Here is a 57671-nt window from a genome sequence, read left to right on the forward strand (position 1 = left end):
GGCTCTGGCGCGTACCCGGGCCGGCAAGACGCCGGGATTTCCCTTGTATGCCTCCTGCGTAGCGCAATTGGAGTATCTCCTTTCCAACTTGGATGGGAGCGTTCCAGTTGATCGCCCCAAGCTTCGTACATTCACCATCGGACACTATGCAGTCAGGGAATTTGAAGAGTCCGATGAAGAGTTGGCCCGTGCACTGAAGGACGCATACCTGATCGCGTCAAAGTTGGCCGATGGTGTGAAAGTCACCTAGTGAATGCATGCTTTGCATGTCCGCTTCTGGCCGGAAGCGGCCATTCGGGCTGGCCGGAACGCGTGGTCGCGTGCTAACGTCCGGTTTCGACCCGAAGCGGACATCTCTCGGAGCTCAAACCGTGCAGACTCCCAGGTCCGGTCATGCGCTTATCGAGTCGTGTGCTGAGGACAAATCGTACAACCGGATACTAGTTATCCGGCTCTCAGGTAGTTCGCGCTCAATGTCTAGAAAGCCACCGCTTCCGTTAGCCTTCATTTCTGTAGGCTACCTCGCCTACCTGATCTGGCAGCTAGCCACAGGTGCGGCACCTGCCGTATGGGTCAGATTCGTCTTGGCGGCCTTGATCATTTTCTTCCTACTAAGGGGCAGCAGGGTTGCGGGAGGCATCTGGCTTCTCTGCAACTTGTTCGCCGCCCTAATCACCGCCGTCGCGACCTTCCGCTTCGCTCAGTCGGACACTTCATCGGCCCTCACGTTTGCCGTCATCACGGCTGGCCTTGTTGCCCATTGCGGATATCTCTTTTTTAGCCCTACTGTCAGGCGGTTCCAGTCTTCGGCGCCGCCGACGGATGGGCACTAACAATCTATTCAAGCGGAAGCCGCTTCGCGCGGGCGTTCGATGTCTGCTCCCGGGCGATAGGGGCCGTCGGGATAGTCGGACCGCGTGATCGGGTGCTAAGTCCGGCTTCGACCCAAAGCGGACTTCAGAGATACGGTACCGTTGGCGGAAGATGGGCGGGTTTGGATGACCTCTGGAGTCCACACCCGAGAGGTTCAAACCAAGCGGCACACCTTCTGCCAAGCCACCTGCTGGTCCGGTTTTTCGTCGGCTTGTTAGCCGGACCCAGCAGCCCTAAGATTGAGCGGTATCAAGGGGATAGCCCTCCGTACGGTGCGCTGTCGATAAGTCGTATAACCGGACCCAGGGATCCGGCTATCAGGTAGTCAGGCCTCGCAGTGAGCTATGTGAGCATTGAAGAACTGGAGCTTCTGAGCTTCTTTGAGGTTGAGCCTTCACGGGCTGATCTGGACGTCCCGTGGCCGTACAACGAGCTTACGTATCAAATTAGTCTCGGCCAGCATATGGTCTCTTTCATCATTTCTCCCTCGTACCGGGATCTATCGCTTTCCGTTACTCACGACGGTACGTTGATCTATAGCTTCAGAGGAAGCTCAATCAAAGATGTCCGGTATCACAAGGATGCTGATGTGGAAACTCTGGAGATCGTTGTCTCCGACCGAGACACAATTTGGTTATCCCTTCGTCCCAGTGTTGTCATCACTCAAGACGCGGGCAAGGCCTAACAATTCATTCGAGTCGACACCGCTTCGCGGGTCGGCTTGACTCCGAAGTTGTGAGCGTCCACTTCTGGCCGGAAGCGGGCCTCGGTCTGGCCGGACCGCCATGGGGGCAGCAAGCCGATGGGGCCTTGCGGGTTGGCCTAGGCCGCAGGCTCTGGCTTAATCTTCCACGCCGACCCGCGCTGGCAGATCGAATGGAGCTTCGATGCCAAATCCCAAAGCAACTCTATTGGCAGCAACGTTGACCTGCGCCGCCGCGATGACTGCGTGTGCGGCGACGCCCGATAGCTCGTTAGCCGATGAGTTGCCCGGCTGCTACCGAGCCAGCGACGCAACTCGCTACCAGGCAATGCAAGTTGAACTGAAGGCCGATCACACGTACTACGCCGAGCATCAAGGTCATATGGGCTTGTGGGAATCCGGCATAGGCGTATGGCGCCAGGATGGCAACAAGATCGACTTTTCGCGGGACCAGGTGGACGACAAATCATCTTTGCCCAGTCGCCTGAAGATCAAGCACGGCCCGGAGGGCGTGACGCTGCACATTCCAAATGGCGGCATTCTTTGGGAAGAGCCGCTAACCATCCGGTCGTGTGATGGAGTGGGCTGGCAGGGCACTGCCCTCAATCGTAAAGGTGCACCACCCGCGATCCCCGCCGGCGAGTACACGTTCCAGCATCGATTCGCTGAGCATCCATCGATGCCCAGCGTCGACATGCGGGTGCGCTTTGCCGACGGCCATATCACCGTTACCAATACAAGGCCGGGGACGCCCTTCCCACTGGGTGTCGTGGCAGAAGGACAACTTCGTTGGAACGGAAATGTGGGCAGATGGATCGTCGCCCGCACGCCGGCCGATGTAGAGGCGACCGAAGTGGGCGCGTGCACCGAAGGACCTGAAGTCGTCGACTTGGAACAGCGGATCTACTGGACGTGCTAGATGAATCGCCCAAAGTGGGGAAGGCACGATGTCCCGTCTTGCCCGCGGCTGGACCGCTACACTAGCCGGGCTCGTTCGACAGGTGAGCGGCAGCTTCCGACCCAAAGCGGACGTATGCCTAGCCGGCGTCGCACCGAGTGCAGGTCCGTTTCTTTCAGCTGCTTGTTGACCGGCCAGATGCTCCCTACGGTGCGGTCCTAAGGCGGCGGCTGTCGAAGAGTTGAATATCCTTGCCACAGGGTCCGCCAGTTAGGAAGCTTGAACTCATGAAGAAGCGCTCCTTCTTCATGTGCCCTGGCTTCCAATCCGGTCGCCAACCCAAGCTTGAGCGGCGTTCTGACGTTCAAGTTTGGTCCGTTGGTGACCAACACGAACGCAAACTACCAATCCAAGCCGAATCCGCTTCGCGGCACAGCTAAATTCAGGAGTTCAATATTCGCTCCTGGCCGATTGTGGACATGACGTTCCGACGACCGCGGCCTGTCCGTCTCGTCGATCTCGTTCTTTCCTTTCGACCACCCTAAAGGAGTAACGCATGGTACGCCCGGATTTCGACAAGACGGCCAACAATTGGCTGATAGCAGCACTGATTGTCGCCCTGGCATGCGTGGCTCCTGTGGTCGGAGCGCAAGACGGCGCGGCCGGTTCCTCATTCTGGGTCGACCGCGAAGCCACGGTCATCGCGCATCCAGGACAGCCGGCTGTTCGAATCGCGATTTGGGACAGCGGTGTCGATCTCTCGCTGTTTCCGAAGCAGCTCGCGCGCGATGCGGAAGGTAACCCATTGGTACGGGGCTACGACGCCTTCAAGCAGAGGCAGGACACCAGCATGGCCGTGTTGCCTGACGGCCTCTTGCGGAGGCAGGACGAGCTCAACGGAATCCTCGCCGCGCTGGACGATCGCGACAGCGGGGTCGACAGCCCGGCGGCGCGTGCCATCGTCAAGAAAATGAAGGCACAAACCCCGGAGCAGGCTGCCGCCTTCGACGACGCGCTCGGACGTTGGAGCGGATACGTGCATGGCACTGCACTCGCAGACATAGCACTCGCCGGCCTGCCAAACGCGGAGCTCGTGGTTGCACGCATGGAATGGTGGCATGGCTCGCCACCGGTGCCCTGCTGGTCGCGCGAACTCGCCGACCGCGAAGCCGCATCAATCGCCGACCTGCTGTCCTTCGTCGTCGCCAGCGGCGCCCGCGTGGTCAACATGTCGTGGGGGCGTGCCGAACGTGCCTACGTTGCTAACCTCGCGCAATGCGCACCCGATATGCCCGAGCCGGAACGCCAGGCGCTCGCACGCTACACCGTCGAAGCCATTCGCGCCGTTCTGCAAGACGGTATGCGTGCCGCGCCCGACGTACTATTCGTTGGTGCCGCTGGAAATACGGGCAGTACGGTGCAGGATGCCAATCCCGCCACGCGCCTTGTCCTGCCGAACTTCATCATGGTAGGCGCTGTGGATCGTCGAGGCGCGACGACTGACTGGACCAATACCGGCCCGGAAGTGGCCCTGTACGCCAACGGAGACCGCGTCGCGTCGCGCTTGCCAGGCGGCGGGCTGTCGTATCCGTCGGGGACGTCGATGGCAGCGCCGATTGTCGCTAACGCCGCTGCCAAGCTGTTGACCGTCAACCCGAGGTTGACGGGTGCGCAATTGCGCCAACTACTCGAAGGTACAGCGACGTTCAATGCAACAGGGCAGCGCCTCCTGCACGTCAACAAGGCAGTCGAGGCCGCACGCACCACCGTCAATGACACCTGAGCAAACGAAGCTTTTGCGCATGTCCGCTTCTGACCGCTAGCCGACCTTCGGCCAGACCCTGTCTGGGCCCTCTGTTCACATCACTGGTGTACTGTCGGCTTTGAATGGCCTCATCGATCCACTCGACAGTCGAGCAAGCATCGCGTGTCGAGCCGTGGAAGACGGGGCGCGCGAAGGAGGTGAACGTGAACGACAAAGAGATCGCAGCGAAAGTAGAGATGCTGATAAGAAGGCCCGTCGCGGAGGTATTCGAGGCGTTCGTTGATCCGCAGATCACGTCAAGATTCTGGTTCAGTCGTGGCAGCGGAAGGCTGGAGGCCGGGAAGTCCGTGCGCTGGGACTGGGAGATGTACGGGTTCTCAATGGATGCACACGTCAAGGCGATTGAACCGAACAAGAGGTTGCTTGTTGAATGGTCTGCCGATGGCGCACCCACTGATATCGAGTGGGTCTTCACTTCGCGTCCGGATGGTACGACCTTTGTCAGCATCACCAATTCGGGATTCCATGGCGACGCGCGGGAGAAGGCCGACGCGGCGATCGCGTCCACGGAGGGGTTCGCGTTCGTGCTCGCCGGTGCCAAGGCGCTGCTTGAACACGGCATTCAGTTGAACCTGGTACCCGATCGTTTTCCCGATGGCCTGCCGAAAACGTGAGCCGACGGAGAACCAGATGAATCAGCCATCAATCCAGATACGTAGCGCCACACCTGACGAGGTGCCACAAGCCATCGCAGTGATCGTGGCTGCGTTTATCCAGGACCCACCTGCGCGCTTCGCTTGGCCTTCTCCGCACGACTATCTTTCAACCATGCCTTTGGCTACCCGCGAGTTTGCGGGCAGCAGTTTCACGCATGGCACGGCTTACGTGTCGGCGGACGTACGTGGCGCGGCGCTCTGGTTGCCACCCGGAGTGGAACCGGACGGCGAGTCACTCGACAAGATGTTCCGTGAGACTGCCAAGCGCGAACATCTTGATGACTTGCTCGCGACATTCGAACAGATGGAAAAGTCGCATCCCCGGGAAGCACATTGGTACTTGCCCCAGATTGGTGTGGACCCGAACGCGCAAGGCCACGGCATCGGAGCGGCGTTGATGGATCACGCGCTTGCCCGCTGCGATCAGGAGCAAGCTCTGGCTTACCTTGAGGCATCGAAACCCCAGAACATCCCGTTCTACGAACGCTATGGCTTTGAGGTGATATCCGAAATCCAGATTGGCTCAGCGCCGCCCGTCATGCCCATGCTGCGCAGGCCACGCAGGTAGCTGAGATGCCGGCATCCACACGCTGGCCACCCGACTCGGTATCAAGCCAAGCGCGCCGCCTGCTGATCCTATTGATTCACCCGCTTCAGCGCGGGCGGCACCCAACGTCCGGTCATCACCTCGGCGCGCGGAGAGTACAGGCGCAGGGTCGGCTGGATGACGCCGGAGGCTGGCGACGGTAGCCAGTTGGATTCCTTGCCCGCACCCGGTGATTGCGGCTGCAGGTACAGATCCAGTGAACCATCGCCGTTGAACTGAAGCGCATCGCGATCGCCGATGGCGAACCGGTTGATGGGGTTGGGCACCTGGAATCCCTGCGCGTCGTACATGGTCAGGGACCAGAAAGCGTCTGCAGGTGGCAGCTGGTCCTTGGCAAAATGCAGGACGTAGCGGGTGCTTCCCTGCAGGGGTTTGCCCTCACTGTCGGCGAACACCAGAGGGTAGACCGCATCCTCGGGCAGGTTGGCGCCCAGGCCACCCAGCGCGACCATGGCGCGCCGCAGGTACGACGTGCCGTACGTGCCCATGTTGTCTGTCGCGTAGTTCCATCCGTTGACGTGCGTGGCGCCACTGCCACGACTGATTTCGGCGGTGATTTCGGCCTGCGCTGCCTTGGCTGCCTCATTGATCAAGGCCGTGGTCTTGTCATCCAGGGCACCGGCATTCCAGTCCTGGCCTGGCGCAATCCCCAGCGCGCGCAGGCGGAAAAGCATGGGGTAGTCGGTGCCGTGTGGCGGATATTTCTTCAGCAGCGCCGCAAAGCGCGTGAAGAAGTCCACGCCACTCATCGATTGCACGGTCACCAATGGCGGCGTCTTGTTGTCAACGCTTTCATCGGTCGGCACGCTGGCCGGCGGCGCATAGTCCTTGCCCCACTGCGACAGCGGTGTCAGCTTGAGCTGGTCCTGGACCTTGTGCACGTTGTCGTAATCCGACGGACCATTGGTCTGCGTGCGCTCCATCAGCCAGATCATCGAAGTAGGCGCATCGATGCGTTCCACACCGGCGGGGAGCGAGCCTGACCACCCGGGAGGCACATAGGCGAAGTGGCCGGCCTTCGTGCCTGTCGTGCGCGAGCCCAGCGACGAGAACACGTCCGTCCACATGTCCAGCGTGGGCACGAGATAGAAACGTCCGCCCGTATCGGGCACGCTCAGCACCACCGGACCTTGGCCGAGATCGAGCCAGGCGAACGAATAGAGCGTGTCGAAGTTGAAGCGCACCACGTCGCGCGCGGAGGCATCCGGGTAGGTGCGGAAGTGTGCGAACTGATTCAGCGGCGCTCGCATCGGCACGCTGGTGGCGTTGGGCACATTGGTGGCCTGCCGTTGCGTCACGTCCATCAGGATCAACGGATATGCATAGACATAGGCGTCCCGCAGCAACGCGGAGGCCTTGGCTGGATCCATGCTGGCGAGTGTGGACACCACCGGTGTTGCCGGTGTGACCGGTGAACTCTTGGCCGTCGGTGCTTGCACGGCCGCGTCAGGCGCTGCTGCCTGTTCGCGTTGGCAGCCGCTGGCAACCAGGCCCATCACGGCAATGAGAGTCGCACTGCGCAGTATCGACATCAGGGGCGTCCTCCAGCGGGCCAGTTCCAGGCCATCATGGGAGGACCATAGCGCGGAGGCGCGCTGCGGTAATTCAGTATTTCTACCTAGCTCGTCGTCCGCTTGCCGCGCCGGCACGACATTGACTCACGCGTTTGCAAGCGAAACCTGCTCGAAGCCGGTCACCCGCTCATGCCCGCTGGCATCGGTGCCCAAGCGCGGCTGCGGATAATCCTGCAAGCGATCCACCAACCGCGTCTGCATGCCGGCTTCGCGCGCGGCATCCAGCTCGGCCACGACGTCGGACAGGAACACGATGTCCGAGGCCGGCAGGCCGATGTGGTCGGCAATGCGGCGATAGCTGTCTGCCTCTCGCTTGCCACCGACCTCGGTATCGAACCAACCCGAAATCAACGGCGTCAGATCCCCGGCATCGCTGTGCCCAAAGAACAACTTTTGCGCCGGCACCGAGCCTGACGAGTACACATACAAAGGCAGGCCTTCCGCATGCCACTGCCGCAGCGCCGGCGCCGCATCCGGATAGATATGGGCGGTGAAATCGGCATCCCGATAGCCCGCGTCCCAGATCATTCCCTGCAAGGCCTTCAACGCGGTGTGCTTGCGATCTTCGTCAATCCAGCCCTGCAGGGTTTCGACGATGACCTCGTCGTTGCAGATGCTGCCGTGCTCAATCGCCACGGCATCCAACCAGCGCCGGACCTCCGGCTCGTGGCCGTGCTCGCGGACGAAGCCGGGCAGGGCACGGCGCGCATACGGAAACAGCACATCCTTCACGAACGAGATGCTGCTGGTGGTGCCTTCGATGTCGGTGAGGATGGCGCGCGTCACGTGCTTCATTCCGGCTGGGTCAGGCCGTTGTAACGAGGAAATTCTTTCGCAATGGTGGTGCCGGTGAAATGACCCACCCAGCCATCCGGTTCGGTGAAGAAGCGGATGGCCACGAAGTGCGGTTCCGGCCCCATGTCGAACCAGTGGGTGGCGCCATCCGGCACGGCAATCAAATCGTCCTTGACGCATTCGATCTCGTAGACCTTGTCACCCACGTGCAGGGTGAACAGTCCGGAGCCGGCGACGAAGAAACGCACTTCGTCTTCCTTGTGGTAATGCTCGTCGAGGAACTTGGCGCGCATTTCTTCGCGCTTGGGGTTGTCCGGGGCGATGCTGACCACATCGACCGACTTGAAGCCGCGCTCGGCGACCAGGCGATCAATGTCGGCGCGGTAGGCGTCCATCACCGCTTCCGGGCTCGCGCCGGGTTCAATCGGCTTGTTGGCTTTCCAGCGCTCGAACAGCACACCGATCTTCTGCAGCTCGGTGGCGATGAAATCGGGGTCATAGCTGGCGTACTCCGGCGTGGCCGGGTCGCTGTCGGAAAACAGGCGCAGACGGGTCATGGCGAGGGCTCGACGCGTGGGGAAAACCAAGGGTAGCAGGGCGTGACCGCAGATCCAGTCACATTGTCGGAACTCAGCAGTGCGCGTGCAGCCTAGTGGCGGCAGCCGAGCTTGCGCAGCTCCAGTTCGCAATGGAACAGGAACTCGAAGGCCTCCAGATGCCGGCGCGCTTCGGCCATGTCGCGGCCCCAGGCGTACAGGCCGTGGCCGTCGATCAGATAGCCCCACAGGCATTGCTGATCCAGCAGGGCATCGACCTGGGCGGCCAGGAAGTTCATGTCCTGGGTGTTGCTGAAGACGGGGACGTCCACGGCGGTCTCATGGGTGCTGTTGCCGTGGAAGGCCTTGAGCAGTTCGTAGCCTTCCAGGCGGATGTGGCCGGAGCCGGCGTAGAGGCGCGAGGCGATGGTCTGCACCGGCGAGTGCGTGTGCAGGACGCAGCCGATTTCCGGGAAGCGCTTGTACAACTGGGTGTGCAGCAGGGTCTCCGCGGAAGGGCGGTGATCGCTGCCGACGGCCTTGCCTTCCCAATCCACCACCATGATGTCGGCTTCCACCAGGCGGCCTTTGTCGCGGCCGGAGACGGTGATCGCGGCGTGGCGGTCGTCGAGGCGGTGCGAGAAGTTGCTGCTGGTGGCGGGGGTCCAGCCGGCTTGCGAGAGTTCGCGGATGTTGCTGATCAGCAGCTGGGCGAGTTCGCTGAGGCGGGCGGTGTCGTAGGGGGCGGCGGTGGTGTTCATGGCGCTTAGTTTAGCGCCAGCCGTGTTCAGGTGAGGTGGCGAGTGGGGCAGGACGCAGGCCGAGCAGGCTGGGCGCGAGACTGCGTGAGGGAAGTGGGGACAGGCCCTGGCAACAGGGCCTGGAAACGTTCCTCGACCTGATCGAGCCCCACTTCTGAGCGATCCAGTCCCTGTTGCCAGGGCCTGTCCCCACTTCTGGAGACAGGTTGGCTCGTCATTATCTTGCGGAGTAGCTGAAGCGGCTTTGTGCGCTCTTAGGCTTGGCGCCGCATCTTGCTGTGCTTGTGGCCGTAGAGGAAATACACCGCAAAGCCGACGGCGGTCCACACCACCATCAGGAACCAGTTGTGCGCGGTCATCGTCGAGAGCAGGGCGAGGCAGCAGAAGATGCCGGCCAGGCAGATGCCCCAGGCGAAGGGAATGCGGAAGGGGCGCGGCAGGTCGGGCTGGGTGCGGCGCAGGATGAGCACGCCGGCGCAGACGGCGGCGAAGGCGATCAGGGTGCCCATCGAGGTCAGTTCGCCCAACACGTCCAGTGGGAACAGGGCGGCCAGGATGGCGATGCCGATGCCGGTGATGACGGTGTTGATGTGCGGGGTGCGGTATTCGGGATGGATTTTGGTGAACACCGGCGGCAGCAGGCCGTCGCGGGCCATGATCATGAAGATGCGCGGTTGGCCGATGATCATCACCAGCACCACCGACGACAAACCAATCAGTGCGCCGACTTCCACCACCACGCGCAGCCAGGCCAGTTGTGGGTGTGCGGCCACGGCGGTGACCACCGGCTCGTCGGTGCCCAGCAGGTTGAACGGCACCAGGCCGGTCATCACGGCCGCCATGGCGATGTAGAGCACGGTGCAGATGGCCAGCGACAGCAGCATGCCGATCGGCAGGTCGCGCTGCGGCTTGTGCGATTCCTGCGCCGCCACCGACACGGCTTCAAAGCCGATGTAGGCGAAGAACACCAACGCCGCGCCACGCAGCACGCCTTCGAAGCCGTACTTGCCGGGGCCTTCGTTGGCCGGGATGAAGGGCTGCCAGTTGGCCGGGTCCACGTACTTCCAGCCAGCGAAGATCACCAGGATGATCAGGCCGGTCTTGAGCACCACCATCGCCATGTTCATGGCCGATGACTTGCGGATGCCGACGTAGCACAGCCAGGTCAGCAGTAGCACGATGCCGGCGGCGGGCAGGTTGGCGATCGCGCCGGTGGGCTTGAGCTGTGCATCCAGCGGCGCGCTGACCAGCGACGAGGGCAGGTGGATGCCGAAATGATCCAGCAGGCTGAGGAAGTAGCCGGTCCAGCTCACCGCCACCGCGGAAGCGGAGACGCCGTATTCGAGTACCAGCATCCAGCCGATGAACCAGGCCGCCAGTTCGCCCAGGGTGGCGTAGGTGTAGGTGTAGGCGCTGCCGGAGACCGGCACCATCGCCGCGAACTCGGCGTAGGCCAATGCGCAGAAAGTGCAGCAGATGGCGGCCAGCACGAACGACAGCATGATTGCCGGGCCGGCATGGTTGGCCGCGGCCTGGCCGGTGATCACGAAGATGCCGCCGCCGATCACCGCGCCGATGCCGAGGGCGGTAAGGCCCCAGGGGCCGAGGGTGCGGTGCAGGCTCAGGCCGTCGGCATCGGCGTGGCTGGCGTGAGGGTGTTTGGTGGCCCAGAGTTGTCCGAACATCAGTCGATTTCCTGCATCGGCGCGACGCGCAAGGGCGTCGGCACGGGGATCAAGTGAAGGTATATGCCAGCTGCGAAAAACCGACGGGCCGGCGTTTTGGCGCCGGCCCGGGGTTGACTCATGCTCGCTTGGCGAGGCGGCTGTTGCGATAGCCGTAGACGAAGTAGATCACCAGGCCGATCGCGGTCCAGCCGGTCATCAGATGCCAATGCTCGGAGAACGGCTGCCAGAACAGGTACAGGCAGGTGATCGCGCCGAGCGGGCAGACCAGCCAGACAAAGCGAACGCGGAACGGACGCGGCAGGTCGGGGCGCTTGTAGCGCAGCACCAGCACGCCGACGCAGACGGTGGCGAAGGCCAGCAGCGTGCCCATCGACACCAGGTCGCCAAGCAGGCCAATCGGCAGGAAGCCGGCCAGCAGCGCGGCGAACACGCCGACCACGACCGTGCCCACATACGGGGTCTGGAACTTCGGATGGACCTTGGCGAAGAACTTCGGCAGCAGGCCGTCTTTTGCCATCGAGTAGAAGATGCGCGGCTGGCCCATCAGCATGACCAGGATCACCGAGCTCAGGCCGGCGATGGCGCCAATCTCGACGATGTGCTTGAGCCAGCCCAGGGCGGGATAGGCTTCCAGCGCGGTCGCCACCGGCTTGGGCGTGCTCAGTTGCGGATACGGCAGCAGGCCGGTCAGCACCAGGGCGACGATGATGTAGATGATGGTGCAGATCACCAGCGAACCGAGGATGCCCATCGGCATGTCGCGTTGCGGATTCTTGGCCTCGCCGGCGGCGGTGGAGACCGCATCGAAGCCGATGTAGGCGAAGAACACCGTGGCCGCGCCGCGGACCACGCCTTCCCAGCCGTAGTGGCCCAGGCCGTTGGCATCGACCACGCGTTCCGGGATGAACGGCACCCAGTTCTGCGCGTTGACGTACTTGGCGGCGAAGGCCACGAACAACACGATGACGGTGACCTTGATGGCCACGATGATCGAGTTGACGAAGGCCGACTGGGTGATGCCGACGTAGCACAGGCCGCTGATGGCCGCGATGATGGCCACCGCCGGCAGGTTGATCAGTCCGCCGGTGTAGACCACCGCGCCATTGACCACGTTCAGCGGCGCCGCCGCCAGCGATTCGGGCAGGCCCATGCCGAAGGTGGCGAGGAAACTGTTGAGATAGCCCGACCAGCCCACTGCGACAGTGGACGAGGCGAACAGATATTCGAGCACCAGGTTCCAGCCAATGAACCAGGCGACGAACTCGCCGAGGGTGGCATAGGAATAGGAGTAGGCGCTGCCCGAGACCGGCAGCATCGCCGAGAACTCGGCGTAGCACAGGCCCGCCAGGGCGCAGGCGAAGCCGGCGATGATGAAGCTCAGGACCACGGCCGGGCCGGCGTGTTCGGCGGCAGCGTGGCCGGAGAGAACGAAAATACCCGCGCCGATGACGGCGCCGATGCCCAGCAGGATCAATTGCCTGCCGGTCAACGTCCGTTTCAGGGTGGCTTCGCCTTCCAGGCTGCCTTCGACCGGTTCACCAGCATCCACGTGGCCGGCCGGCTCCACCGGCTTGACCCTGAAAAGAGATTTGAGCATTCGCGATGTCCCCAGGTTGTGTGTCCGGTCTTGGCCGGCGCATTTCGTCATGAAGCGGTCACGGACCCGTGGGCGGTCCGTGCATTGCAGCGCCGTACCTTGCCAAACAGAGCCCATCAGCACAAGCGCAAACGCAGCATCGGCCCGATAATGTGAGCAACAAAGGCAGGATGGACAACTGAACAGGCATGAGCCCGCGCGAATCCCCATTGTTGGAACAATTGCAGGCCTATCGGCAGCGCTGGCCGGAGGAGGCGGCGACGGTCGATGAGTTCGAAACCCTGCTGGGGGATCCGCACGACCCGTTCGTCCGCGATCGGCTGGCTGGCCATTTCACCGGCGGAGTCTGGCTGGTGAGCGCCGACGGCGCACGCATCCTGATGACCCACCACCGCAAACTGCAGCGCTGGCTGCAACTGGGCGGGCATGCCGATGGCGATACCGACATGGCGCAGGTGGCGTTGAAGGAAGCCGAAGAGGAATCCGGCCTGACCGATTTACGGGTGGAGGCGGACGCGATATTCGACCTGGACCGCCACTGGATTCCCGAACGCAAGGACGTTCCCGGCCACTGGCATTACGACGTGCGCTATGTGGTGCGGGCCCAAGGCAGCGAAGCGTTCGTGGTCAGCGAGGAATCGCTGGACCTGGCCTGGCGCGAGATCGCGCCGATGGCGCAGGATCCGGATGAGTCGATGAGCCGGATGGCCAGGAAGTGGTTGGCGCGCAGAGAGAGAGTCGGCACTGAAGTGCCTCCCCCTCACGGCGGAACGCGCTGACTCAACTACGCGCCACGACCTCGTCGATATGGCGCAGCAGGTCGGCGGGATCCTCATAGACCCGGAATGCACCGCTGCGCTCCAGTTCTTCCTGCCCGTAACCACCGGACAGCAGGCCCACCCCCAAGGCACGCGCGCGCTGGGCGGCGAGCATGTCCCAGATGCTGTCGCCGAGCACCAGCGACTGGTGGATATCCACGCCCAGCGCGTCGGCCGCCGCCAGGAACAGATCCGGATCCGGCTTGGCATGGCGCACGAGGTCGCGGGTGATCACCGGCACCTTGGCCGGATCGACGCCAAGCACTTCCAGATTGTGCGCAGCGGTCTCCATGCGGCCGCTGGTGGCGATCGCCCAGGGGATGCCGCTGTCGGTCAGGAAATCGAGCAGTTCGCGCGCGCCGGGCAGCGGCTTGATCGGCTGCAGCGCCGAATTGCGTTTGTACGCCTCGGCATGCCACTGGCGCAGTCGCGCCAGCCGTTCCTCGGTGATGTCGATGCCGGTTTCGCGCAGCAGGATGTGGGTGAACAAGCCCCCGCTCATGCCGATCTTGCGGTGGATGCGCCAGACCGACAAGTCCACGCCTTCGCGATCCAGCGCTTCCTTCCAGGCCAACACATGCTGGTAGACGCTGTCGACCAGGGTGCCATCGAGATCAAACAGGAACGCCGTCTGGGCGCGGGGCATGGCAGGCTCCTAATCGGAAAACGCCGCCGGCCCCGGGCGCGGCGGCGTCGAAATCAAAACAGGATGCGGGTGCGCAGCGTGCCCGGGATGTTGGACAAGGCTTCGCGCAGCTCGGCGCCCTGTTCTTCCGAAGCGGTCACGTCAATCACCACATAGCCGACCTTGGCATCCGTGCGCAGGAACTGGCCGTCGATGTTCAATCCCAGGCGGCTGAAGATTTCATTGATCTGCGACAGCACGCCCGGCACATTGCGATGGATGTGCAGGATGCGGCGGCTGCCGTCGTGGCCGGGCAGGGTGACCTCGGGGAAGTTGACCGCCGACAGGGTCGAGCCATTGTCGCTGTAGCGCACCAGCTTGGCCGCCACTTCCACGCCGATGTTGTCCTGCGCTTCCAGCGTGCTGCCGCCCACGTGCGGGGTGAGGATCACGTTGTCGATGCCGCGCAGCGGCGACTCGAAGGGATCGGCGTTGCCCTTGGGCTCGACCGGGAACACGTCGACCGCCGCGCCGCCGACCTGGCCCGAGCGCAGCGCACCGGCCAGCGCGTCGATATCGACCACGGTGCCGCGCGAGGCGTTGATCAGGTGGCCGCCGCGCTTCATGGCGTGGATCTGCTCGCTGCCGAACATGCCCTGGGTGGAGGCGGTTTCCGGCACGTGCAGGGTCACCACGTCGCTGCGTTCCAGCAGGTCCTGCAGGCTGGTGGCCGAACGCGCATTGCCCAGCGAGAGCTTGGTTTCGATGTCGTGGAAGATCACCTGCATGCCGATCGCTTCGGCCAATACGCCCACCTGGGTGCCGATATGGCCGTAACCGATGATGCCCAGGGTCTTGCCGCGCGCCTCATGGCTGCCGGCGGCCGACTTGGACCAGCCGCCGCGATGGCATTCGGCATTCTTCTGCGGAATGCCGCGCATCAGCATGATCGCCTGGGCGATGACCAGTTCGGCCACGCTGCGGGTGTTGGAATAGGGGGCGTTGAAGACCGGGATGCCGGCCAGTTCGGCCGCGTCCAGATCCACCTGGTTGGTGCCGATGCAGAAGCAACCCACCGCAATCAGGCGGCGCGCCTGCGCCAGCACGTCGGCGCTGAGGTGGCTGCGCGAACGGATGCCGATGATGTGGGCTTCGGCGATGCGCCTTTTCAGCTCTTCTTCCGGCAGCGACTTCTCATGGAATTCGATCTGCGAGTAACCCGCCGCGCGGAAGGTGTCCACAGCCGTCTGGCTGACCCCTTCGAGCAACAGTACGCGGATGTCCTGCTTGGGGTACGAGGTCTTCTTGGTCGACATGGAGGAAGAGCAAGGCAAGCGGCAATGGGGCTTTGCACTATGCCAGAAGCAGGCCGCCGATGCTGCATTGCCGCACACCCGGCCGCCCGGTCCGCAAATGGTTGCAGACGCAACGTCAGCAGCGGCGCCTCAGTGCTGGACGGCCTCCGGCATCGCTGGCACGCTGGCGCTCCCCTCTTGATGCCCTGACTGATCGTGTCGAGCAACGACCCGCGCCTGCTGGCGCTGCAGCAAGCCCTGCCCGAACTGCGCCTGACCACCGAAGCCAGCGAACTGGAACACTACGGCCGCGACTGGACGCGCCGCTGGACGCCGGCGCCGCTGGCCATCGCCTTGCCCACCCGCATCGAGGAAGTGCAGGCGATCGTGCGCTGGGCCAACGAGCAGGGCGTGGCCGTGGTGCCTTCCGGTGGCCGCACCGGTTTGTCCGGTGGCGCCGTCGCCGCCCACGGCGAACTGGTGCTGAGCCTGGAACGGATGAACAAGGTGCTGGCGTTCGACGCCGTGGATCGCATCCTCACCGTGCAGCCGGGCATCGCCCTGGAGGCCGTGCACAACGCCGCGCGCGAACACGGCCTGGTGTATCCGGTCGACTTCGCCGCCCGCGGTTCGTGTTCGATTGGCGGCAACATCGCCACCAATGCCGGCGGCATCCGGGTGATCCGCTATGGCAACACGCGCGAATGGATCGCCGGCCTGAAGGTCGTTACCGGCAGCGGCGAGCTGCTCGACCTCAATCGCGGCCTGATCAAGAACTCCAGCGGCTACGACCTGCGGCAACTGCTGATTGCCTCGGAAGGCACCCTCGGCATCGTGGTCGAGGCCAGCCTGCGCCTGGCCGATCCGCCGCCGCCGACCAACGTGATGCTGCTGGCGCTGCCTTCCTTCGAAGTGCTGATGCAGGTGTTTGCCGAATTCCGCAGCCGTCTGCAGCTGGAGGCGTTCGAATTCTTCACCGACCGCGCCTTGCAGCATGTGCTGGCGCATGGCGCGCAGAAGCCGTTCGAGGAGCTGCATCCGTACTACGTGGTCACCGAGTTCGCCATCGGCAACGAGGCGCAGGAAGCGGCGGCCATGGCCGCCTTCGAAGCCTGCATGGAGCAGGGCTGGGTCAGCGACGGGGTGATCAGCCAGAGCGATGCACAGGCTGCGCAGCTATGGCGCCTGCGCGAAGGCATCACCGAGGCGCTGGCGCCGTACAAGCCCTACAAGAACGACGTGTCGGTGCGGATCTCGGCGATGCCGGCGTTCCTGGCCGAAACCCAGACCCTGCTGGGCCAGGCCTATCCGGAGTTCGAAGTGGTGTGGTTTGGCCACATCGGCGACGGCAACCTGCACATCAACGTGCTCAAGCCCGACGGCCTGGACAACGACGAATTCGTGCGCCAGTGCGAGCAGGTCACCAAGCTGCTGGCGCAATCGCTGCGCCAGCACGCCGGCAGCATCTCGGCCGAACACGGCATCGGCCTGGTCAAGAAGGGCTACCTGGACAGCACGCGCAGCGCGGCGGAAATCGCGGTGATGCGCGGCATCAAGCAGGTACTGGACCCCAACGGACTCATGAATCCGGGCAAGCTGTTCGACCCGTGAGCCGCGCCGGCAGCGCTTGATTCAGGCGTTTGCCGGCGAATGCAGGTAGGCTTGCCGCCTGTCTCAATGTCATCCAACTCCTAATGTCCCGTTCGCTGCTCCTGGCCGCCCTGTTGGCCGTGTCGATTCCCGCCTTTGCCGGCAGCTTTGCCGGTTCTTCCGCCGGTGCGTCCTCGGCCGGTTCGTCCGCCTCCTCGGGCAGCAGCTCGGACGACGACAAGGTCGTACTTCAGGCGCGCGACGACGCCGCCAGCTTCATCGCCAGCGAAGGCCGCATCCGCGGCGCGCAGCTGGAAGCCGCGCTGCGCTACCTGCGCGAGCACGATGCCGAAGCCCGCCAGGCCAGTGATCTGGCGCTGGCGCAGGCCATCCTGGCGCGCTGATCCCGATGCCGCGCCGCCTGCGCCGATGGCGCGGTGGCGCCACTGCCCGGGATCATTCGGTCCCGCGCTGCGGTCGGTGGCTGCTGTTGTTGTTGCTGCTTGGCAGCCTGCCGGCCACGGCGCAAACACGGCTGCAGATCAGCGTCGAAGGCGTGGACGCGCACACGCGCCAGTCCAGCCAGGCGCTTATCGACACCGTCGAACCCCTGTTGCCCGAGCGCCTGCTCGCCGCGCTGCCTGCGCGCACCGAACTGGGATGGCGCGCCTTGCCGGCCGATGTGCATGGGCGCAGCACGGGCCGACGCATCTGGCTGGACGAATCGCTGTTGCCGGGCTGGTTGCAGATCAGCGGAAGCCGGTCTGACTTCGACGGGCCCCTCGACGCCGACACCGGCAGCGAGTCCGACACCGACTCCGCGACCCGCATCGCCATCGGTGACGACGCCCGTTTCCAAGACCCAGCGCCGGTCGAGCAACTGCGCGCTTCGCCCGCCGTGCGCGCGCTAATCCACGAACTGGCCCACCGCTTCGACCGTTCCGCCGCCGGCGGCGTTTCTCGCGAACCGCGTTTTCTGGACCTGGCAGGCTGGCCGCGCAAACCCCTGCCCTGGGGTGGGCGAGGGCATCGCAATGGCATGACCGATCGCAGCCCGGATGCCTACGAACTGCAGCGGCCGAGTGAGTACTTTGCGGTCAACCTGGAGTGGTACCTGCTCGATCCCGGTTATGCCTGCCGCCGTCCGGCGATGGCGCGCTACCTGGCCGAGCACCTGGGTGCGCCGCGGATGGCGACGGATGCTTGCCCGGCCGCGCAGGCTTTCGCCATGCCAGCCAGCGGGCAGGGCGGCAGTGAATGGCTGAGCGTGGATCCGGCGCGCGTGTACGCGGTGGATTACCTGCTGGCCGAAGGCAACGAGCAGGCGATGAGTCGCTGGGGCCACAGCATGCTGCGGCTGGTGATCTGCGCGCCGGGTCGGGCGCCGGGACCGGACTGCCGGCTGGATCTGGCCCACCACCGGGTGCTGTCGTTCCGCGCGTTTGTCGGCGACGTGCAGATTTCCAGCTGGCGCGGCCTCACCGGTTCGTATCCCTCGCGACTGTTCGTGTTGCCGCTGGATCAGGTGATCGACGAATACACCCGCACCGAACTGCGCGGCCTGCAATCGATACCGCTCGACCTGTCGGCCGGGGAGATCAGCCAGCTGGTCGAACGCGCCGCGCAACTGCACTGGAGCTACGACGGCCGCTACTACTTCGTCAGCAACAACTGCGCGGTTGAAACCTGGCGCCTGCTGCAGGATGGCGTGCCACGTCTGTCGGCGCTGCACTTGCGTGGCATCACGCCCAACGGTCTGGCCAAGCGCTTGGCACGTGCGGGCGTGGCGGATCCGTCCGTACTCGATGATCGCCCACGTGCGCTGCGCCAGGGCTACTACTTCGAACCGATGAGCGCGCGTTTCGAAACCCTGTTCGCCGTCGCCAAGGCGCAGCTGGCGTTGCCGCAGAAGGACGCGCAGGCCTGGCTGGACGAGGCTCCCCTGCGCCGGACTCCCTGGTTGGAACAGGGCGACCTGCGCACCAGCGCCGCGCTGCTGGTGCTGGAAGAAGCCGCGCTGCGGCGGCAACAACTGCGCCTGCGCGATCTCTTGAAGCGGCAACTGCTTGGCGGCTCGAAGAGCGACGCCACCCAGGCCCGCAACGAGATACGCCAATGGCTGCGTGACAGCGAATTCCTCAGCCGGCCGGCGGCGTTGTCATCGAGCGGATACGGCCTGCCGCAGTGGGAGGAGCGGGAGCAGTTGCAGTTGCGCCTGGCCGAATCGGGCGCGCGCATGCAGGACGGCGACGAGGCCATGCGTCAGCTCGCCCGCAGCTGGCTGCCGGACAATGAGGCGAAGCAACTCGACACTACCCAGGCCAACCTCGCGGCCATCGGTGAACGCGTACGCACGCTCGCCGGTAGCGCGACGCTCCCCTGAGCAAAACAGGGGTCAGAGTACGTTTACCGGCGGATGGACCGCGGGGCCTGCGGACGGATTCCCGGGGGAATCCGAGACCAGGGAAAAGGGACTCTGACCCCGTTTTTTCAGTCGGCGCGACCGCCGAATTCGCCGGTGGTGGTGTTGACCAGGATGCGCTCACCGTTGGTGATGTACTCCGGCACCATGATTTCGATGCCGGTGTTCAACTTGGCCGGCTTCGGGCGCTTGGTCGCGGTGCCGCCCTTCAATTCCGGCGGCGTCTCCACCACTTCCAGCGTCACGTGCTGCGGCAACTGCAAGGCCACCGGCAACTCGTCGATCACCTGCACATAACTGCCGGTTAGGCCCTCGGTGATGTAACCGGCGTCATCGCCCACCACGTTGGCATCGAGCGTATACGGCGTGTAGTCCTCGTCATCCAGGAATACGAACGCGTCCCCGTCCATGTACGAAAACGTGGCCTGCCGACGCAGCAGCTCCACTTCCGGCAGGCTGTCGTCGGAATCAAAGCTGGCGTCCAGCTTGTTGCCGCCGGGCACGCTGTACATGATGAAACGGAAGCGCACGTTGCCACCGCGACCCTGCGGCGAACTGCGCTCGATATCGCGCACCTGGTACACGCCGCCGTTGTGTTCGACGACGTTGCCTTTCTTCACTTCGAAAGCTTTCATGGGAATGGATTGCTCGTTGGATGTCTTGAGTAAGAGAGTAGGGCGCGCGGCTTACTTCGGCGCCAACCGCACCGCGCCATCCAGGCGGATGGTCTCGCCGTTGAGATAGCGGTTGCGCAGGATGAAGGCCACGGTATCGGCGAATTCTTCCGGCTTGCCCAAGCGCGAGGGGAAGGGGATGGACGCATTGAGCGATTGCTGCACCGCTTCGGGCATGCCATCGACCATCGGCGTCCAGAAGATGCCCGGCGCCACCGTCATCACCCGGATGCCGAAACGCGACAGTTCGCGCGCCATCGGCAGGGTCATGCCGACCACGCCGCCCTTCGACGCCGCGTAGGCGGCCTGGCCAATCTGGCCTTCGTAAGCGGCCACGCTGGCGGTGTTGATGATCACGCCGCGTTCGCCGTCATCGCCGGCCTCGTTGTGCTGCATCACGTCGGCCGCGGCCTTGGCCACGTTGAAGCTGCCCACCAGGTTGACCAGCACCGTGGTCTGGAAGGTCGACAGCGCCATCGGTGCCTCCTTGCCCAGCACGCGACCGGCGCCGAGGATGCCGGCGCAGTTGATGGCGGCATTCAGGCCGCCCAGGAACTCGCGTGCGGCGGCGACATTGGCGGCCACGCCGGCTTCGTCGGTCACGTCGGTGCGGAAGTAGCGGGCATTGGCCTCGCCAAGCGCGGCGACCGCAGTGGCGCCCTTGTCGTCATTGACGTCGAACAGGGCGACCTTGCCGCCCTCGGCGATCAGGCGTTGCGCCACGGCCAGGCCCAGGCCTGAAACACCGCCGGTGATGACGGCGCGGATAGCGGGAAGCTGCATGCGGATTCTTCTTGCCGGGAAAGGCGGCATTTTAACCGCAGGCGAGGACGCGACGCGGCGGCGGGCAAGCCCTAGGCCGAAGCCCGCTCCAGCGGCAGTTCCAGGCGGCGGGCGAACTCGTCCGGTGACAGGCCGGGGGCGAACAGGAAGCCCTGGCCCACCGGCACGCCCAGCTGCAGCAGGAACTGGCGTTGTGCTTCGGACTCCACGCCTTCGGCCACCAGGCCCAGGCCCAGGCTGCGCGCAATCGCCGACACCGCCTGGCACACCGCCACATCGGAGCGGTTCGACGGCACGCCCTCGGTGAACAGCTGGCTGAGCTTGAGGCCGTGGATCGGCAAGCGGCGCAGATAGTTGAGCGCACTGTAGCCTTCGCCGAAATCGTCGATGGTCAGCACCACGCCCAGCGCCTTGAGCTCGTTGAACGTGCGCAAGGTCGCCGGCGCATCTTCGATCAACACCCGTTCGGTGAATTCCAGTTCCAGCGCCGAGCCGGGCAGGTCGAACTCGTGTAGCAGCACGCGGACTTTTTCCGCCAGGTCTTCGCCGACGAACTGGCGATACGACACGTTGACCGCCACCCGCACGATGCCCAGGCCCTGATCGCGCCACTCGGCCACCTGCCGGCAGGCTTCGCGCAGGACCCAACTGCCGATGCGGACGATGTCGCCGGTGGTCTCGGCATGGCTGATGAACAGATCCGGGCGCAGTTCGCCCAGTTGGTGGTTCTGCCAGCGGATCAGCGCTTCGGCGGCGACCACCCGGCCATGCCGCAGATCCACCTGCGGCTGGTAGACCAGGCGGAACTCTTCATTGTCCACCGCACGTCGCAGCTGGGTTTCGATCTGCAGGCGATCCTGCTGGCGCTGCGCCAGTTCCGGCGAGAACAGCTGCCAGCCGTTGCGCGAGCGGTGCTTGCTGTCGTACATCGCGATGTCGGCGTTCTGGATCAGCTGCTGCGGACGCTGGCCGTCATCGGGCGCGGTGGCGATGCCGATGCTGGCGGTGATCGAGAACTCGTCCTTGTCGAAGCGGAAGGCTTCGGAAAAGGCGTGCAGCACCGCATCGGCCAGACGGCCGGGACGGCGGTGATCGCCGCTGGCGTCGCAGACCACCAGGAATTCGTCGCCGCCGAAGCGCGCGATCATGCCGTCGTCGCCGACCGCATCGCGGATGCGACGCGCGGCCTGTACCAGCAGTTCGTCACCGGCGTTGTGGCCGAGCACATCGTTGACCATCTTGAAGCGGTCCAGATCGATGTACAGCACGGCCACCTGCGCACGTTCGGGATCGGCCAGGCGCTCGGCGATCTCGGTCAGCACGGCGTCGCGATTCATCAGCGCCGTGAGCGGATCGGTGCGCGCCTGGATGCGCAGGGTTTCTTCGGCCTGCTTGTCCTGCGAGATGTCCTGCAGGGTGCCGGTGACGCGCGAGGCGGTAGGCTCGCCGGGTTCGGATTCACCGATGACACGCACCCAGAACGGCGTGCCTTCATGGCGCCGGCCCTGCAGTTCCAGATCGAAACCGTGCCCACCCAGGGCCACGCGTTCCACCGCGCATCGCATGCGTTGGCGATCACTGTCGCGCAGGCAGGCCAGCAGGCCTTGCAGGTTCTCGGGCGGCAAGGTCGCGCCGAGGATGCGGATGGCTTCTTCGGTCAGGTACAGGCGATCGCGGGCGATGTCCCATTCCCAGCCGCCGATATGGGCCAGCGATTGCGCGCGATCAAACAGCGCGCTGTCGCGCTTGAGTTCGGTGACGTCGCTGAAGATCGAGGTGACCTGGGCCGGCGTGCTGCCACCGGGCAGGAATTGCGGCACCGAGGTGACCGTCAGCCAGATCATCTGCCGGCGCTGGCGGTGGTACATGCCCAGCAGCACGCTTTCGATCATGTGGCCGGTGTCCAGCGCACGCTGCGAGGGGTAATCCTCACGCGCCAGTTCGCGGCCATCGGCGCCGACCACGCGCCAGTGATCGGCCTGCAGTTCCTCGCTGGCGCGCTGATCCTCGCGGATGCCGAAGATCCGCATCGCCGCGCCGTTGCAGTACTGGAAGCCCATGTCGCGGTTCTGCACCACGATGCCTTTGTCGATGTTCTCCATCAGCTCGCGATAGCGCTGTTCGGCTTCGCGGCGGCTGCTGATGTCGCGGGCGACCGCGACGATGCATTTGCGGCCATCGAAATTGATGTTGGCCGAGTGCACTTCCACCGGAAAGCGGGTGCCGTCGCCACGCATGTTGGTGACTTCGATGACGTAGGTTTCGCCGCGGTTGAGCGTTTCCCAGACCGGCATCAGGTGATCGCGCGGCAGGTCCGGATTGAGCACGTTGATGTTCTGGTTGACGATTTCCTCGCGCGCGCGCCGGTACGCCTGCATGCCGGCGCGATTCAGATCCATCACCGTGCCGTCTTCGGCAATGATGCTGACCGGATCCGGCACCGCGTCGAACAGGTTGCGATAGCGCTGGCGTTCGGCGTCCGCGCGGGCGCTGGCGGCGACCAGGGCGTGGTGGGCGTCGGCCAGCAGGGTGCGGGTGGCCGCAGGTAGGCCGTGATCGTCGGCGGCGCGACGCAGCGCCTGCAGGGTGAGGGTGTCGGGCGCGACGGGCGCATCCGGATTGGCCGCGGTGGCGGCCAACGCCTGGATGCCGTCGGCGCCCGGGGCGCTCATGTCGCGGCCATCGCCTTGCCCGCCTTGCTGCCGGTTTCGCGGCCGAGCAGGGCGGCCAGCCAGCGGCCGGTTTCGCTCAACTTCTCCAGGTCCACGCCGGTGGCGATGCCCATGCCATGCAGCATGTAGACCACGTCTTCGCTGGCGACATTGCCGCTGGCGCCCTTGGCGTACGGGCAGCCGCCCGCGCCGGACACCGCCGAGTCGACCACGCGCACGCCTTCTTCCAGGCAGGACAGGATGTTGGCGAGCGCCTGGCCGTAGGTGTCATGGAAATGCACGGCCAGGGACGAGACCGGGACTTCACTGGCGACGGCCTGGAGCATCGCGCGGGCCTTGAGGGGGGTGCCGACGCCGATGGTATCGCCGAGCGAGATTTCGTAACAACCAAGATCGTGCAATTGGCGGGCGACCCGGACCACGTCGGCCACCGCCACGTCGCCCTGGTACGGGCAGCCCAGCACGGTGGACACGTAACCGCGCACCTTGACCCCGTCGGCGGCGGCCCGCGCCAGCACCGGGCGGAAGCGATCGATGGATTCGTCGATGCCGGCGTTGGTGTTCTTGCGGTTGAAGGCTTCGGAGGCAGCCGTGAACACCGCCACTTCCTGCACGCCCACCGCCAGGGCGCGGTCGTAGCCGGTCTCGTTGGGGACCAGCACCGGGTAGGCCACGCCCGCGGCGCGCTGGATGCCGGTGAACACTTCGGCGGCGTCGGCCAGTTGCGGCACCCATTTGGGGCTGACGAAACTGGTCGCCTCGATGGTGCGCAGGCCGGTCTGCGAAAGCCGATCGATCAGGGCGATCTTGTCGGCGGTGGCGATCGGCGCCTTCTCGTTCTGCAGGCCGTCGCGCGGCCCGACTTCGACCATGCGGACAAAGTCGGTCATGGGGTGGCTCCCACGCTGGCGCGACGCAGGCGGAAGTAGCGGCCGGACGAATTGCCCGGTGCGCCTTCCTGCACGGCGTCGTCGCTTTCAAACAAGTCCGGGTGATCGGCCAGCAGGCTGCGCATGGCAGCGCGATCGCCTTCGGCCAGATAGACCATGGTGTCGGCTTCGCGCACCTTGAGCTTGCCGGTCTTGGCTTGATCGACCACGTAGGTCATGTCGGCCAGGGCCAGCTCCAGCACATCGCCGACGATCCGGTACTTCACCAGCACCACCGACGTGGCGGGCAGCGTGGACGGCTTGGTCGGCGGCTTGGTGTCGTTGAACAACTCGCGCATCGCGGCCTGGTCCAGCGCCAGGTAACGCTTGCCGTCCAGGCGGAAACCCAGCGCAGTGAAGCCCGGTCGATCCTGCATGTTCTTGTCGTCGACCAGGGTGACGCGGCACTTCGCGTCCACCTGTGCGTAGTCATCGCGACCCAGCGGGTTCTGCGCAGTGTTGTTGGGCAGCGGCACCCAGCGTCCTGCCAGATCCGGATCGCAGCTCAAGTCCGCGGGCGCGCGTTCGAACATCAGGCAGCCGGTCAGCAGGGGCAGGGCCAGCAGGCAGGCAAGGCCGCGCAGCACACGCAGGGCAGGGCTCATTCCAGGGTCACCAGCACGCTGTCGGCATCGACGAAGTCGCCGCTGGCCGCACGCGTTTCCTTGACCACGCCCGCGCGCGGCGCTTTCAGCGCCAGCTCCATCTTCATGGCTTCCATCACCAGCAGTTCCTGCCCCGCGCTCACCGTGTCACCCACCTTCGCCTTGACCACCACCACGCGGCCGGGCATCGGCGCGCGTACTCGATCATCGCTCCCCGCATCGGCGCTGGCCGCTCGCCGGTAGGCCGCCACCGGCGCCAGCGACCAGCGTTGCTGGCCATCGTGCAGACAGAGGCGGTCCCCTTGCGGGCGCACTTGATAGCGTCGTGCTTGTTGATCGATACGCAAACTGAGGACGTCCCCGGTCAGCTTGGCCTGATGCACCTCATGCGTGTGACCGTCAAAGTCGATGCGGTAGTCGCCGGCATGTCCTTGCGCCTGCAGGCTCAAGGTGTGTTCGCGGAACAGGAACACCAGCGGGCGCCGGCCGGCATGCCCCAGGCGCCAGCCATCGGCCAGGGCCCAGGGGGAACCGGGATCGCTGTTGGCCTGCGCATCGGCACGCGCCTGTGCTTCCTGCATCAGCAGATGGGCGGCGGCGGCGGCCATCACCACGGCGGCATCGGGCTCGGTGACGCCGATGAATTCGTCCAGGTGCCGGTCCAGATAGCCGGTATCGATGCGTCCTTCCACCACCGCCGGATGGCGCGCCAGACGCTCCAGGAAGGCGATGTTCGACTTCGGTCCCACCACGTCGCACTGGCGCAGCGCATCGGCCAGTCGCGCCAGCGCGCGCGGACGGTCTTCGTCCCAGACGATGAGCTTGGCGATCATCGGGTCGTAGAAGATGCTGACGGTATCGCCCTGGACCACGCCGGCGTCGATGCGCACATGCGCGTCAGGCGCCGGCAAATCCAGTTGTTCCAGCTTGCCCGAGCCGGGCAGGAAGCCGGCTTCCGGGTCTTCCGCATACAGGCGCACTTCGATCGCATGGCCGCGCTGGGCAATCTGCGCCTGGCCCAGCGGCATCGGCTCGCCCGCGGCCACGCGCAATTGCCATTCCACCAGATCCAGGCCGGTGGTCATCTCGGTGACCGGATGCTCGACCTGCAGGCGGGTGTTGATTTCCATGAAGTAGAACGTGCCGTCGGGCGCGACGATGAATTCCACCGTGCCGGCATTGACGTAGTCGATCGCACGCGCGGCCTGCACCGCGGCATCGCCCATTTGCTGGCGCAGTTCCGGGGTGAGGAAAGGCGAGGGGGCCTCTTCCAGCACCTTCTGATAGCGGCGCTGCGCCGAACACTCGCGCTCGTTGAGGTGCAGGGTGTTGCCGTGGCGATCGGCGAAGACCTGGATTTCGATATGCCGTGGCGAGCCGATGTAGCGCTCCAACAGCACGCGATCCTTGCCGAAGGCGTTGGCCGCTTCGCGCTGGCAGCTTTCCAGCTGGGCGGCGAAATCGTCCAGGCGATGGACGATGCGCATGCCCTTGCCGCCGCCGCCGTGCGCGGCCTTGATCATCAGCGGGAAGCCAATCCGCGCGGCCTCGCGGCTGAGCGTGTTGAGCGACTGGTCCTGGCCGGTGTAGCCGGGCACCACCGGCACGCCGGCCGCATGCATCAGCTCCTTGGCGCCGGCCTTGCTGCCCATCTTGCGCATCGACGCCGCGCCGGGGCCGATGAAGGCCAGGCCGGCTGCTTCCACGGCGTCGGCAAAGTCGGCGTTCTCCGACAAAAAGCCGTAGCCGGGATGGATCGCCTGGGCGCCGCTGCGGATGGCCACCTCCAGGATGGCGTCACCGCGCAGATAGCTGTCGGCCGGACGCGGCCCACCGATGGGCCAGGCTTCGTCGGCCTGGCGCACATGCTGGGCGCCGGCATCGGCTTCGGAATACACCGCCACGGTGCGGATACCCAGGCGGCGGCAGCTGCGGATGATGCGGCAGGCGATTTCGCCACGGTTGGCGATCAGGATTTTTTCGAACATCGCCATTAGGAGGAACTCGCTGGGTTGGCCATCAGGTTGGGGAAATGCATGCAGGTGGAGGTGGGTCGTGTCGGTATCGGAATCACGGCTTGGGTATCCAGCTCGGCGCGCGCTTGTCGAGGAAGGCGCTCAAGCCTTCCTGGCCTTCCTCGGAGACGCGCAGGCGTGCGATCAACGCTGCGTTGTCGGCATCCAGGACGTCGCGATCCAGGCCACCTGCCACCCGTGCGACCAGTCGCTTGGCCGCTGCCGCTGCATGAGGGCCTGCCTTCAGCAGCAGGTCGATCTGGCGCGTCACCGCGGCATCGAGGTGATCGACCGGCACCACCTGATGCAGCAGGCCCATGGCGTGCGCGGTGGCGGCGTCGAAGATCTCCGCACTGGCAAACCAGCGCCGTGCCTGGCGGGCACCGAGGGCGGCGATGACATACGGGGATATGACCGCAGGCAGCAGGCCCAGCTTGCTCTCGGTCAGGCCGAACTTGGCTTCGGGTACGCCAATGGCGATATCGCAGCAGGCGACCAGGCCCACGCCGCCGCCAAAAGCAGCCCCTTGGACCCGCGCGATGGTCGGCTTGGGCAACTCGTCCAGGCTGCGCATCAGCCGGGCCAGGGCAAGGGCGTCGTCGCGGTTCTCGGCCTCGCTGGCGGCGGCCATGCCGCGCATCCAGTTCAAGTCCGCCCCGGCCGAAAACGACGCGCCGGCGCCTTCCAGCACCACCACCCGCACGCTGGCGTTGTGCCCGGCCTCCTCGATGGCCGCGGTGAGCGCGGCGATCAGGCCGGCGTCAAAGGCGTTGTGCAGCTCCGGGCGGTTGAGCCGCAAGCGCAGCACGCCGGCATTCTGTTCGCGGACAAGGGGCTGGTTCGCTGGCGATTCCGCCATCGGGCGTTTCCTCCAAAAAGGGTCCCGCGATGATAGCCGTTCAACCGGTACGGCCCTTCGTGCAGTGCGGCGATGCTACAATCGAGAACAGTTCGCATTTGAGAGTTGCCGCGTGATGCTCACCGAATTGCCCGCCCGGGCCTTGGCCATCGTCGAAACCGTCGAAGACCATGCTCCCAATGACAATATCGCCCGTCGCCTGCGCGAGCTGGGCTTCGTCGATGGCGAGCAGGTGCAGATCGTGGCGAAGGGGCCGTTCGGCGCCGAGCCGTTGCTGGTGCAGGTGGGCTTTACCCGGTTCGCCCTGCGCCGCAGCGAGGCCGCACGCATCCGCGTACGCCGGCTGGAGAAGAGCGCATGAGCGCCCAGTCCCTGCGCCTGGCCCTGGTCGGCAACCCCAATTGCGGCAAGACCGCCTTGTTCAACCAGCTCACCGGTAGCCGGCAGAAGGTGGCCAACTACGCCGGCGTAACCGTCGAGCGCAAGGAAGGCCGACTGACCGCACCGTCCGGCCGCAGCTATGCGGTGCTGGATTTGCCCGGTGCCTACAGTCTGCAGGCCGCGAGCCTGGACGAAGCCATCACCCGTGATTTCTGCCGCGGCTTCCTGCCGGGCGAGAAGGCCCCGGACGTGCTGGTCTGCGTGGTCGATGCCACCAATCTGCGCCTGCATCTTCGCTTCGCCCTGGAAGTGCGCGAACTCGGCAAGCCGATGATCCTGGCGGTCAACATGATGGATGCCGCGCAGCGTCGCGGCATCGAGATCGACCTGGACGCACTGGCGCGCGAACTGGGTGTGCCGGTGGTGCAGACCGTGGCGGTCAAGCACAACGGCGCGCAGTCGCTGGTGGCGCAGATCGAACGCACGGCCGAGGCGCCGCATGCACCGCAGGTGCAGTTGGGCGAGGGCGCCGACCTGCATGCCGAAACCCGTCGCCTGCTCTCGCTGGCGGTGAGCATGCCGCGCCGCACCGCGCATATCGATGACGCGTTGGATCGCTGGCTGCTGCATCCGGTCATCGGCCTGATGACCTTGGCCGTGGTGATGTTCCTGATTTTCCAGGCGGTCTATGCCTGGGCCACGCCATTGATGGACCTGATCGAAGCCGGCGCCGGCGCCCTCGGCGAATGGGTCGGCGGCACCTTGCCGGAAGGTCCGCTCAACAGCCTGCTGGTGGACGGCATCATCGCCGGCGTCGGCGGGGTGATTGTGTTTCTGCCACAGATCCTGATCCTGTTCGCCTTCATCCTGGCGCTGGAAGAATCCGGCTACCTGCCACGCGCCGCCTTCCTGCTGGATCGCATGATGGCGTCGGCGGGTTTGTCGGGTCGTTCGTTCATCCCGCTGCTGTCCAGTTTCGCCTGCGCCATTCCCGGCATCATGGCGACGCGTTCGATCCAGGATCCGCGGGATCGCCTGGCCACCATCCTGGTGGCGCCGCTGATGACGTGCTCGGCGCGCCTGCCGGTCTATGCGTTGTTGATCGGCGCTTTCATTCCGCAGAAGAACATTGGCATTTTCAACCAGCAGGGCCTGGTGTTGTTCGGCTTGTATGCGGCCGGCATCCTCAGTGCGTTGATGGTGTCCTGGGTGATGAAGAAGTGGCGCCGCGACAAGAGCGAGCATCCGTTGCTGCTCGAGCTGCCGTCGTACCGCATCCCGCATCCACGCGATCTGTTGATTGGCTTGTGGGAACGCGGCGCAATCTTCCTAAAGCGCGTGGGTGGCATCATCCTGGCGCTGACCGTGCTGCTGTGGGTGCTGCTGACGTTCCCGGCGCCGCCGGCGGACGCGGTGGGCCCGGCGATTGACTACAGCTTTGCCGGTCGCATTGGGCATGCCATGGCGGCGTTATTCGCCCCGCTGGGTTTCAACTGGCAGATCTGCATTGCATTGATTCCCGGCATGGCGGCGCGCGAAGTCGCGGTGGCCTCGCTGGCGACGGTATACGCCTTGTCCGCGGCCGACGACGATGCCGCCGCGCAGGCACTGGCGCCGCTGATCAGCGATGGCTGGTCGCTGGCCACCGCCTTGTCGCTGCTGGTCTGGTACATCTACGCACCGATGTGCCTGTCGACCCTGGCGACGATCAAGCGCGAAACCAATTCGTGGAAGCAGATGGGTTTCGCCACCTTCTATCTGTTCGCGCTGGCTTATCTGGCCTCGCTGGTCACCTACCAGGTGGCCAAGGCGCTGGGCGCGGGCTGAGCATGGACGCCTCGCTCGCCCTGCAGTACGCCGTCATCGCGCTCGCGGTGGTGGTCAGCGCGTGGGTGGTGGCGAAGAAGCAGTTCCCCGGCACCGTGCGCAAGTTGCGGGTGGCGCTGGCTTTGCCACTGCTGCGCGAGGGTAAGCCGGACTGGCAGCGCAAGCTGGGCCAGTGGATCGCGCCGCAACCGCGCGGCGGTGGCAACGATGGCTGTGGCAGCTGTGACGGCTGCGGACCCAGCTCAAAACCCTGAAGCGCCGACCGGATCAGCGCGATGTGCCCAGGAACCGGTACGCCAGCCAGCTGATGAAGAATGCGTACGAGGCGATGGTGGTCCAGCGATTGCCCGCCGCGTTGCGCAAGGGCACGCCGTGCTGGTGAGCGTAGTAGGCATCGAACAGGATCAACCCGATCGGCACGCAGGCCATCGCCCAGATCCATTGCGACAGGTGGCTGACCAGCTGCGGCACCATGCTCCACATCCACAATCCACCGAGCATGAAGCGCAAGGCGTCGAACGCTCGCCGCCAATGCGCCAGTGCGCCGACGCTGGCCAGAACCGCCGCCAGCAAGGTGGCGGACGTGCCCGCATCGATCAGCAGTGCCAGCAGGGCCAGCCAGAGTGGCAGGAAGGTGGACAGATGCGCGCTCCAGCCGCGCGACGGGCTTTGCTCCGTGCGCAGCCACGCCAGCAGCCAGGCGGCCAGCTCGACTACCAGCGTCCCACCAGCCGTCAGCGCACCCACCTGTAACGGGTCAAAGGGCTTGGTCGCCGCCCACGGAATCACCACCGCGGCGATCACGCCCAGCAGCAGCGGACGCAGCAGCATGGGCAGCCAACGCCAGCGGCCGGCGTAGCGCGGATCGGCCAACTGCGCGAAGAACTCGAACTGCCGCGGCTGCAACCGCACCGACAATTGTCCCTCCGCCTCGATCAGCCGATGGCCCAGCGCCGCAATGCGTACGGCCATGCCGGGCACCAGCGAGGTCAGCACCGCCTGCGGCAGGGAGAACCGGCGCTTGAGCTGGCGGACCACGCGCGGATGCGCTTCACCGAACTCGTCGGTCCTGTCATTGATCACCGCCCAGCGCACGCGCATCTTTTCGCGCAGATGAGTTTCATCGATATCGAAAAACTGGCTGAAGGCGGCCAGCCGATCATTGCGCAGCACCTGGTCACCGCTGTCCCAATGCGCAAACAGAGCGGCGCCGACATCCTGCTTCAGGCTCATTCGATACAGCGCCGGGTGTTGCTGCAACCAGCGGCTCACTTCGGCAGGCGTCTGGGTGGCGGCGCGCTGATCGGCCTCATCGCAGAATGCGTCGAAGTCGAACGCCTGTGTGGACGGCACGTCGTCGGCGTGGATGAGCAGGTTGTCCAACGCTTGCTTGACCTGCGTGGCGACCGTTGGCTCCGCCACTTCCCGCATTGGTGAGGTTGTGCCGGGCGACAACCCGATGGCGGGCGATTGCTCTGCATCGGCATGAGAATCGGCAGACGGTGCAGCTACATGCACGTTCTGCCAGCGCGCGTATTCCAACGCCGACTGATAGGCCTCGTGCAGTTGCTGGAAGCCGACCGGATCGGTGTCGGGTCGGGTGACCTTCAACAGGCGCGCGTAGGCACGCTTGATGGTCGTTTGATCGGCATCTTCCTCCAGGCCCAGCAACTCAAACGGATCCATGTACCTTCCCTCCGACGGCATGGGTCACGGACGGCCGGATCACGCGCGGGACTCGATTTGCTCGAGCATCGCGGCAAAATGGCCGCGTTGCTCGCGGATCAGCTGCGGATCCTGGGTTTCCAAGGCGCCCCGGAAGTGCGTCAGCGCTTCCTGCAGATCCGCGCGCGCCCACAGCAGTTCCTCGTACAGGCGTTCGGCGCGGGCGACCAGGCTCAGGTTTTCCTGTTGATCGCGCGGGTGGACCTTCAGCGCGGTCAGCCTGGCCAGGCGCTCACGGATATCGTTGGCGCTGAGCAGGCCCGGGTTCTGCTCGAGGATCACTTCCTGGGTCAGACCGCTGGCGACCACCGTGGCCTCCACTTGCAGCAGGCCGTTGATGTCATAAGTGAAGCGGATATCGACCGGATTCTCCGCCGCCGGCCTGGGCGGCACGGCCACGCTGATGCTGCCCAGGCGCACGTTGTTGATCACCCGCGGGCTTTCGCCCTGGAAGATCTCGAATTCCACCTGGCGTTGGAAATCCTGCATCGGCTGGTACCGTTCCACCCGACTGACCGGCACCGTGCTGTTGCGGTGGATGATGGGCGAGAACACGCCTTGCAGCACGTGCCCGTTGGCGCCTTGCTGGACGGTGCCGACCCCCAACGTATGCGGGCAGACATCGGTCAGGATGATTTCTTCCAGCGCCTCGTTGCGCGCCTTCATGCCGGCGGCCACGGCCGCCCCCACCGCGATGGCTTCGTCGGGGTTGATATGGCGCAGGGGCAGGCGACCGAACATGCGCGAAACCAGGCGCGCGGCCAGCGGCATGCGCGAGGCGCCGCCCACCAGCACGATTTCGTCCAACTGTTCCGCCGTCAGGCGGGCGTCGCGCATCGCCCGTTCCAGGGGCGTGCGCAAACGCTGCACCAGCGGTTCGCAGATCTGCGCGAAGCGGGCTTCGTCCATGCGCCACTGGCGCGGTTCGCCGGCCAGCGTCACGTCCACGCTGACCTCGCCGGCGCCCGACTGGGAAAGCTGGCGCTTGGCCCGCTCCAGGCGCCGGCGCAGTTGCGCCCGCTCACCCGCAGGCAACGCTTCGGCTTTCAGTGCCCATGCCTGCAGGCAATGGGTTTCCACCGCATCCAGGAACTCCTCGCCGCCCAGGAAGTTGTCGCCGGCACTGGCATGCACTTCCATGACGCCGTCGAACATTTCCAGGATCGACACGTCGAAGGTGCCACCGCCCAGGTCGAACACCAGGAAGCGCCCGCCGCCGTCGCGCTGCTGCAATCCATAGGACATGGCGGCGGCGGTGGGCTCGTTGATCAGGCGCTCGACACGGATGCCGGCCAGTTCGCCGGCCGCGCGCGTGGCCTTGCGTTGCGCATCGCCGAAGTAGGCCGGCACGCTGATCACGGCTTCGCTGACTTTGTCGCCAAGATGCGCCTCGGCATCGGCGATCAAGGCGCGCAGCACCAGGGCCGACAACTCTTCGGGGCGGAAGCGGTGCTCGCCCAGCGGGGTGCTCCGGTTCGTTCCCATCCACCGCTTGAAGCTGCCCACGCTCCTGTGCGGTTGGGTGATCAAGCGCTCCTGGGCGGGGCGACCGACGAGCACCGTGCCATGTTCGTCCACGCTGATCACCGACGGCGTGAGCAGCTCGCCCAGCGCGTTGGGAATCAACTGCGGACCGCTTTCCCCGTACACGGCCACCAGCGAGTGCGTGGTGCCCAGATCGATGCCGACAATCATCCAGCCTCCTGCTGGTCCCCTGTCGGCACGATTCTAAGTGGAGCGCGCGCCTCAGTGGCGGGTACGGCCAGCCGATCCCTTGCCGCGCGCAGGAGCCAATTCCACCGCCAGCACGAAGCTGCGCTCCTCGCCGGGTTGCATGGCGCCCACGCCCACCACCTGGCGGCTGACTTCCTCACCGCGGTCGTTGCGCACGCTCAGCACCACCGAATATTCCCAGGGCCCGCTGTCGGCCGGGTGGCGCACGGTGCCTTCCACCTTCAAGGGGATTTGCGTCTGGGCGGCGCGGGCCGCCACCACCGCCGCTTCGTCGAAGCGCAAGTGGTGACGACACGCCGGACAGACATTGGCGCTTTCCAGAATCGTCGCCTTGCAGTGCGGGCAGGTCCGGGTGGAACCGGCCATGCCCGGACGCGGATTGCTCATGCCTTGGCAGGCTCGCTGGTGGCCGCGGCGCTGGTGTCGGAATTCGTGTTGCTCGAACTGCCTGCGCTGCCCTTGCCGCTGCCGGTGCCGCTGGCCTTGCCATCGTCCCAACCGAATTCGGCCTGGCCGCGCATGCGTGAACCGGCCGCCACCGTCAGCGAGCCGGCCTTGACGTCGCCCACCAGCACGCCGGAGGCGAGGAGTTCGACCCGGGCGGCCGATTCGATATTGCCTTCGAGCTCGCCGGCGATGACCACCTTCTTGGCGCGCACGCCGCCACTGAGCTTGGCGCCGGTCTCGATGGTGAGGTCGCCCTGCACGTTGACGTCGCCCTTGAACTTGCCGGCGATTCGGATATGGCCGGCGCCTTCAATCTTGCCTTCGATGGTCAGGTCGGCGGCAATCAGCGATTCATTCATGGCGGGCGTCGTGGCAGTGGCGGGAGCAGGGGAGGCAGGACGCACGCCGGGGGGCGTGACCGTCGGGGAGAAGTCGGCGGTGGCGGGAGTTGCGTCGCGGGCCGGGGCGGGCGACGGATCAGTCAGCGGCGGCGGGGTGTCACGCTTGGCAGGGGCGGGATCTTTCCAGATGGACATGCGACAACAACTCCGGGGGACAAGAGCCCCGGACTATGGCCGTGCTTGCCGGCTTTTAGTGTGACATCGGTGACAGACGCGTCATGATCCGACGGACGGTTCACGACCGAGTGAAAAATGTGCAGGCAGTCATCACGCTGCTGAAGAGGTCAGCGGCCGCCGGCGACGTCGATGAAGCTGCCCGTGGTGTAGCTGGATTCGTCCGAGAGCAACCACAGGATCGCGCGCGCGACCTCTTCGGGCTGGCCACCACGCTGCATCGGCACGAACGCCTTGACCCGATCCACCCGACCCGGTTCGCCGCCGTCGGCATGCATGTCGGTGTAGATGAAGCCCGGGCGCACGGCATTGACGCGGATGCCTTCGCCGGCCAGTTCCTGCGCCAGGCCCATCGTGAGCGTATCGACCGCGCCTTTGGAGGCGGCGTAATCGACGTACTCGCCCGGCGAACCGGTTCGCGCGGCCACCGATGAGACGTTGACGATAGCGCCACCTTTGCCACCATGGCGGGTAGACATGCGCCGCGCGGCTTCGCGGCAGCAGAGCAGGGTGCCGGTGACGTTGGTGGCGAGGATGCGCTGGATGCGCGCGGCGTCCAAGGACTCCAACCGCATCTGCGTTTCCAGAATGCCGGCGTTGTTGACCAGTGCGGTCAGGGGGCCGAGGGTGCGGTCGACCTGCTCGAACAGCGCGACCACTTCGGCCTCCACCGCCACGTCGGCCGCTACCGCCACCGCTTGTCCGCCGGCCAGTCGAATCTCGGTCACCACCTGCTCGGCCGCCGCCGCATTGCGGCGGTAGTTGACTGCCACTGCGTAACCGCGGCGTGCGGCTTCCAGTGCGGTGGCCGCGCCGATGCCACGACCGCCGCCCGTGATCAGCAGGACGCTGGCCAAGCTCACATCCGGAAGATGCCGAACCGGGCCGGTTCGATCGGCGCATTGAGCGACGCCGACAGACCCAGGCCCAGCACGCGGCGCGTATCGGCCGGATCGATGATGCCGTCGTCCCACAGGCGCGCGGTGGCGTACCACGGGCTGCCCTGGGTTTCGTACTGTTCGCGGATGGGCGCCTTGAAGGCCTCTTCCTCGGCGGCCGACCATTCGCTGCCGCTGGCTTCGATGCCATCGCGCTTGACCGTGGCCAGCACGCTGGCAGCCTGCTCGCCGCCCATCACGCTGATGCGGGCGTTGGGCCACATCCACAGGAAGCGCGCGCCATAGGCGCGACCACACATGGCGTAATTGCCGGCGCCAAAGCTGCCGCCAATCACCACGGTGAACTTGGGCACCGAGGAACACGCCACCGCGGTCACCATCTTGGCGCCGTCCTTGGCGATGCCGGCGTTCTCGTACTTGCGGCCGACCATGAAGCCGGTGATGTTCTGCAGGAACACCAGCGGGATGCCGCGCTGGTTGCACAGTTCGATGAAGTGCGCGCCCTTGAGTGCGCTCTCGGCAAACAGGATGCCGTTGTTGGCGACGATGCCGACCGGATAGCCATGCAGATGGGCGAAGCCGGTAATCAAGGTCTTGCCGTAGCGCGCCTTGAACTCGTCCAGTTCACTGCCGTCGGTCAGGCGGGCAATGACTTCGCGGATGTCGAAAGGTCGACGGGTGTCCTTGGGCACGATGCCGTACAACTCGTCGGCGGGATACAACGGTTCGCGCGCATCGCGCACGGCCACCGGCAGCACCTTGCGGCGATTGAGGTTGCCGATCAGGCGGCGTGCAATCTGCAGGGCGTCGCGATCGTCTTCGGCGAAGTGGTCGGCCACGCCCGACACGCTGGTATGCACGTCGGCGCCGCCCAGCGCCTCGGCATCCACGACTTCGCCGGTGGCGGCCTTCACCAGTGGTGGGCCGCCCAGGAAGATGGTGCCTTGCTCGCGCACGATGATGGACTCGTCGCACATCGCCGGCACATAGGCGCCGCCGGCGGTGCAGCTGCCCATCACCACCGCGATTTGCGGCAGGTTCTCCGCACTCAGGCGCGCCTGGTTGTAGAAGATGCGGCCAAAGTGTTCCTTGTCCGGAAACACTTCATCCTGCAAGGGCAGGAAAGCGCCGCCCGAATCGACCAGGTAGACGCAGGGCAGCTTGTTCTCGCGGGCGATCTCCTGCGCGCGCAGATGCTTCTTGATGGTGATCGGGAAATAGGTGCCGCCCTTGACGGTGGCATCGTTGGCGACGATCACCACTTCCTGGCCCATCACGCGGCCGATTCCGCAGACCATGCCGGCGGCCGGCGCGGCGCCGCCATACATGTCCTCGGCTGCCAGCGGCGCGATTTCCAGGAAAGGCGAGCCCGGGTCGAGCAGGGCGGTGACGCGATCACGCGCCAGCAGTTTGCCGCGTTCGGTGTGCTTGCTGCGCGCCTTCTCGCCACCGCCATCCGCAGCGCGTGCCAGGCGGCGATCCAGTTCTTCCACCAGGGCGCGGTGAAAGGCAACGTTGTCGAGGAATTCCTGGGAGCGAGGGTCCAACTGCGAAGTGATGGCGGACATGCGTGGAAAGCGGTTGCCTGCGTCAATGGAAGCGGCATCAGAACACAAAGGCCGGAGCGCGCCAAACTTTCCGCGCTGCAAAAAACAAGGCCCGCTTGCGCGGGCCCTGCTCTCCAGCGCTTGCGCGTCGGGATTACTTCTTGACTTCTTCAGCCTTGGCTTCAGCCTTGTCGGCCACTTCGGCAGCCTTGTCGGCGGTGGCCTGGGCAGCGTCGGCGGTGGCGGCAGCGGCAGTGGCAGCAGCGTCGGCGGTGGCGGCGGCGGTCGCGTCAGCAGCGTCGGCGGTGGCAGCAGCAGCGTCGTTGGCGGCGGCAGCAGCGGCGTCGCCGGCAGCCGAGGCGGCGTCAGCGGTGGCGGCGGCAGCGTCGGTGGTGGCAGCGGCAGCCTGGTCGGCGGCAGCAGCAGCGTCGGTCGCTGCCTGGTCGGCGGTTTCGCTCTTGTTGCAGGCGCTCAGGGCCAGGACGGCGGCGGCCAGCACGATGGTGAACTTGGTCTTCATGAGTAATCCCCAGTTTGGATGATGGTGAGCAAAGCGGGTGAGCGTCCTTGCCGGCTAAGCCAGCGATCGGTGCGCATGCCCGGGAGTCGGTTACGACGAAAGCGGCAGCAGAAGCGATACGGCGGATACAGAAAAAGCCGCCGATGAACCGGCGGCTTTTTCAATTTTAACGCTGTGAAGCGCCAGGAAGTTATTACTTCTTGGCTTCTTCGGCCGGAGCAGCGTCCTTGGCAGCGTCGGCAGCTTCCGAAGCAGCGTCGGCAGCCTTGGCAGCCGAGTCAGCAGCAGCGTCGGCAGCGCCGGCGGTGCCAGCAGCGGCAGCGTCGGTGGCGGCGGTGGCAGCAGCGTCAGCGGCGGTGGCAGCGGCGTCAGCCGACTGCTGGGCGGCGTCGGCGGTCGCGGTGCCGGAAGCAGCGGCGGCGTCAGCGGCAGCCTGGGCTTCGGTGGCAGCGGCGTTAGCGTCGGCAGCGGCGTCAGCAGCCTGCTCCTGGTTCGAGCACGCAGCCAGGGCAGCAGCCAGGGCCAGCGCGATCAGAGCCTTGTTCATGGTCATGTTGCATTTCCTCGTCGTTAGTTAGGCAACGCGCAATTGCGCGCCTGCAACATGATGACAAGCCAGTTACGGCTGTCAAGCGGTCGTTGGGTAATTTTTGTCAATCATGCGTTAAACCCACCCGGCCGGTCCGAGCGGTCCCATGCCAAGGCATGGGAAACGCTATGGAAAAACCGCATTTGACGCGGCAGGCACACAGCCTGCCGGCGCTTAAACCAGCTCGATGGCGATGGCCGTGGCTTCGCCGCCGCCGATGCAGAGCGAGGCAATTCCGCGCTTCAGGCCGCGCGTGCGCAAAGCGTTGACCAGGGTGACCACCAGGCGTGCGCCGGAGGCGCCAATCGGGTGGCCCAGCGCGCAGGCGCCGCCGTTGACGTTGAGCTTCTCGTGCGGGATGCCCAGGTCCTTGATTGGCGCCATGGCCACCACGGCAAACGCTTCGTTGACCTCGAACAGGTCCACCTGATCCACCGTCCAGCCGACCTGCTTGAGCAACTTGTCGATGGCGCTTACCGGCGAGGTGGTGAACCATTCCGGCGCCTGCGAGAAAGTCGCGTGGCCGACGATGCGGGCCAGCGGCTGCACGCCGCGGCGGGCGGCTTCTTCGGCACTGAGCAGGACGGTGGCGGCGGCGCCGTCGGAAATGCTCGACGAGCTGGCAGCGGTGACCGTGCCGTCCTTCTTGAACGCCGGCTTGAGGGTGGGAATCTTGGCCAGGTCGGACTTGCCCGGCTGCTCGTCGGTGCTGACCTCCACGTCGCCCTTGCGGGTGGAGACGGTGACCGGGACGATTTCGTCGGCGAAGGCGCCCGACTGCTGCGCGGCCTGGGCGCGCTTGACCGATTCGATGGAGTAGGCGTCCTGCTCCTCGCGGGTGAAGCCGTACTTGGCCACCGTGGCCTCGGCAAACACACCCATGGCCTGGCCGTCGTAGGGATTGGTCAGGCCATCCCACGCCATGTGGTCGACGGCCTGGAAGCCGCCATAACGGTTGCCGGTGCGGGAGTTGGGGATCATGTGCGGGGCATTGGTCATCGATTCCATGCCACCGGCCACCACGATGCTGGCCGAACCGGCCTTGATCAGGTCATGGCCCAGCATGATGGCCTTCATGCCCGAACCGCAGACCTTGTTGATGGTGGTGCAACCGACGGCATTGGGCAGGCCGGCGGCCAGAGCCGCCTGGCGTGCGGGCGCCTGACCCAGGTTGGCCGGCAGCACGCAGCCCATGATCACTTCGGTGACCTCGTCGGCTGCCACGCCCGACTGCGCCAGGGCGGCGCTGATGGCGGCGGCGCCCAGGGTAGGGGTGGGTACGCCGGTGAACTGGCCCAGGAACGAGCCGATGGCGGTGCGCTTGGCGGCGGCAATGACGATGTCGGACATGGAGCGGACCTCTTGAGGAATGGGCCGATTATCGGCTTCGCGCTGCGGTGCAGCAACTTGTCCATGCGGCGCCTGGACAATTCCCCGAAGTTTGCGTAGCAAACCTTGGGCCCCGCGTCGCCCTTCCCATCCCCCTTCGCTGGCGCGAATCGCCCCCTTGCCAAGGGGTAGTCGCCTTTTAGGAGTCAGCCTGCGGCGTTGCGGGGGCAGGGTGCCGAGCGTGGAATCAACCGCGACCGTCGAACAGCTCGCGGCCAATCAGCATGCGGCGGATTTCGTTGGTACCGGCGCCAATGGCGTAAAGCTTGGCATCGCGCAACAGCCGGCCGGTCTCGAACTCGTTGATGTAACCGTTGCCACCCAGCGCCTGGATGGCTTCCAGGGTGACCTGCACCGCCGCCTCGGAGGCATGCAGCAGGCAGCCTGCGGCCGCGGCGCGCGAGGAATGGCCGGCGTCGTAGTCGCGGGCGACTTGATAGGCAAAGGCGCGGCTGGACTGCAACGCCGTGTACATGTCGGCCACCTTGCCCTGCATCAGGCCGAAGGTGCCGATGGGGGCGTCAAACTGCTTGCGCTCGCGCACGTAGGGCAGGGTGACGTCGACGGCCGCCTGCATCAGGCCGATGGGACCGCCGCTCAGCACCAGCCGTTCGGTGTTCAGGCCGCTCATCAGCACACGCACGCCCTGATGCACTTCGCCCAGCACGTTCGCGGTGGGAATCTCGCAGTCCTCGAACACCAGTTCGCAGGTGTTGCTTCCGCGCATGCCCAGCTTGTCCAGCTTCTGCGCGGTGGAGAAGCCCTTCATGCCGCGCTCGATCAGGAAAGCGGTCATGCAACGGCTGCCTGCGTCCTTGCCGGCGGTGCGCATGTAGACGATGAGCACGTCCGCTTCCGGCCCGTTGGTGATCCACATCTTGTTGCCGTTGGCGACCCAGACGCCATCGCGAAGTTCGGCGCGGCAGCCCATCGATCCCACCACGTCCGAGCCGGCACCCGGTTCGCTCATCGCCAGCGCGCCCTTCCATTCGCCGCTGCACAGCTTGGGCAGGTATTTGCGGCGCTGCTCGTCGTTGCCGTTGAGATACAGGTTGGACACGCAGAGGTTGGAATGCGCGCCGTAGCTCAGGCCGACCGAACCGGACGCGCGCGAAATCTCCTCCATCGCGACCAGGTGCGCCAGGTAACTCATGCCGCTGCCGCCAAACTCCTCCGGCACGGTCAGGCCGAGCAGGCCCATTTCGCCGAGCTTGGGCCACAAGTCCTGCGGGAAGGCATTGTCATGGTCGATCTGCGCGGCGCGCGGGGCGATTTCGCTATCGGCAAAGCGACGCACGGCGTCGCGCAAGGCGTCGATTTCTTCGCCGAGGGAAAAACTGCGCATGGACGACTGATCTCCGGAGGGCGACGGCGCAGGCGGCGACGTCGTGGCGGTAGTGTAGCGGTGCAGGCCGTTGCCGACGGCCTGCACTGCAACATCGCATGTGCGCGATGGAACCGCTCAGTCCTGGAAATACACCAGCGGACGATCATTCATGGGCTGGCGCTGGCGGTTGTTGTGCGGGTGCCGATCATGCAGCTCCTTGAGCTGGTTCGCGCCCAGCGACACCGGCTTGGACAGCACGTACCACTCCACGTTCTCGGTCAACGGCGGCGTGGTCAGCGAGCCCAGGTAATGGTAGTAGCTCTTGTCAGCGGGCAGCAGGCGGGCGATGTCAATCTCGGCCTGGCCGAAATGTTCCGGGCGGCGCAGTTGTTCCAGCACGGGAGCGATATCAGGGTTGTCGGCACCTTCCTGGAACATCACGCCCACCACCGCCAGCCGTCCATCCTGGGCGCGGAAAACGAAATGGCCTTCCAATGGCGCCGTCTTGCCGTCGAGCGTGTGCTCACTGGGCGAATGGAAGTGGAACTGGGTCAGGCGGAAATGGCGACCGCGGATGACCGCTTCGGCTTCGTCGGTATTGACCTGCACCGCGTGGCCGTTGTCCTCGACCACGCCGGCACTGGGGCGACTTGCAATCAGCAACGCGCCGGCATCCTTGCGATCGGCCGGCAAGGCACTGCGGGTGACGATGTCGACGGGTGACTGCGCGTGGTCCAGCACGCCCTTCCAGCTTTCCTGATGGGTGTAGTCCAGACCTTTGTGCGGCTCGCCCGCCAGGGCCGGCAGGGCTGCCGATGCAGTGACGAGCAGAAGGAATGCGCGGGTGCGCAGATTGGCAGACATGGCGAAGATTCCTGAAAAGTGGGGGATGCCGGCACCCGCGGGGATGCCTCCAGGAATCGTAGAAGCTGGCATCACGGGCGGGGAGAACCGCCCATGACTCACAGACGAATGGCGCCGCGCAAGCGGCGCATATCAGTCAGCGCTCGCCGCGCAGATGGCCCATGAAACGCGGCGCCGTGCGGCCGAGCGGCAGCTTGAGTTTGCCGATGGCGGCGATGCGCTTTTCGGCAATCTGATCGGCTGCGTACTGCGGGGCGATGTTCTCGCGTTCGGCCAGGTCGAAGATCTTGCCGACGGTGTGGTAGATGGTGCGCATCATGCGCATGGCGCGTTCGCGGTTGTAGCCGTCGATTTCCAGCGACACGTTGATCACGCCGCCGGCATTGACCGCGTAGTCGGGCGCATACAGGATCCCGCGCTTGGCCGCTTCCACGCCGGTCACGTGCGACATCTGATTGTTGGCGGTGCCGCAGATCACCTTGGCCTTCAGGCGCGGCAGCGTCTCGGCATTGATGGCGTATTCCAGCGCGCAGGGCGAGAACACATCCACCGGCAGGTCGTAGATCTCGTCTGGCTTGACCGCTTCGGCGCCGTATTCCTCCACCGCGTGTTCCACCAGCTTGGGATTGAGATCGCTGACGAACAACTTGGCGCCACGTTCCTTCAGCAGCTTCACATACTCCATGCCGATATGGCCCAGGCCCTGCACGGCAAAGCTGTACTTGCCGATTTCCTCGTTGCCGAACTTGCGGTTCAAGGTCGCCATCAGGCCTTGCAGCGCGCCGTAAGCGGTGAACGGAGCCGGATCGCCCGAACCGCCATGCACCTGGTGCACGCCCACCACATACTCGGTTTCGCGGTAGACGTTTTCCATGTCGTTGACGTCGGTGCCGACGTCTTCGGCGGTGATGTAGCGACCACCCAGCGAATCGACGTAACGACCAAAGGCACGGAACAGCACTTCCGATTTGTCCTGGCTGCTGTCGCCAATCAGCACCGCCTTGCCGCCGCCGACGTTCAATCCGGCCAGGGCGTTCTTGTAGGTCATGGTGCGGCTCAAACGCAGCGCATCGGTCAGCGCGGTCTGCGTGTCGGCGTAGGGCCGCATGCGCACGCCACCCAGGGCCGGACCCAGGACGGTGCTGTGCACGGCGATGATCGCCTTCAGGCCCGCGTCGGGGTTGTGGCAAAACACGACCTGCTCATGGCCGGACGTATCGAGGGTTTCGAAAATCATCATGGGCTCCGGTACGGCGTGGGGACCGTTGGCTGCTCGCCGGCGTGGCTGTATGTGGTTGTCGCAAAAAACAAAAAAGCGACGTTTCCGGCAGGCCGTGGTCGTCGCAGGCCGACATTTTAGTCGATCGGCGGCAAGCCGGGGGCGGGAAGGGCGCAGGCAGGCACTTGCGGATAAAAGAACGGTCGTGCTATTTCTATCCGCCATGAGCCCCACTGCCGCCACCACCAAGGGTCTGGCCACGCGCGAGATGATCGTCGAGCGCGCCTACGGCATTGCCTGCCGACAGGGCCTGGAAGGTCTGTCCATCGGCGATCTGGCCAGCGCCGCCGGCATGTCCAAGAGTGGCGTGTTCGCCCATTTCGGGTCTCGCGAAGACCTGCAGCTCACCGTATTGGAGTGGACGGCCGAACGTTTCACCCAGACCGTGATGCTGCCGGCGCTCAAGCAGCCGCGCGGCCTGCCGCGCCTGCGCGCCATCATGGAAGGCTGGTACGACTGGGTGCTGGCCAACCCCGATGGCTGCGTCATGCTGGGCGCGGCCGGCGAGTACGACGCACGCCCCGGCCTGATGCGGGATCGCATCGTCGGCTGGCTGCAGGAATGGCGCAAAGCCGTTGCCCGTTCCGTGCAGCAGTGCATCGATGCAGGCGAGTTCGCCGCCCACACTGACGCCATGCTGGTGTCGTTCCAGTTGTTCGCCCTGACCGAAGGCCTGCACAACGCACGCCTTTACGATCCCGAGCATGCCGAGTCGATGGCCCGGCGCGCGCTGGATCACTTGTTCGCTTCGCATACCCCCTCGTCCCCCTGAGCCTGTTCGGGAGTTCCGCCATGGCCGCTGTCTCTTTGCCACAAAAAAGCACGACCGTTCGTAAAAATTGGAAGTTGTCCCTGCTTCGCTCCAGCTTCGCGATTGGTGCCTGGCTGATGCCGGGCGCGACACTGCAGCGGGCTTTCCGATTGTTTGGCACGCCGATGCCCGGAGGCCGCTTCAAGGCCCACACGGCCGAACTGGCGGGGGCCAGCGTTGAAAGCCTGGCCTATGGTCACGAGCAGGTGACCTGCTATCGCTGGGGCGATGTTGATCGACAGCCGCTGGCGGTGCTGGCGCATGGCTGGTCGGGCCACGGCCTGCAGATGGCCGCCTGGGTGGCGCCGCTGCGCCGCGCGGGCTATGCGGTGGTGACGTTTGATCAGATCGCGCATGGCCGCAGCACGGGTTGTCGCGCGACCTTGCCGCTGTTTGCCGATGTACTGGCGCGGGTCACCGATCATTACGGCGGCGCCTCGGTGCTGGTGGCGCATTCACTGGGCGGCGCGGCGGCGATGATCGCGCTCTCGCGCGGCATGCGCTGCGATCACACCGTGCTGATTGCACCCGCCGGTGATCCGCTGGATGCGGCGCGGCGCTTTGGTGGTTTTGTTGGCCTGCCCGGGCACCTGTCGGCGCGCTTGTTCGAAGACTTCGAAGCCCTGACCGGCATCGATGTCGATGATCTGCAGGTCCACCGCAGCGCGTCGCGCATCGCCGGCCGTGCGCTGGTGGTACACGATCTGGAAGATCGCGAAGTGCCCTGGTGCGAAGGCGAGCGCTACGCCCGTTACTGGCCGGCGGCGACACTGCTGAGCACGCAGGGGCTGGGCCACAACCGGGTGCTCAGCGATCCGTCGGTGCTGGCGCAAAGTCTCTCTTTCCTGGGCGGCACGCCGGTCGGCGAGCGGGTCGTGTCCTCGCCCAACTTGCCGTTCGGCTTCGCCTGAACAGGGAAATCCCTGCGGTTTGTCGTCACCGCACGCCGCCGTAGGGTGCGCGTGCGTGCGCACTGCCTGCGCCCGGCAGTGACCGCGATCAAGCCAAAGTGTGCGGCGCGCTACAATCCCGCTTCTTGCAAGCAATCGTGGGTGAGGGCGCGAATGAGCAAACCGGCTTCCCAATTTCCTGCAGCACAGGCGGATGTTTCGCCGCTGCGTTTCGTCACTGCGGCCAGCCTGTTCGACGGCCATGACGCGGCGATCAACATCATGCGCCGGCTGATTCAGGGCCAGGGCGCCGAAGTGGTCCACCTGGGCCACAACCGTAGCGTCGAAGACGTCGTCCGCGCCGCGCTGCAGGAAGACGCCGATGGCATCGCGCTGTCCAGTTACCAGGGTGGCCATGTCGAGTACTTCAAGTACATGGTGGACATGCTCAAGGAACGCGGCGCCGACCACATCCGCGTGTTCGGCGGCGGCGGCGGCACCATCACCCCCGAAGAAATCGCCGAGCTGCAGGCCTATGGCGTCGAACGCATCTACCACCCCAATGACGGCATGAAGATGGGGCTGGTGGAAATGATCGAAGACGTGGTGGCGCGTGCGCAGAGCGCGCGTGCGGATTCGCACCGCCATATCGCCGCCTCGCCGGCAGGCAAGGGCGACGTCACCCACCGCGACGAAGCCGCCATCGGCCGGGTGCTCTCGGCCATCGAGGACGGCGAGTATTCCGAGCAGGAACTGGAAAAGCTGCGCAAGCAATGGGCAACGGCTGCGTCGCCGTTCCCGACGCCGTTTCCGGCGCCGCGTTCGCGCACCACGCCGGTCATCGGCATCACCGGCACCGGCGGTGCCGGCAAGTCCTCGGTCACCGACGAACTGTTGAATCGCTTTCTGGCGAACTTCCCGCGCATGCGGGTGGCGGTGATCTCGGTCGACCCGACCCGTCGCCGTACCGGCGGCGCGCTGCTGGGTGATCGCATCCGCATGAACTCCTTGCGCAGTGACCGCGTGTACATGCGCTCGATGGCGACGCGTCGGCAGAACGTGGCCACCAACGCCGTGCTCAAGGATTGCATCGGCTATCTGGCCTCGCTGGCCTTTGACCTGATCATTGTCGAGACCGCCGGCATCGGCCAGAGCGACTCGGAAATCGTCGACCTGGTCGATTTCCCCATGTACGTGATGACCAGCGACTACGGCGCGGCCAGCCAGCTGGAGAAGATCGACATGATCGACTTCGCCGAACTGGTGGTGCTGAACAAGTACGACAAGCGCGGCGCCGAAGACGCCCTGCGCGACGTGCGCAAGCAATGGAAGCGCAACCGGGTGGCGTTCCAGACCAAGGACGAAGACGTCCCGGTCTATCCGACCATCGCCAGCCAGTTCAATGATCCGGGCGTGAGCTGGATGTTCGCCAACCTGTGCCGCCTGCTGCGCGAGAAGCTGCAGCTGCCGGCCAGCAAGTGGACGCCGGACATCGACACCACGCTCAAGGAACCGCGCGCCACCGTGCTGATTCCCGGCGCGCGCGTGCGTTATCTGGCCGAGATTGCGGAGCAGGGCCGCGGCATCAATCGCCGTATCGAAAGCGAGTCGGAAGTGGCCAGCCGTGCGCAGAGCCTGTGGCAGGCGTTGAGCGAGCTGGAAGATCCGGCGCTGCCAAAGGCCCTGGATTTATACGCCGGCGAACACACCCTTCTCCCGCAGGCGGGGGAAGGGGCAGTGGCTGATCGGTCCGTGCTGATCCTGCGCCAGCGCTACAACGATGCGGTGCAATCGCTTTCCAGCGAGGCGCTCAAACTGCTGCGTGAATGGCCGGCGCGCCTGAAGGAAGTGACCGACGAGGTCAACGAGTACGAAGTGCGCGGCAAGACCATCCGCATCGAGAACTACCGCGAATCCCTCAGCCACCAGAAGATCCCCAAGATCGCCGCGCCGAAGTACCGCAGCTGGGGCGAGCTGCTGGTGTTCCTGCAGAAGGAGAACCTGCCGGGCAGCTATCCCTACACCGGCGGCGTGTATCCGTATCGTCGCACCGGCGAGGATCCGATCCGCATGTTCGCTGGCGAAGGCACGCCGGAACGCACCAACCGCCGCTTCCACTACCTGAGCGTCGGTCAACCGGCCGCGCGCCTGTCCACGGCCTTCGACAGCGTCACCCTGTACGGCGAAGACCCGGCGCCGCGCCCCGACATCTACGGCAAGATCGGCAACTCCGGCGTCAACATCCCCACGTTGGATGACATGAAGAAGCTGTACTCCGGCTTCGACCTGTGCGCGCCGACCACGTCGGTGTCGATGACCATCAATGGTCCGGCGCCGATCATCCTGGCGATGTTCATGAACACCGCCATCGACCAGCAGGTGGAAAAATACCTGAAGGCCGATGACGCCCGCTGGGCGGCGGCGCAGCAGCGCATCGACGAACTGTTCCACGGACGCGAGCGTCCGCGCTACGGCGGCGAGCTGCCGGCCACCAACAACGGGCTGGGGCTGGGCCTGCTCGGCGTGACCGGTGATCAGCTGGTCGACGAAGACACCTACTCGCGGATCAAGTCCGAGACACTGAAAACGGTGCGCGGCACCGTGCAGGCCGACATCCTCAAGGAAGACCAGGCGCAGAACACCTGCATCTTCAGCACCGAGTTCGCGCTGCGGATGATGGGCGACATCCAGCAGTACTTTGTCGATAACGGCGTACGCAATTTCTATTCGGTGTCGATTTCGGGCTACCACATCGCCGAAGCCGGCGCGAACCCGATTTCGCAGCTGGCCTTCACTCTGTCCAATGGCTTCACCATCGTCGAGTACTACCTGGCGCGCGGCATGAAGGTGGACGACTTCGCGCCCAACCTGTCGTTCTTCTTCAGCAACGGCATGGACCCGGAGTACACGGTGATTGGCCGGGTCGCCCGGCGCATCTGGGCGCGCGCCATGCGCGAGCGCTATGGCGCCAACGAACGCAGCCAGATGATGAAGTACCACATCCAGACCTCCGGCCGCTCGCTGCACGCGCAGGAAATCCAGTTCAACGACATCCGCACCACGCTGCAGGCCTTGTACGCGCTGTTCGACAACTGCAACAGCCTGCACACCAACGCCTACGACGAAGCGATCACCACGCCGACCGAAGAAAGCGTGCGCCGCGCCGTAGCCATCCAGATGATCATCAACAAGGAGCTGGGGCTCAACTTCAACGAGAATCCCTGGCAGGGCAGTTTTGCGGTGGAGCAGCTGACCGACCTGGTGGAAGAAGCGGTGTACAAGGAGTTCGAGGCGATCAGCGATCGTGGCGGCGTACTCGGCGCGATGGACACCATGTACCAGCGCGGCAAGATCCAGGAAGAGTCGCTGTACTACGAGCACAAGAAGCACGACGGCAGCCTGCCGCTGGTGGGCGTCAACACCTTCCTGCCGCGCGAGCACGGCGGCGAGATCGCCACCGAGATCGAGCTCATTCGATCCACCGAGGAAGAAAAGAGCCAGCAGATCGCCAATGTCCGCGGCTGGCAGGCCTCGCGCAACGCGCTGGCGCCGGAAGGCGAGACCGACCATGGCCATTCGGCCGCGCTGGAAGAGCATGCCGAGGAAGAAGTGCACGATGGCCACGGCCTGGCCTACCTGCAGAAGGCGGCGCGGGATCGGCGCAATGTGTTCGTGGCGCTGGTCGAAGCGGTGAAGACGCACAGCCTGGGGCAGATCAGCCACGCGCTGTATGACGTGGGCGGTGAGTACCGACGCAATATGTAAGTCGACGAGAAGCCCCGCATCCGCGGGGCTTTCTTTTTGAGGGAACCAGTTGGCGTGTCGATTTCACGCGACCTTATTCGTCGAAGGGTAAACAGACCTTTCCACGAGGAGGAACGCCATGTCCCTGGTCCAGCCCATCACCCCGCACCTGTGGTACGACAAGGAAGCCCGCGAGGCGGCGGATTTCTACTGCTCCCTGTTCCCCAACTCGGGGGTCACCTCGGTGACCACGATTAGCGGCACGCCTTCCGGCGACTGCGACGTGGTGTCGTTCACGCTGGCGGGCCATCCGTTCATGGCGATCAGCGCCGGCCCGCATTTCAAGTTCAATCCCGCGATCTCATTCATGCTGCACTTCGATCCGCGCGTGGATACCCACGCACGCGAGAACCTCGATGCCGCATGGGAGAAACTCATCGAGGGTGGCAAGGCCCTGATGGACATCGGCGAGTACCCTTTCAGCCAGCGCTATGGCTGGGTGCAGGATCGCTACGGCCTGTCCTGGCAGTTGATCCTGGCCAAACCTGACGCCCCATCGCGTCCCTTCATCACGCCCTCGTTGCTGTTCACCGGTGACGTGGTGGGCAAGGCGGAGCAGGCGGGCGAGTACTGGCGCTCGGTGTTCGACGACTCGCAGGCGGGTACGTTGGCCCGCTATCCCGAAGGTTCCTCGCCGGACAAGGCAGGTACGGTGATGTACTCGGACTTCGCGCTGGATGACGACTGGTTCGTCGCCATGGACAGCGGCCATGAGCACGGCTTTGCTTTCAACGAGGCGATTTCGTTCCTGGTGACCTGCCGTGATCAGGCGGAAATCGATCGCTATTGGCAGGCGCTGTCACACGTGCCGCAAGCCGAGCAATGCGGCTGGTGCAAGGATCAGTTCGGTGTGGCCTGGCAGATATCGCCGCTGTTGATGGAGGAGATCATGCAGTCGGGCGATCAGGCAAAAATCGATCGCGTGACCTCTGCGTTCCTGAAGATGAAGAAGTTCAACATTGCCGAGTTGCAGGCCGCCGCAGCCGAATGATGCAGGACGACACCAGGGGACCAATCGCCATGCGCGCGCGGGATCCAATGGCCAGCGCGTCACCACCGTCGGCGCTTATCCTGCGGTGACACGCAGTTCATTGTCATGGAGGAATCCGATGTCGCTTGCCCAACCGATCATTCCGCACCTCTGGTACGACAAGGAAGCCCGCGAAGCCGCGGAGTTCTATTGTTCGATACTTCCGGACTCCCGCATCACCTCGACGGGTGATTACAAGGAGTCGGATTCCGACGAGGGCTTGATCGTCTCGTTCGAACTGGCCGGCCAGCCGTTCATGGCGATCAACGCCGGCACCTACTTCAAGCTCAATCCCGCCATCTCCTTCATGCTCAACTTCGATCCGGTACGTGACAAACATGCGCGCGAGAAGCTCGACGCCACCTGGGACGCGTTGGCCCAGGGTGGCAAGGTGATGATGGAGCGCGGCGAGTATCCCTTCAGTCCGTACTACGGCTTCGTGCAGGATCGCTACGGGCTGTGCTGGCAGTTGATGCTCGGCAATCCGTCCGGACAGCCGCGGCCTTTCATCATGCCCAGCCTGATGTTCACCGGCGAGGTGGCCGGCAAGGCGGAGCAGGCGGCGCAGTTCTACCGTTCGGTCTTCGACGATTCGCGCGAAGGCTACACCGCGCCGCACCCCAAGGGTTCCTCACCCGACAAGCCCGGCACCGCGTTGTATACCGACTTCGTGATCGACGGCGACTGGTTCTCGGCGACGGACAGTGCCTATGAGCATGGCTTCGGTTTCAACGAAGCGGTGTCCTTCCTGATCAATTGCCGTGACCAGGCCGAGATTGATCGCTACTGGAAAGCCCTGTCCCACGTACCGGCGTCGGAACAGTGCGGCTGGGTCAAGGACCAGTTCGGCGTGTCCTGGCAGATTTCACCGTTGATGGTCGACGATGTGATGAAGTCGGGCGACCGGGCCCGCATCGACCGCCTCATGGAGTCGGCGCTGAAGATGAAGAAGATCGACATCGCCACCCTGGAGGAAGCAGTGCAGGAGGCCTGAATCGCCACCGCCGGGCTGGTAAAGTGCGCGTCCCGGAACCCACCAGTACGCGCACATGACGGCTCTCGAACGATTCCATCCCATCGGCACGCCCGGCCAGCCCTGGACGGACGCGGACAAGGCGCAGTGGCGGGCCAGCCAGGTCCGCCAGCGCAGCTACGCCGACGACGTGCTTGGCCTGATCGAAGGCCTGCGCAGCACCTTCGACGTACAGCAGTACGGCGAGCTCGATTACCAGGCCGACGGCAGGTTTCCGCTGTTCGCCGTGCGCACGCGTGACTGGCAGGCCGACCTGCCGGTGATGCTGGTCACCGGCGGCGTGCACGGCTACGAGACCAGCGGCGTGCATGGCGCGCTGCAGTTCCTGCGCCAGCATGGCCAGGACTACACCGGCCGCGCCAATCTGCTGGTCGCCCCCTGCATCAGTCCGTGGGCGTACGAGCGCATCCATCGCTGGAACCCGGATGCGATCGATCCCAATCGTTCCTTCCGCGCGGACAGTCGGGCGGGTGAGTCGGCAGCGCTGATGGCGCTGGTCGCGCCGGTGCGCGAGCAGGTGCTGATGCACATCGACCTGCACGAGACCACCGATACCGACGAATCCGAATTCCGTCCCGCACTGGCGGCACGTGATGGCAAGCCCTATGAGCCGGGCGAGATTCCCGATGGTTTTTACCTGGTCGATGACTCCGAGCATCCGCAGCCGGACTTCCAGCGCGCCGTCATCGCGGCGGTGGAGCAGGTCACCCACATTGCGCCGGCCGACGACAACAACGAGATCATCGGCTCGCCGGTGGTCGCACACGGCGTGATCCAGTACCCGCTGAAGAAGCTGGGTCTGTGCGCACGCGTCACCGATGCGCGCTACACCACCACCACCGAGGTCTATCCGGACAGCGCCCACGCCACGCCGGCGCAGTGCAACGATGCCCAGGTGGCAGCCGTGCGCGCCGCGATTGACTACGCCTTGACGCATCCCTGAGGACAATCCGGCAGTAGCGGCGGGAGCACACGACATGGCCACAGGCTGGGCAAAAGACGGCGCGGAGCAGGAACAGATTGACGCCACCGTCAACGACGGCATTGCGCGCGCGCGCCGTAACCTGCATCGCGGGCCCAGCCTGAGCCGTTGCGAGGAATGCGACGCGCCGATTCCGCTGGCGCGTCAGCGCGCCGTGCCCGGGGTGCGCCTGTGCATCGCCTGCCAGGAAGCCGCCGACCAGGCCGGGGAAGCCGGCGCGCTTTACAATCGCCGTGGCAGCAAGGACAGTCAGCTGCGTTGAGCGGGGGGCATCGCGCCGTCCGCGAATCGGGGTGATGACAGGGAAGGGGATGCGATGAGATCTCAGGTGATGGCCGCCTTGCTCGGCGCCACGGTGGTGTTCGGCGTGGGCGCGGCGCGGGCCGTGGATGCCGGCAAGCGGGACCCGCTCGACCAGCAAGTCGCATTCACCCGCGGCGCGGTGGACGGCGTGAGCCTGGGCCACTGGACCGAGCGCTGGTGGCGCTGGGCGGAAACGCAGCCCATCGAACCGTACCGAGATCCCGATGGCCGCTTCTGCGACCTGGGCCAGGACGGACCGGTCTGGTTTCTGGCCGGTACCGACGGCAGTTTCACCGCGTCACGCCACTGCATCGTGCCGGAGAACACCCACCTGCTGGTGCCGGTGATCAACATGATCTACCTGCAGGGACGCAACCGCACCCAGCCCTGCGGCGAACTTCAGGCCTATGCGGCCCTCAACAATGATCAGCTGGCCAGCGCGGTCGTGGTGCTGGATGGCCAGCCGCTGGGCGATCTGCGGCTGCATCGGGTGCGCAGCGAAGGTTGCTTCCGCATGCGCGAGGGCGACGAGCAGTCGCGCCTGGCGGCTGCCGATGGCTATTGGCTGATGCTCAAGCCACTGCCGCGCGGGCGGCATACGCTGGTGGTGGGGGCCAACTACGGTGAGCCGCATTCGCCGCATGGGCAGATGCAGCAGAACTTCGAGTACCGGCTGGACGTGGGCGGCCTGCAATTGATCAGCGCGCGCTGACAGACCGTCGCAGCGGTCCTGTCCGCTGGGCACTGCATCCGCCGTAAGCTCAGGCAACCACCACCACGAGATCGCCCATGCCGACTACCGCCTTCCGCCGTGCCCGGTACGGCCTGCTGATCGCCATGCCGTTGAGTCTGGCCGCCTGCGCCAGCGCCCCTGGCGCCAGCGCCAGCCTGCAGCCCGCGACCGATGTGCCGGTGCAGTTCCAGGTCGCCGATGCCGATGGCAGCCTGCGCGCGCCGCGCGCCGGCGAGGGGTGTCGCAACCCCCTGATCGATCCGCGCAGCCAGCTGCGCCTGGTATTGCAGCAATCCCGCGATGGCTGGGGCGACTACCAGCTGCCGGCCGGCGCCTACGAGGCGCGCGCGGGGCAGTGGCTGCGGGTGGACTGCGCCACCGGCAAGCCGCTGGGCCTGGTCGACGGCGGCTGAGCGGCTAGCGCCGCGGGTCCGCACCGAACAGGCGCTGGCCCTCAATCTCGCGCGATCGCAGACGCTCGAGCTTGGCCTGGTACTGCGCCTTCTGCGCGCCTTCGGTCAGGCGTTGCGCGTGCGCAAGCGCGCGGCCGGCGCGCCGCGAATCGCCCATATGCAGGTAGGCACGCGCCAATCCCTGATAGAACCGATGCTCTCCGTCATACAGGCGGATGGCGCGCTGGTAGTAAGTCACCGCCGCCGCGTACTCGCCCTTGCGTTCGGCATCCAGCGCCAGCAGGAATTGATCGAAGGGGTCGCGCGCGCGGATCTGTTCCAGCTGCTTCTGCAGGGGCTTGGCTTCGGCCAGCCGCCCGGTCCGGGTGTATAGCGAAGACAGGTTGAACAACGCCGGCGAATGCGCGCTGTCGACCGCCAGCGCGCGTTGGTAATCGCGTTCGGCTTCGGCGTTGTCACCCTGGCGCAGGTGCAGCACGCCCAGGTTGTTCCAGATCGGCGCGTAGGCCTGATCCAGCGCCAGCGCCCGCGCCATGTAGGCGCGCGCGCCCTCGATCTGGCCCTTGCCCAGCAGGGCCACGGCGCGGTTGCTGTAGAACAGCGCGAACAGATGGGTGTCGGAAATTTCCTTGGGTTGCTGGCGGGTAATCACCTCATCCCAGGCCACGTCCACGCTGAAACGCTGGCTGCGTATGCGGATGCCGGCATTGACGTGGTTGTTGCGATAGACGGTGTTGCCTTCCTGGAACCAGGTCAGCACGTCCTCGATTTCCTGCGCGTAGGCATTCAGGCCAATGTCGCGCGCCAGCGCAATCACCGTCAGGGTGAAGCTGAGACAGTTGACCCGCCGCGTGGCGTAGACCTGCTCGACCGTGTGGTTGGCGTCGTATTGATAGGTCAGGCCCAGGCCGCGTTCGTTGTCGAACAGGAAGGCCACCAGGCGTTCCAGCTTTTCTTCCGGCCGCAGCTTGGCGTCGGCCTGCGTCTGATCCAGCCAGTGCTGGAGATGCGAATGCATCGGCGGAGGAACGGCGAGGATTTCTTCCGGCGAAGGTGGGGGCGCGATGACTTCCACGGCCGCGATGGGCGGCGTTGGCGCCAGGGCCAGAGCAAGGGCAATCAACCAGGTGGCCATACGACCCTCCACGCCTGCGGCCAAGAACGGTCGCCCCGAGTCTATGCCTTTCCGCGGCCGCCGGGGTGAATCGGCACGCCGCCGGTCAGCGCTCCTGGCCCGTCGGTGCCGGCCATAATGCGCGCCATGCAGATCGAGCCCGCCCGCCCGCAAGACTACGAACGCCTGACCGCCATTTGGGAAGCCGCCGTGCGCGCGACCCACCATTTCCTCGCCGAGTCGGATATCCAGATGTTCCGTCCGCTGGTGCAGGGCGGGTATTTGCCGGCCGCGCCCTGGTTGCGGGTGGCGCGCGATGACGAAGGGCAGCTGCTGGGCTTCGTGGGTGTCGAGCACGGCAAGGTGGAGATGCTGTTCGTCGATCCTGCCCGTCACGGACGCGGTGTTGGCCGCGCGCTGCTGCAGCACGCGATGGCGCAGGCGGGCGCGCACAGCGTGGACGTCAACGAACAGAACCCGGCTGCGCTCGCTTTCTACCTGCGCATGGGCTTCGTGCAGGCAGGGCGCTCGGAGCGCGATGGCCTGGGCAAGCCGTTTCCTCTGCTGCACCTGCGTCTGGCCACCGGGCAGTCGCCCGAACCGCATCTATTCCGGACACAGGCATGACCATGGTTGGGGTGACCGGGCTGGCGCCCGGATGCCATGATCCGGCCTTCGTCCGCAGCCGGCGCACGCGCCTGGAGTTAGTCCGTCCATGAAGATGACCCGTCTGGTTCTTGCCCTTGGCCTGGCTTGCGCCGCCGTTTCGGCCCACGCCGAACAGCCGGCCCTGACCGCGATGACCGAGGACACCGGCGTGCCGCGCACGCCAGAACAGGCTGCGGTGGTCTTCGAACATGCCGACCTGGGCTTCAAGGTGCTGCCGGACAGCAAGCGGCTGGAAGGCGACGCCACCTTGACCTTCCGCGCCAGCGCAGCGCTGTCGAAGCTGGTCGTCGATCTGGATCGCAATTACCAGGTCAGCCGGGTCGAAGTGGATGGCCAGGCCGTGGCCACCGGCGGCTGGCGCAATCCCGAAGGCAAGATGAGCGTGGACCTGCCCAAGCCGGTGGCGAGCGGCCAGGTCGTCAAGCTGCGCATCGTCTATGCCGGCCAGCCGCACGTGGCCACGCGCGCGCCGTGGGATGGCGGCTTCGTCTGGGCCAAGGCACCGAGCGGCGAACCCTGGATTGCCTCGGCCGTACAGGGCGAGGGCTGCGATCTGTTCTGGCCCTGCATCGATCACCCGCAAGGCGAACCGCTGCTGGTGGACCAGCACATCACGGTGCCGGCGCCATTGGTGGCCGCCGGCAATGGCGTGGCCATGGGCATGCAGGAAAAAGACGGCTGGCGTACCTGGCACTGGCGCACGCGCGACCCCAATACCTACGCCATTGCGCTGAACATTGGTCCGTACGAGGAAATGAAGGGCGAGTACCACAGCCGTTTCGGCAACACGATCCCGCTGCGCTTCTGGCACCTGCGTGGGCGTGAGCAGCAGGCGCGCGAACTGTTTGCCGAATTTCCGCAGGTGCTGGATTTCTTCGAACGCAACATCGGGCCGTATCCGTTCGGCGACGAGAAGATGGGCGTGGTGGAAACCCCGCACCTGGGCATGGAACACCAGACCATCAACGCCTACGGCAACGACTACAAGAAGGACAAGTACGGCTACGACTGGCTGCTGCAGCACGAGTTCGCCCACGAGTGGTTCGGCAACCAGCTGACCAACACCGATTGGGACGACATGTGGCTGCACGAAGGGTTTGGCAGTTACATGCAGCCGCTGTATCTGCAGTACCTGCGCGGGGACATGGAGTACCACGCCGCGCTGCTGGATCAGCGCGCCGCGCTGGCCAACAAGTTCCCGATCGTCTCGGGCAAGTCGCAGACCGAGGAGGCGGTGTACAACCGCGAGCATGGCCCGGGCCTGGACATCTATTACAAGGGCTCGCTGATGCTGCACAGCCTGCGCAGCCTGATCGGCGATGAGGCGTTCTTCGCCAGCATCCGCCGCGCCGTCTACGGCACCGACACGCCCAAGCCGGGTCAGTTCAAGCCGCGCTATGTGTCCACGCGCGACTACATCGACATTGTCCGCCAGGTCACCGGCAAGGATTACGGCTGGTTCTTCGACGTCTACCTGTACCGCGCCGCCTTGCCGGAACTGCTGGCCGAGCGTGACGCCACCGGCCTGAGCCTGCGCTGGAAGACGCCGGACGCCTTGCCTTTCCCGCTGCCGGTGGACGTGCGCGTGGGCGGCAACGACGGCCCCATCCGTACCGTGGCGATGAGTGGCGGACAGGGTCACCTGGCGCTCGCCGCCGGCGAAACCTACACCCTGGACCCGCATTCCAAGCTGCTGCAGAGGCTGCCGCACATCGAGGCGTTCCAGCGCGATGCCGAAGCGCGCCGACAGGCCGCCGAGAGCGCCAGGAAGAAGTAACGCCCGCGGCCCCCGGGGCACGCCTGCCGCTGGACCATTCCCGTCGTCTTTGCATTACGGCGGGGGCCTCGCTAGATTGCGAGGCTTCTGGACGGCAGGACAGCAGGACGGCGCGATGGATGTGCGAGGCAGTCTGGTATGCGTGGGAACGGGGATGATGCTGGGGGCACACCTGGGTCCGCGTGCGCGTCGCCATATCGAACACGCCGACGTGGTGTTTGTCGCCGTTTCCGATCCGCTGGTCGAGCTGTGGCTGCAACAGATGCACCCGGATGTGCGCAGCCTGCAGCCGCTGTACGCCGAGGATCGCTCGCGCCGCGACACCTACGAGGCGATGGTCGACGCCCTGCTGACGGAAGTGCGCGCCGGTCGCCACGTCGTCGGCGCGTTCTACGGTCACCCGGGCGTGTTCGCGCGCGCTCCGCACGCGGCCATTGCGCAGGCCCGGGCCGAAGGCTTCGACGCGGTCATGGAGCCGGGCATCTCCGCCGAGGATTGCCTGTATGCGGACCTCGGCATCGATCCGGGCACCTTTGGCTGCCAGCACTACGAAGCCAGTCAGTTCATGCTGTTCCAGCGCCGCATCGATCCTTCCGCCTACCTGATCCTGTGGCAGGTGGGACTGGCCGGCGATCGCAGCCTGCGACGCACGCACACTTCGCCGGCCGAGCGCCAACTGCTGGTCGACCTGTTGGCCACCGATTATCCGTTGGACCATGAGGTGATCGCGTACGAAGCCGCGACCCTGCCCATCAGCCAGGTACGTCGCGAACACCTGATCCTGGCGACCCTGGCGCACGCGCGCCTGGAGCCACACACCACGCTGGTCGTACCGCCTTGCCGTCCGTTGCAGCCCAACCTGGCCTTGCGTGAAAAACTGGCCGCGCTGGATCCTGGAAACACCGCTTCCGCACACCCTGCTGTCGCCATTCCGTCCGCCCTTACCTGACGAATCGAGGCCTCACCATGTCCAATGCGATCCGGTTTCTTGAAAGTCTGGCCCAAGACCCTGCCTTTGCACGTCTGTCCGAGTCGCAGCGGCAAGAGCTGCTCGATCAACTCGATGTGGCGCCCGCCCAGCGCGATGCCTTGCGCGAGGGTGATGCCGAGTCGCTGAGCCGGCTGCTGGGGGGCAGGGCGCGGATGATGTGCCTGATCATCGCGCCTGGCGACGAGCCCGACAGCACCACGCCGCCGCCGGATACGGAC

General features: G+C 65.4%; 54 protein-coding genes (2 of these 54 running past the window's edge). 26 read left to right on the top strand and 28 right to left on the bottom strand.

From position 1 onward, the window contains the following. The 6 genes from B5X78_RS16165 to B5X78_RS16195 all read left to right on the top strand — a co-directional run. Positions 1-250, top strand: the 3' portion of a protein-coding gene (locus B5X78_RS16165) for an immunity protein Tsi6 family protein (protein ID WP_079725676.1). Its footprint begins 32 nt before the window's first position; 250 of the gene's 282 nt are visible here — the last part of the coding sequence; its start codon lies beyond the left edge, outside the window; its stop codon occupies positions 248-250. Positions 251-1219: 969 nt separating this feature from the next. Next, positions 1220-1558, top strand: coding sequence for a hypothetical protein (locus B5X78_RS16175; protein ID WP_139381599.1), 339 nt, complete (start codon positions 1220-1222; stop codon positions 1556-1558). A 202-nt stretch (positions 1559-1760) separates the two neighbouring features. Continuing rightward, positions 1761-2495, top strand: a complete 735-nt coding sequence (locus B5X78_RS16180; protein WP_139381600.1) for a hypothetical protein — start codon at positions 1761-1763, stop codon at positions 2493-2495. Between the two features lie 535 nt (positions 2496-3030). Next, positions 3031-4257: a S8 family serine peptidase gene (locus B5X78_RS16185; RefSeq protein WP_079725683.1), complete on the top strand. Its 1227-nt coding sequence runs from the start codon at positions 3031-3033 to the stop codon at positions 4255-4257. Between the two features lie 185 nt (positions 4258-4442). Further along, positions 4443-4913, top strand: a complete 471-nt coding sequence (locus tag B5X78_RS16190) for an SRPBCC family protein (protein ID WP_217698683.1) — start codon at positions 4443-4445, stop codon at positions 4911-4913. 16 nt (positions 4914-4929) lie between these two features. Beyond that, on the top strand, positions 4930-5523 hold the full coding sequence (locus B5X78_RS16195; protein WP_079726235.1) for a GNAT family N-acetyltransferase: 594 nt from the start codon (positions 4930-4932) through the stop codon (positions 5521-5523). A gap of 68 nt (positions 5524-5591) precedes the next feature. Here the strand turns inward: B5X78_RS16195 and B5X78_RS16200 are convergent, their stop codons facing one another. From B5X78_RS16200 to B5X78_RS16225, 6 genes are all read right to left on the bottom strand, one after another. Next, positions 5592-7094, bottom strand: a complete 1503-nt coding sequence (locus B5X78_RS16200) for a DUF1254 domain-containing protein (protein WP_217698684.1) — start codon at positions 7092-7094, stop codon at positions 5592-5594. Positions 7095-7220: 126 nt separating this feature from the next. After that, positions 7221-7922, bottom strand: a complete 702-nt coding sequence (gene mtnC, locus B5X78_RS16205; protein ID WP_079726236.1) for an acireductone synthase — start codon at positions 7920-7922, stop codon at positions 7221-7223. Between the two features lie 5 nt (positions 7923-7927). Continuing rightward, positions 7928-8488 (bottom strand): 1,2-dihydroxy-3-keto-5-methylthiopentene dioxygenase, encoded by a 561-nt coding sequence (locus tag B5X78_RS16210; protein WP_079725687.1) that lies wholly within the window; start codon positions 8486-8488, stop codon positions 7928-7930. A gap of 92 nt (positions 8489-8580) precedes the next feature. Next, positions 8581-9228, bottom strand: a complete 648-nt coding sequence (locus B5X78_RS16215) for a methylthioribulose 1-phosphate dehydratase (protein ID WP_079725689.1) — start codon at positions 9226-9228, stop codon at positions 8581-8583. A gap of 254 nt (positions 9229-9482) precedes the next feature. Beyond that, positions 9483-10913 carry an amino acid permease gene (locus B5X78_RS16220; protein ID WP_079725691.1) on the bottom strand — a complete coding sequence of 477 codons (1431 nt, stop codon included), beginning with the start codon at positions 10911-10913 and terminating at the stop codon, positions 9483-9485. A 118-nt stretch (positions 10914-11031) separates the two neighbouring features. Next, a complete protein-coding gene (locus B5X78_RS16225; RefSeq protein WP_079725693.1) occupies positions 11032-12513 on the bottom strand; it encodes an amino acid permease in 1482 nt (493 codons plus the stop codon). 188 nt (positions 12514-12701) lie between these two features. On the opposite strand from B5X78_RS16225, the gene B5X78_RS16230 reads away from it, so the two are divergent. After that, a complete protein-coding gene (locus B5X78_RS16230; protein ID WP_079725695.1) occupies positions 12702-13292 on the top strand; it encodes an NUDIX hydrolase in 591 nt (196 codons plus the stop codon). Position 13293: 1 nt separating this feature from the next. Here the strand turns inward: B5X78_RS16230 and B5X78_RS16235 are convergent, their stop codons facing one another. Then, positions 13294-13977, bottom strand: a complete 684-nt coding sequence (locus B5X78_RS16235; RefSeq protein WP_079725697.1) for an HAD family hydrolase — start codon at positions 13975-13977, stop codon at positions 13294-13296. Positions 13978-14030: 53 nt separating this feature from the next. Beyond that, complete coding sequence (gene serA, locus B5X78_RS16240) at positions 14031-15272, bottom strand: phosphoglycerate dehydrogenase (RefSeq protein ID WP_079725699.1); 1242 nt, start codon at positions 15270-15272, stop codon at positions 14031-14033. Positions 15273-15467: 195 nt separating this feature from the next. Here serA and B5X78_RS16245 point away from each other — a divergent pair, with 195 nt between their 5' ends. The 3 genes from B5X78_RS16245 to B5X78_RS16255 all read left to right on the top strand — a co-directional run bounded on the left by B5X78_RS16245 (position 15468) and on the right by B5X78_RS16255 (position 19224). Continuing rightward, the gene (locus B5X78_RS16245; RefSeq protein ID WP_079725715.1) at positions 15468-16862 is read left to right on the top strand and encodes an FAD-binding oxidoreductase; all 1395 of its coding nucleotides are present in this window, start codon (positions 15468-15470) and stop codon (positions 16860-16862) included. An 83-nt stretch (positions 16863-16945) separates the two neighbouring features. Next, the gene (locus B5X78_RS16250) at positions 16946-17245 is read left to right on the top strand and encodes a DUF2388 domain-containing protein (RefSeq protein WP_079725724.1); all 300 of its coding nucleotides are present in this window, start codon (positions 16946-16948) and stop codon (positions 17243-17245) included. A gap of 5 nt (positions 17246-17250) precedes the next feature. Further along, positions 17251-19224 (top strand): DUF7844 domain-containing protein, encoded by a 1974-nt coding sequence (locus B5X78_RS16255; RefSeq protein WP_079725726.1) that lies wholly within the window; start codon positions 17251-17253, stop codon positions 19222-19224. 107 nt (positions 19225-19331) lie between these two features. Here B5X78_RS16255 and yeiP read toward each other — a convergent pair whose 3' ends face one another. The 7 genes from yeiP to B5X78_RS16290 all read right to left on the bottom strand — a co-directional run bounded on the left by yeiP (position 19332) and on the right by B5X78_RS16290 (position 27800). After that, complete coding sequence (gene yeiP / locus B5X78_RS16260; RefSeq protein ID WP_079725728.1) at positions 19332-19898, bottom strand: elongation factor P-like protein YeiP; 567 nt, start codon at positions 19896-19898, stop codon at positions 19332-19334. Between the two features lie 51 nt (positions 19899-19949). After that, entirely contained in the window at positions 19950-20720 is a 771-nt protein-coding gene (locus tag B5X78_RS16265; RefSeq protein ID WP_079725730.1) for an SDR family NAD(P)-dependent oxidoreductase, read from the bottom strand. 71 nt (positions 20721-20791) lie between these two features. Further along, a complete protein-coding gene (locus B5X78_RS16270) occupies positions 20792-23392 on the bottom strand; it encodes a sensor domain-containing protein (protein WP_079725732.1) in 2601 nt (866 codons plus the stop codon). Continuing rightward, positions 23389-24282 carry a hydroxymethylglutaryl-CoA lyase gene (locus B5X78_RS16275; protein WP_079725734.1) on the bottom strand — a complete coding sequence of 298 codons (894 nt, stop codon included), beginning with the start codon at positions 24280-24282 and terminating at the stop codon, positions 23389-23391. The genes B5X78_RS16270 and B5X78_RS16275 overlap by 4 nt, the downstream gene beginning before the upstream one ends. Continuing rightward, on the bottom strand, positions 24279-24926 hold the full coding sequence (locus tag B5X78_RS16280) for a hypothetical protein (protein ID WP_079725736.1): 648 nt from the start codon (positions 24924-24926) through the stop codon (positions 24279-24281). Before B5X78_RS16280 ends, B5X78_RS16275 begins: the two co-directional genes overlap by 4 nt. Continuing rightward, positions 24923-26914 (bottom strand): acetyl-CoA carboxylase biotin carboxylase subunit, encoded by a 1992-nt coding sequence (locus B5X78_RS16285; RefSeq protein WP_079726237.1) that lies wholly within the window; start codon positions 26912-26914, stop codon positions 24923-24925. Before B5X78_RS16285 ends, B5X78_RS16280 begins: the two co-directional genes overlap by 4 nt. Positions 26915-26996: 82 nt before the next feature. Further along, entirely contained in the window at positions 26997-27800 is an 804-nt protein-coding gene (locus B5X78_RS16290) for an enoyl-CoA hydratase-related protein (protein ID WP_079725738.1), read from the bottom strand. A 112-nt stretch (positions 27801-27912) separates the two neighbouring features. Between B5X78_RS16290 and B5X78_RS16295 the strand changes: the two genes are divergently transcribed. The 3 genes from B5X78_RS16295 to B5X78_RS16305 are packed head-to-tail and all read left to right on the top strand — an operon-like array spanning position 27913 to position 30262. Next, positions 27913-28161, top strand: a complete 249-nt coding sequence (locus B5X78_RS16295; protein WP_079725740.1) for a FeoA family protein — start codon at positions 27913-27915, stop codon at positions 28159-28161. Then, on the top strand, positions 28158-30008 hold the full coding sequence (gene feoB / locus B5X78_RS16300) for a ferrous iron transport protein B (RefSeq protein ID WP_079725742.1): 1851 nt from the start codon (positions 28158-28160) through the stop codon (positions 30006-30008). Before B5X78_RS16295 ends, feoB begins: the two co-directional genes overlap by 4 nt. A gap of 2 nt (positions 30009-30010) precedes the next feature. Further along, the gene (locus tag B5X78_RS16305) at positions 30011-30262 is read left to right on the top strand and encodes a DUF6587 family protein (protein ID WP_079725744.1); all 252 of its coding nucleotides are present in this window, start codon (positions 30011-30013) and stop codon (positions 30260-30262) included. Between the two features lie 13 nt (positions 30263-30275). On the opposite strand, the gene B5X78_RS16310 is transcribed toward B5X78_RS16305, so the two are convergent. From B5X78_RS16310 to B5X78_RS16360, 12 genes are all read right to left on the bottom strand, one after another. Beyond that, the gene (locus B5X78_RS16310) at positions 30276-31694 is read right to left on the bottom strand and encodes a J domain-containing protein (RefSeq protein WP_079725746.1); all 1419 of its coding nucleotides are present in this window, start codon (positions 31692-31694) and stop codon (positions 30276-30278) included. A gap of 39 nt (positions 31695-31733) precedes the next feature. Continuing rightward, positions 31734-33428, bottom strand: coding sequence for a molecular chaperone HscC (locus B5X78_RS16315; protein WP_079725748.1), 1695 nt, complete (start codon positions 33426-33428; stop codon positions 31734-31736). Positions 33429-33479: 51 nt separating this feature from the next. Then, on the bottom strand, positions 33480-33854 hold the full coding sequence (locus B5X78_RS16320) for a hypothetical protein (protein ID WP_079725750.1): 375 nt from the start codon (positions 33852-33854) through the stop codon (positions 33480-33482). Further along, on the bottom strand, positions 33851-34450 hold the full coding sequence (locus B5X78_RS16325) for a bactofilin family protein (RefSeq protein WP_079725752.1): 600 nt from the start codon (positions 34448-34450) through the stop codon (positions 33851-33853). Before B5X78_RS16325 ends, B5X78_RS16320 begins: the two co-directional genes overlap by 4 nt. Positions 34451-34599: 149 nt before the next feature. Continuing rightward, positions 34600-35352 carry an SDR family oxidoreductase gene (locus B5X78_RS16330; protein ID WP_217698685.1) on the bottom strand — a complete coding sequence of 251 codons (753 nt, stop codon included), beginning with the start codon at positions 35350-35352 and terminating at the stop codon, positions 34600-34602. Beyond that, complete coding sequence (locus B5X78_RS18515) at positions 35349-36956, bottom strand: carboxyl transferase domain-containing protein (RefSeq protein WP_139381602.1); 1608 nt, start codon at positions 36954-36956, stop codon at positions 35349-35351. Before B5X78_RS18515 ends, B5X78_RS16330 begins: the two co-directional genes overlap by 4 nt. Positions 36957-37089: 133 nt before the next feature. Beyond that, positions 37090-37455: a hypothetical protein gene (locus tag B5X78_RS18675; RefSeq protein WP_079725756.1), complete on the bottom strand. Its 366-nt coding sequence runs from the start codon at positions 37453-37455 to the stop codon at positions 37090-37092. 193 nt (positions 37456-37648) lie between these two features. Further along, the gene (locus B5X78_RS16340) at positions 37649-38008 is read right to left on the bottom strand and encodes a hypothetical protein (protein WP_079725758.1); all 360 of its coding nucleotides are present in this window, start codon (positions 38006-38008) and stop codon (positions 37649-37651) included. Positions 38009-38218: 210 nt separating this feature from the next. Next, positions 38219-39394, bottom strand: a complete 1176-nt coding sequence (locus B5X78_RS16345) for a thiolase family protein (RefSeq protein ID WP_079725760.1) — start codon at positions 39392-39394, stop codon at positions 38219-38221. Positions 39395-39620: 226 nt separating this feature from the next. After that, positions 39621-40778 (bottom strand): isovaleryl-CoA dehydrogenase, encoded by a 1158-nt coding sequence (locus B5X78_RS16350; RefSeq protein ID WP_079726238.1) that lies wholly within the window; start codon positions 40776-40778, stop codon positions 39621-39623. 117 nt (positions 40779-40895) lie between these two features. Continuing rightward, complete coding sequence (locus tag B5X78_RS16355; RefSeq protein ID WP_079725762.1) at positions 40896-41624, bottom strand: carbonic anhydrase; 729 nt, start codon at positions 41622-41624, stop codon at positions 40896-40898. A gap of 136 nt (positions 41625-41760) precedes the next feature. Next, positions 41761-42861, bottom strand: a complete 1101-nt coding sequence (locus tag B5X78_RS16360) for a Glu/Leu/Phe/Val dehydrogenase dimerization domain-containing protein (RefSeq protein WP_079726239.1) — start codon at positions 42859-42861, stop codon at positions 41761-41763. 205 nt (positions 42862-43066) lie between these two features. Between B5X78_RS16360 and B5X78_RS16365 the strand changes: the two genes are divergently transcribed. From B5X78_RS16365 to B5X78_RS16405, 9 genes are all read left to right on the top strand, one after another. Then, positions 43067-43675: a TetR/AcrR family transcriptional regulator gene (locus tag B5X78_RS16365; RefSeq protein ID WP_079725764.1), complete on the top strand. Its 609-nt coding sequence runs from the start codon at positions 43067-43069 to the stop codon at positions 43673-43675. Between the two features lie 74 nt (positions 43676-43749). Beyond that, positions 43750-44625 carry an alpha/beta hydrolase gene (locus B5X78_RS16370; RefSeq protein WP_229730753.1) on the top strand — a complete coding sequence of 292 codons (876 nt, stop codon included), beginning with the start codon at positions 43750-43752 and terminating at the stop codon, positions 44623-44625. A gap of 153 nt (positions 44626-44778) precedes the next feature. Continuing rightward, the gene (locus B5X78_RS16375; RefSeq protein ID WP_079725766.1) at positions 44779-48369 is read left to right on the top strand and encodes a methylmalonyl-CoA mutase family protein; all 3591 of its coding nucleotides are present in this window, start codon (positions 44779-44781) and stop codon (positions 48367-48369) included. A 118-nt stretch (positions 48370-48487) separates the two neighbouring features. Further along, a complete protein-coding gene (locus tag B5X78_RS16380) occupies positions 48488-49399 on the top strand; it encodes a VOC family protein (RefSeq protein WP_079725767.1) in 912 nt (303 codons plus the stop codon). Positions 49400-49517: 118 nt separating this feature from the next. Further along, positions 49518-50432: a VOC family protein gene (locus B5X78_RS16385; RefSeq protein ID WP_079725769.1), complete on the top strand. Its 915-nt coding sequence runs from the start codon at positions 49518-49520 to the stop codon at positions 50430-50432. Between the two features lie 55 nt (positions 50433-50487). Further along, on the top strand, positions 50488-51414 hold the full coding sequence (locus B5X78_RS16390) for a M14 family metallopeptidase (protein WP_079725771.1): 927 nt from the start codon (positions 50488-50490) through the stop codon (positions 51412-51414). A gap of 34 nt (positions 51415-51448) precedes the next feature. Next, positions 51449-51715, top strand: coding sequence for a DksA/TraR family C4-type zinc finger protein (locus tag B5X78_RS16395; protein ID WP_079725773.1), 267 nt, complete (start codon positions 51449-51451; stop codon positions 51713-51715). 69 nt (positions 51716-51784) lie between these two features. Then, positions 51785-52468, top strand: a complete 684-nt coding sequence (locus B5X78_RS16400) for a hypothetical protein (RefSeq protein WP_229730754.1) — start codon at positions 51785-51787, stop codon at positions 52466-52468. Positions 52469-52545: 77 nt separating this feature from the next. After that, positions 52546-52902, top strand: coding sequence for a hypothetical protein (locus tag B5X78_RS16405; RefSeq protein ID WP_079725777.1), 357 nt, complete (start codon positions 52546-52548; stop codon positions 52900-52902). A 4-nt stretch (positions 52903-52906) separates the two neighbouring features. On the opposite strand, the gene B5X78_RS16410 is transcribed toward B5X78_RS16405, so the two are convergent. Then, positions 52907-54037, bottom strand: a complete 1131-nt coding sequence (locus tag B5X78_RS16410) for a tetratricopeptide repeat protein (RefSeq protein WP_176140890.1) — start codon at positions 54035-54037, stop codon at positions 52907-52909. A gap of 126 nt (positions 54038-54163) precedes the next feature. Between B5X78_RS16410 and B5X78_RS16415 the strand changes: the two genes are divergently transcribed. The 4 genes from B5X78_RS16415 to B5X78_RS16430 all read left to right on the top strand — a co-directional run. Then, complete coding sequence (locus B5X78_RS16415; RefSeq protein WP_079725781.1) at positions 54164-54643, top strand: acetyltransferase; 480 nt, start codon at positions 54164-54166, stop codon at positions 54641-54643. An 88-nt stretch (positions 54644-54731) separates the two neighbouring features. Then, complete coding sequence (locus B5X78_RS16420) at positions 54732-56462, top strand: M1 family metallopeptidase (protein WP_139381604.1); 1731 nt, start codon at positions 54732-54734, stop codon at positions 56460-56462. 115 nt (positions 56463-56577) lie between these two features. Then, complete coding sequence (locus tag B5X78_RS16425; RefSeq protein ID WP_176140891.1) at positions 56578-57411, top strand: SAM-dependent methyltransferase; 834 nt, start codon at positions 56578-56580, stop codon at positions 57409-57411. A gap of 17 nt (positions 57412-57428) precedes the next feature. Then, a protein-coding gene (locus B5X78_RS16430; protein ID WP_079725785.1) for a hypothetical protein crosses the window boundary here: on the top strand, positions 57429-57671 show its 5' portion. 66 nt of this gene lie beyond the right edge of the window; the window shows 243 of its 309 coding nt (coding positions 1-243); it begins with the start codon at positions 57429-57431; its stop codon lies off the right edge, out of view.

Origin of the sequence: Pseudoxanthomonas indica (genome assembly GCF_900167565.1) — a bacterium.
Classification (GTDB): Bacteria; Pseudomonadota; Gammaproteobacteria; order Xanthomonadales; family Xanthomonadaceae; genus Pseudoxanthomonas_A; species Pseudoxanthomonas_A indica.

Bases quoted from the DNA above. Each gene is read 5' to 3' on its own strand.
- B5X78_RS16180 (WP_139381600.1), top strand. From the start codon at position 1,761: ATGCCAAATCCCAAAGCAACTCTATTGGCAGCAACGTTGACCTGCGCC.
- B5X78_RS16185 (WP_079725683.1), top strand. From the start codon at position 3,031: ATGGTACGCCCGGATTTCGACAAGACGGCCAACAATTGGCTGATAGCA.
- B5X78_RS16195 (WP_079726235.1), top strand. From the start codon at position 4,930: ATGAATCAGCCATCAATCCAGATACGTAGCGCCACACCTGACGAGGTG.
- B5X78_RS16200 (WP_217698684.1), bottom strand. From the start codon at position 7,094: ATGTCGATACTGCGCAGTGCGACTCTCATTGCCGTGATGGGCCTGGTT.
- B5X78_RS16210 (WP_079725687.1), bottom strand. From the start codon at position 8,488: ATGACCCGTCTGCGCCTGTTTTCCGACAGCGACCCGGCCACGCCGGAG.
- B5X78_RS16215 (WP_079725689.1), bottom strand. From the start codon at position 9,228: ATGAACACCACCGCCGCCCCCTACGACACCGCCCGCCTCAGCGAACTC.
- B5X78_RS16220 (WP_079725691.1), bottom strand. From the start codon at position 10,913: ATGTTCGGACAACTCTGGGCCACCAAACACCCTCACGCCAGCCACGCC.
- B5X78_RS16225 (WP_079725693.1), bottom strand. From the start codon at position 12,513: ATGCTCAAATCTCTTTTCAGGGTCAAGCCGGTGGAGCCGGCCGGCCAC.
- B5X78_RS16230 (WP_079725695.1), top strand. From the start codon at position 12,702: ATGAGCCCGCGCGAATCCCCATTGTTGGAACAATTGCAGGCCTATCGG.
- B5X78_RS16235 (WP_079725697.1), bottom strand. From the start codon at position 13,977: ATGCCCCGCGCCCAGACGGCGTTCCTGTTTGATCTCGATGGCACCCTG.
- serA (WP_079725699.1), bottom strand. From the start codon at position 15,272: ATGTCGACCAAGAAGACCTCGTACCCCAAGCAGGACATCCGCGTACTG.
- B5X78_RS16250 (WP_079725724.1), top strand. From the start codon at position 16,946: ATGTCCCGTTCGCTGCTCCTGGCCGCCCTGTTGGCCGTGTCGATTCCC.
- B5X78_RS16255 (WP_079725726.1), top strand. From the start codon at position 17,251: ATGCCGCGCCGCCTGCGCCGATGGCGCGGTGGCGCCACTGCCCGGGAT.
- yeiP (WP_079725728.1), bottom strand. From the start codon at position 19,898: ATGAAAGCTTTCGAAGTGAAGAAAGGCAACGTCGTCGAACACAACGGC.
- B5X78_RS16265 (WP_079725730.1), bottom strand. From the start codon at position 20,720: ATGCAGCTTCCCGCTATCCGCGCCGTCATCACCGGCGGTGTTTCAGGC.
- B5X78_RS16270 (WP_079725732.1), bottom strand. From the start codon at position 23,392: ATGAGCGCCCCGGGCGCCGACGGCATCCAGGCGTTGGCCGCCACCGCG.
- B5X78_RS16275 (WP_079725734.1), bottom strand. From the start codon at position 24,282: ATGACCGACTTTGTCCGCATGGTCGAAGTCGGGCCGCGCGACGGCCTG.
- B5X78_RS16280 (WP_079725736.1), bottom strand. From the start codon at position 24,926: ATGAGCCCTGCCCTGCGTGTGCTGCGCGGCCTTGCCTGCCTGCTGGCC.
- B5X78_RS16285 (WP_079726237.1), bottom strand. From the start codon at position 26,914: ATGTTCGAAAAAATCCTGATCGCCAACCGTGGCGAAATCGCCTGCCGC.
- B5X78_RS16290 (WP_079725738.1), bottom strand. From the start codon at position 27,800: ATGGCGGAATCGCCAGCGAACCAGCCCCTTGTCCGCGAACAGAATGCC.
- feoB (WP_079725742.1), top strand. From the start codon at position 28,158: ATGAGCGCCCAGTCCCTGCGCCTGGCCCTGGTCGGCAACCCCAATTGC.
- B5X78_RS16305 (WP_079725744.1), top strand. From the start codon at position 30,011: ATGGACGCCTCGCTCGCCCTGCAGTACGCCGTCATCGCGCTCGCGGTG.
- B5X78_RS16310 (WP_079725746.1), bottom strand. From the start codon at position 31,694: ATGGATCCGTTTGAGTTGCTGGGCCTGGAGGAAGATGCCGATCAAACG.
- B5X78_RS16315 (WP_079725748.1), bottom strand. From the start codon at position 33,428: ATGATTGTCGGCATCGATCTGGGCACCACGCACTCGCTGGTGGCCGTG.
- B5X78_RS16320 (WP_079725750.1), bottom strand. From the start codon at position 33,854: ATGAGCAATCCGCGTCCGGGCATGGCCGGTTCCACCCGGACCTGCCCG.
- B5X78_RS16325 (WP_079725752.1), bottom strand. From the start codon at position 34,450: ATGTCCATCTGGAAAGATCCCGCCCCTGCCAAGCGTGACACCCCGCCG.
- B5X78_RS18515 (WP_139381602.1), bottom strand. From the start codon at position 36,956: ATGTCCGCCATCACTTCGCAGTTGGACCCTCGCTCCCAGGAATTCCTC.
- B5X78_RS18675 (WP_079725756.1), bottom strand. From the start codon at position 37,455: ATGAAGACCAAGTTCACCATCGTGCTGGCCGCCGCCGTCCTGGCCCTG.
- B5X78_RS16340 (WP_079725758.1), bottom strand. From the start codon at position 38,008: ATGACCATGAACAAGGCTCTGATCGCGCTGGCCCTGGCTGCTGCCCTG.
- B5X78_RS16345 (WP_079725760.1), bottom strand. From the start codon at position 39,394: ATGTCCGACATCGTCATTGCCGCCGCCAAGCGCACCGCCATCGGCTCG.
- B5X78_RS16350 (WP_079726238.1), bottom strand. From the start codon at position 40,778: ATGCGCAGTTTTTCCCTCGGCGAAGAAATCGACGCCTTGCGCGACGCC.
- B5X78_RS16355 (WP_079725762.1), bottom strand. From the start codon at position 41,624: ATGTCTGCCAATCTGCGCACCCGCGCATTCCTTCTGCTCGTCACTGCA.
- B5X78_RS16360 (WP_079726239.1), bottom strand. From the start codon at position 42,861: ATGATTTTCGAAACCCTCGATACGTCCGGCCATGAGCAGGTCGTGTTT.
- B5X78_RS16365 (WP_079725764.1), top strand. From the start codon at position 43,067: ATGAGCCCCACTGCCGCCACCACCAAGGGTCTGGCCACGCGCGAGATG.
- B5X78_RS16375 (WP_079725766.1), top strand. From the start codon at position 44,779: ATGAGCAAACCGGCTTCCCAATTTCCTGCAGCACAGGCGGATGTTTCG.
- B5X78_RS16380 (WP_079725767.1), top strand. From the start codon at position 48,488: ATGTCCCTGGTCCAGCCCATCACCCCGCACCTGTGGTACGACAAGGAA.
- B5X78_RS16385 (WP_079725769.1), top strand. From the start codon at position 49,518: ATGTCGCTTGCCCAACCGATCATTCCGCACCTCTGGTACGACAAGGAA.
- B5X78_RS16390 (WP_079725771.1), top strand. From the start codon at position 50,488: ATGACGGCTCTCGAACGATTCCATCCCATCGGCACGCCCGGCCAGCCC.
- B5X78_RS16395 (WP_079725773.1), top strand. From the start codon at position 51,449: ATGGCCACAGGCTGGGCAAAAGACGGCGCGGAGCAGGAACAGATTGAC.
- B5X78_RS16400 (WP_229730754.1), top strand. From the start codon at position 51,785: ATGGCCGCCTTGCTCGGCGCCACGGTGGTGTTCGGCGTGGGCGCGGCG.
- B5X78_RS16405 (WP_079725777.1), top strand. From the start codon at position 52,546: ATGCCGACTACCGCCTTCCGCCGTGCCCGGTACGGCCTGCTGATCGCC.
- B5X78_RS16410 (WP_176140890.1), bottom strand. From the start codon at position 54,037: ATGGCCACCTGGTTGATTGCCCTTGCTCTGGCCCTGGCGCCAACGCCG.
- B5X78_RS16415 (WP_079725781.1), top strand. From the start codon at position 54,164: ATGCAGATCGAGCCCGCCCGCCCGCAAGACTACGAACGCCTGACCGCC.
- B5X78_RS16420 (WP_139381604.1), top strand. From the start codon at position 54,732: ATGAAGATGACCCGTCTGGTTCTTGCCCTTGGCCTGGCTTGCGCCGCC.
- B5X78_RS16425 (WP_176140891.1), top strand. From the start codon at position 56,578: ATGGATGTGCGAGGCAGTCTGGTATGCGTGGGAACGGGGATGATGCTG.